This is a genomic window from Rhizobium sp. SVR5-2C (genome assembly GCF_056755115.1).
This window is the reverse complement of record NZ_JBNDHT010000036.1, coordinates 1-51,254: the sequence shown is the minus strand read 5'-3', so window position 1 is coordinate 51,254 and position 51,254 is coordinate 1. Positions and strand designations below refer to the sequence as shown.

Below are 51,254 nucleotides of genomic sequence, written 5' to 3'. Positions count from 1 at the left end.
TCGCTCCGGGTGAAGACCTTCGCACCGGCTTCACCATGCAGATGGTCGACGAGTTCCGCCATTCGACCATCCAGATGAACCTGAAAAAATGGTACATGGAGAACTACATCGATCCGGCCGGCTTCGACATCACCGAGGAAGCCTTCGGCAAGTGCTACGCCACGACGATCGGCCGCCAGTTCGGTGAGGGCTTCATCACCGGCGACGTGATGACCTCGGCCTGCCTGTACCTGACCGTGGTTGCGGAGACCGCGTTCACCAACACGCTCTTCGTCGCAATGCCGTCAGAGGCCGCCCGCAACGGCGACTATGCCCTGCCGACCGTGTTCCTGTCGGTGCAGTCCGACGAAAGCCGGCATATCGGCAACGGCCATTCGCTGCTGATGGCGGCACTGAAGGAGCCGGAAAACCACCTGCTTCTGGAGCGCGACCTGCGCTACGCCTTCTGGCAGAACCACGCCATCGTCGATGCGGCCATCGGCACCTTCATCGAATACGGCACCACGAACCGCGACAAGAACAAGGAGTCCTACGCGGAGATGTGGCATCGCTGGATCTTCGAGGACTACTATCGCACCTACATGCTGCCGCTCGAAAAATACGGCATCAAGATCCACCACGACGACGTGCATGAAGCCTGGAACCGCATCACCAAGAAGCACTACGTCCACAAGGTCGCGCAGTTCTTCGCGGTCGGTTGGCCGGTCAACTTCTGGCGCATCGAGGCCCAGCGCGAAGCCGACTTCGAATGGTTCGAGCACAAGTATCCGGGCTGGTATGCCCAGTTCGGCGAGTTCTGGCGGTGGTACGACAAGCTGAGCCGCCCAGGCGAAACGATCATCACCTTTAACGAGGATGTCGGCTACGTTTATCCGCATCGCTGCTGGAGCTGCCTCGTTCCCTGCCTGATCCGCGAGGACATGGTGGTCGACGAGATCGACGGCGAGCTGCACACCTTCGCCCATGAGCTCGACCGCTGGACCGCCGTCGAGGCATTCGCAGACGAATATCAGGGCCGGCCGACGCCCGCGATGGGCCGCTTCAGCGGCAAGCGCGAGTGGGAGACGCTCTACCACGGCTGGGATCTTGCCGACGCGATCAAGGACCTGAACTTCGTTCGCTCCGACGGCAAGACGCTGGTGCCGCAGCCGCACCTGCGCTTCGACTCCAAGGACATGTGGACGCTCGACGACGTCCGCGGCCACACGCTGCTGTCGCCGCTGACGCTGCTGCGTGAAATGTCGCCGGCGGAGCGGGAAAAGCACATCGCCGAATACCGCGCCGGCTTCACCATCAATCCTTGCAACTGAGCGCATGACAACGCGCGAAGGCCGTTCGCCGGCCTTCGCGGCATCCGGGAAGAGACCGCTCCCTCCGGGGAACGGTCGGATTTGGGAGATTTTTTGATATGGCTGACGCCCAAAAAGTGCATGTGGCCGCCCATAAGGTGCGGCTGGAGCCGGTCGGCGTGGAGTTCGAGGTCGAGAACGGCGAGACGGTCCTGAACGCCGCATTCCGACAGGGCATCGCACTGCCGCATGGCTGCAAGGAAGGACAATGTTCCGCCTGCAAATGCGTCCTGCTCGACGGCGAAGTCGACATGCTCAAATATTCGACCTTCGCACTGAACGACATGGAAAAGGATTCCGGTCACATACTGCTGTGCCGCTCCATGGCCTACTCGGATATGGAGGTCGAGCTTCTCAACTACGACGAGGAGGTGCTGTCGAAATCGATCGCCGTAAAGAGCTTCAAGGGTCGCATTTCCAATATCCAGAAGCTCACCCACGATATCAGAGGCATTGAAATCGAACTGGGTTCCCCGATGAAGTTCTGGGCGGGGCAATATGTCGACATCACGGTCACCACGGAAAAAGGGGAGACGATTACACGCTCGTTCTCCATGGCAAATACGCCGCGCGAAACCCAGAAACTCTCCTTCATCATCAAGAAATACCCGCAAGGAAAATTCTCCGGCGAGCTCGATTCAGGAGGAATCCGCGTCGGAGCAGACGTCACCGTCGTCGGACCTTACGGCACCTGCTTCCGACGGGAAGAACGTGAAGGACCCCTAGTGCTGGTCGGCGCCGGCTCCGGCATGTCGCCGGTCTGGTCGATCCTCAACGATCATCTGCTGAGCGGGGAATCCCGGTCCGTCTATTTCTTCTATGGGGCGAGGACGCCGGACGACCTCTTCTATCTCGACCAGATCGCCGCGCTCGTCGATCGCCATCCGGAAGTGACCTTCATACCGGTGCTGTCGCACGCCGACGAAACCAACGATTGGTCGGGCGAACGCGGCTTCGTCCACCAGGCGGTCGACGCCAGGCTCAAGGAGCTCGGGATCGACGGTGAAGGCGATGTCTATGCCTGCGGCCCACCGGTCATGATCGACGCGCTGCAGCCGGTTCTTTTCATGAACGGCTTCGAATCCGAACGCATCTTCTTTGACAAATTCACGACTTCGTCCGGAGGAGCTCCGGGTCACTAGAGCTGGACGAAGATCGGACAGCAACACCGCAACGCAACAAGGGAGCGAGAACTATGCCAGCATTATCAAGTTCAGTCGGATCAGGGGCCGCCGGAGCGGCGATATTCGCCGATTCCGACAGCCGCAGATACCGCTATTTCGAGCCGAAGGGCCAGCGTGCCACGCATTACGAGGACGTCACCGTCGACGTTCAGCCGGATCCCGAGCGCTACCTGATCCAGAACTGGATCATCTCCTTTGCCAATGGCAAGGGCGCCTATGTCAAGGACAACACCGCCGTCAGAAGCTCCAACTGGCATGCCTTCCGCGCGCCTGACCAGGAGTGGGAGCGAACCCATTACCAGCGGCAATCGAAGATCGAGACCATGGTGCAGAGCGTCATCGCCAATGCTCGCCGCGCCGGCGCGCCGAAGACCTTCGACAAGGCCTGGGCCAAGATCCTGCAGGCGCATCTCGGAGCCTGGAAGCATGTGGAGTTCGGCCTCGGCACCTCGCTGATGCAGGCGCAGCGCTACGGCTACACCCAGATGATCAACAACGCCACGCTCACCAACTCCTCCTACAAGCTCCGCCTCGCGCAGGACATCACCCTCTATCTCGCAGAGATCGGCATGGACATTCCGGGCTGGGACGATGAGCTCGGCAAGAAGACCTGGCTCGAGGACGGCATCTGGCAGCCCACCCGCGAGGCGATCGAGACCATCATGGGCGCGACCGACTATCTCGAGCAGTATTTCGCGATCAACATCGTGTTCGAGCCGTTGGTAGGCGAACTGTTCCGCTCGGGTTTCCTGATGCAGGTAGCCGCCGCCAACCACGATTTCGTCACGCCGCCGGTAGTCTCCGCGGCCGAGGCAGACTACGAGCGCAATCTCGCCAACGCGATCGACTTGATCTACCTGCTCGCCAACGACGATTCCTACGGCGACTTCAACAGGAAGATCGTCCAGGGCTGGCTCGCCAAGCATGGGGCCTTGGCTGAAAAAGCCGCGCAGGGGCTTCAGCCGATCTGGTCGATGCCGCATTCCAAGCCGGTTTCCTTCGCCGACGTCCAGGCCCAGAGCCAGGAACGCCTCGGCAAGATTCTCGGCGAACTCGATCTCAAGCGCTAATCGGAGGAGTGTTTTCCATGTCAACCGTTGCACGCGACAACTCGCACGACAACATCTTCAAGTCCATGAAGGATATCACCTTCGAGCAGACGATTTCCCACCAGTGTGGCGTCACCATGAACGACTCCGTCGAAGCGCGCGCCATTGCCGAATTCATGAGCAAGAAGCCCGGTGTGATCGTCACTTACCAGCCTGCCATGATCCGCATCGACGGCGATGGCAAGCTGATCTTCAAGATGGATGAGATCAGCGAATATCTCGGACGGGAGATGACCGCTGAAATCTTCGAGGTCAACACGTCCACGCACTATGGCCGCATGGTCCGTATCGACGACAACACCGTGATCCTCTTCGGCGATATGGATGAGGTGTTCGAATACATCTGACATCCCGAACGGCGATTGGAGGCGTGCCCTTCAAGGGCGCGCCTCCTCGAAACAAGACAGGTTTGGAGGAGAAAACCATGTACGTCACACCCGAAGGCAAAGAGATTTTCATCGTCGACGGCCATACGCATTTCTGGGACGGAAGCCCGGAAAACCAGCGAAACATTCACGGCAAGCAGTTCGTCGAATGCTTCTATGCCTACCACACTGCGCTCAGCCCCAAGGAGCAGCTTTGGGAGAAGAGCAAGTTCGAGAAATACAGCGCCGACGACCTCTACCGGGATCTGTTCATCGATGGTCCCGACGACGTGGCGATCGTCCAGTCGACCTATCTGAAGGATTTCTACAAGAACGGCTTCAACACGATCGAGCGCAATGCCGAGATGGCCAAGCGCTATCCGGAACGCTTCATCGTCAATGGCTCCTTCGATCCGCGAGATGGCGAGAAGGCCATCGAATACATTCACTACATGAAGGAGACCTACGACATTCAGGGCGTGAAGATGTACACGGCCGAATGGAACGGCGCCTCCAAGGGCTGGAGGCTCAACGATCCCGACGCCTATCGCTGCTTCGAGCTCTGCGAGAAGCTCGGCATCAAGAACATCCATGTCCACAAGGGCCCGACGATCATTCCGCTCAACAAGGATGCCTTCGACGTCCATGACGTCGACTATGCCGCGACAGACTTCCAAAACCTCAACTGGATCGTCGAGCATTGCGGCCTGCCGCGCCTCGACGACTTCTGTTGGATTGGCGTCCAGGAGACCAATGTCTATGGCGGGCTTGCCGTGGCCCTGCCGTTCATCCATTCGCGGCCACGCTATTTCGCCGAGGTGATTTCCGAACTGCTGTTCTGGGTCGGTCCCGAGAAAATCCTGTTTGGGTCCGACTACGCGATCTGGACGCCGCGCTGGCTGGTTGAGAAGTTCTGGGCGTTCGAATTGCCCGAGGATATCAAGCAGGAACGCGGCGTCGATCTGACGCTGGAGATCAAGGAGAAGATCCTCGGCCTGAATGCGGCACGCCTCTACGGCATCGACATCGCCGCGAAGAAGAAAGCGCTTGCCGGATCGCCATTCAGCGTTGCCGCGGAGTGAGCCGATGAGCGCCACCGGTCTGAATGAAAGCCGCCAGAGGGAGCTCTGGCGGCGGTTGGAGCAGGTGAACGACCCGGAATTGGATGAACCGGTCACGGAGATGGGTTTCATCGAGCAGGTTGGGATCGCCGACAATGGCGACGTCGAAGTCGACTTTCGCCTGCCAACCTATTGGTGCTCGCCCAATTTCGCGTTCCTGATGCTGGAGGACATGCGGGCGGCGCTCGAGGCGCTGTCATGGTCGCCGCGCTTCCGCATTGCACTGCATGACCACATGTTCGCGGAGGAAGTGAACCAGGGGATTGCAGACGGCAAGAGCTTCGGGGAGATTTTCGGCACATTAGCCGAAAAGGTCGATCTGGAAGCGTTGCGCGAGAAGTTTCGTCTCAAGGCTTTCAAGCGGCGGCAGGAGGCAGTGATCCTCGACCTCCGGGCTGCCGGACTTTCCGATGGGGCGATCGTCGGCATGACGCTCATCGATCTGGATGCTCTGCCTAGAGGAGAGAACGATACGGCCAAGCGCAGGCTCCGCTATCGCGAGTCTCTGCTCGCGCGCCGGCCCGGCTTGCGTGCGAATGCCAGGGTGATCGTCGATTGGGAGGGCACGCCGGTCGAAGTGGATGCATTGGCGACTCATCTCGCCCACCTCCGCAGCGTGCGCATCAACATGGAGTTCAACGGCGCGCTCTGTCGTGGGCTGAAGCAGACGCGATACAAGGAGATGGAAAGGATCGACGGCGAGCCGACCTTGGTCGACTTCATCGTCGGGCGCGTTCCGTCTCCCGCCATACCGCCTCACGCGACCGATCATTAAGACGACAGCCTGCAGGGAAAGATCCCACGCAACGAACCGCCGTTCAGGCGGAAGGAGGAGGAGTCATGCCAAAACTGATGCTACACAATTCCGAAGCTCGGCGCGCGCTTGCGCGCGGCGTCGGGCGGCTCGCCGCTGCGGTCGAGCCCACTCTCGGCCCCCGGGGAATGAATGCCATGATCGACCGTCCGATCGGCACGCCGCTGGTCACGCGCGACGGCGTCAGCATCGCCTCGGAGATCGAGCTCTCCGATCGTTTTGAGAACATGGGCGCGCAAGTGGTCCGCGAAGTCTCAATGCAGACGAACGATATTGCCGGCGACGGCACGACGACGGCCATCGTGCTGGCCAATGCGCTGGTGCAGGAGGGGATCGCGGCCAATGAGCAAGGCGCCAAATCCGTCGACCTCTGCAAGGGCATCGATCTCGCGGTGGAGAAGATCGTAGAGGCGCTGAGGAGCAGGGCCAGGCCGGTCAACGGCAATGGCGTTCTGTCGGCGGTCGCCAATATCGCCGCCACCGATCCGAAGCTCGGCGCGCTCGTCGCAGAGGCCTATGAACGGGTGGGAACGGAGGGCGTCATCACCACCGATTTCAGCGTGACGACGGAGACCACGCTGGATGTCGCCGAGGGAATGTTGTTCGACCGCGGTTACCTCTCGCATCACATGGTCACCGATAAGGACAAGATGGAGGCCGTTCTCGAACATCCCCTCATCCTGATGACCGATCTCAAGATCAAGGATCCATCCTCCCTCGACGCAGCTCGCCGCATCGCCGACGCGGCGGGCCGGCCCCTGCTGATCCTTGCCGAAGAGATGTCGCCGGAGGCCGTTGTGGCATTGCTCGGCAAAGAGGGCTCCGGCAAATATCTGGTCATACACCCCCCGGAATACGGCCATTGGCGAAAGGCGCTGATGGAGGATCTGGCGATTCTGACCGGCGGCCGGGTGATTGCCCGTGACCTCGGCGGCAGGCTGGAGGACATAACCTCCGACGATCTCGGTTCGACCGAACGGGTGAGAACCACTTCCACCTACACCACGATCGTCCGCGGCGGCGGCGATCCGGCGGCGATCGCCGCACGGCGGGCGCAAGTTCAGCGTCAATACGAGATCGCGCCGCCCAATATCGAGCAGGACAAGCTGCGCGAGCGGCTTGCCAAGCTTTCCGGCGGTACGGCCGTGATCTATGCCGGCGGGGTCACGCCCGTCGAGCAGAAACGCACGATCCAGCTCATCGAGGATTCCCTGCATGCCGTGCGCGCCGCGGTGGAAGAGGGTGTCGTCGCCGGCGGCGGCTCGGCGCTCGCCCAGGTCGCGCCGGTTCTGGATCACGTCCTGCAGACGGTCAGCGGCGATGTGGCGGAAGGAGTGCGCCTCGTCAGGTCCGTGCTGACGCGGCCACTTTCGCGAATTGCCGTCAATGCCGGTGCCGATCCGGCAGCGGTCGTCGAGGAGGTTACCCGCGTGAATGGCGGCTATGGTTATAACGCCTCGACCGGCAAGTACCAGAACATGATTGAAGCCGGCATCATCGATCCGGTGCGCGTCACCTACACGGCATTGCGCAACGCGGCATCGGTGGCGAAGCTTATCCTGACGACGGAGACGCTGATCGGCGACCTCGCCGAAGACGAGCTCGATCCGACCGCCGGACCGGCTCTGGGCGGCGGGGCAGAGCGACTGGGGCGACCCTAACCGGGATTGATTGCCGGCGGCGATCTGCCGCCGGCGATGCCTTTCGAAGGGCAGCTTTCCGAAACGACAAGGAAAACGTAATGGACCAGAAAACTGATAGCGTAAGCAAGTGTCCCGTGCCGCACGGCAATGCCGCAAATCGCCCGGCCAACCGCGACTGGTGGCCGAACCGGCTCGACGTGCAGGTTCTGCACGGCCACAATGTCCGCTCCGATCCGATGGGCGAAGCGTTCAATTATGCCGAGGAATTCAAGAAGCTCGATCTCGATGCGCTGAAGAAGGACCTTCATGCGCTGATGACCGACTCGCAGGAATGGTGGCCGGCAGATTTCGGCCATTACGGCGGTCTCTTTATCCGCATGGCATGGCACAGCGCCGGCACCTACCGCATCACGGACGGCCGCGGTGGCGCCGGCCAGGGTCAGCAGCGCTTCGCACCACTGAATAGCTGGCCTGACAACGTCAACCTCGACAAGGCCCGCCGCCTTCTCTGGCCGATCAAGCAGAAATACGGCAACAGCATTTCATGGGCCGACCTTTTGATCCTCACCGGCAACGTTGCACTCGAGTCGATGGGTTTCAAGACCTTCGGATTCGCCGGCGGCCGCGCCGATGTCTGGGAGCCGGAAGAACTCTATTGGGGTCCCGAGGGCACCTGGCTCGGCGACGAGCGCTACAGCGGCGAGCGCGAACTCGCAGAGCCGCTCGGTGCCGTGCAGATGGGCCTCATCTACGTCAACCCGGAAGGCCCGAACGGCAATCCGAATCCGCTCGCCTCGGCCCGCGACATCCGCGAAACCTTCGCCCGCATGGCGATGAACGACGAGGAAACCGTCGCGCTGATCGCCGGCGGCCACACCTTCGGCAAGACCCACGGCGCCGGTGACCCGTCCTTCGTCGGCTCCGAGCCTGAAGGCGGCGCGATCGAAGACCAGGGCCTCGGCTGGAAGAGTTCGTTCGGCAAAGGCAGCGCCGGCGACACGATCGGCAGCGGGCTTGAAGTCACCTGGACGCAGACGCCGACGCAGTGGAGCAACTACTTCTTCGAAAACCTGTTCGGTTTCGAATGGGAGCTGACCACAAGCCCGGCTGGCGCCAAGCAGTGGGTGGCGAAGGACGCTGAGGCGTCCGTTCCCGATGCCTTCGATGCGTCGAAGAAGCATCGTCCGACCATGCTGACCAGCGACCTGGCGCTGCGCTTCGATCCGATCTACGAGAAGATCTCTCGCCGCTTCCTCGAAAAACCGGCTGAGTTCGCCGACGCCTTCGCCCGCGCCTGGTTCAAGCTGACCCACCGCGACATGGGTCCGAAGGTCCGCTATCTCGGAGCGGAAGTTCCGGCTGAAGACCTGATCTGGCAGGACGTGATCCCTGAAGTCGACCACAAGCTCGTCAACGACGCCGACATCGCGGGTCTGAAGGAAAAAGTGCTCGCGACCGGTCTTTCCGTGCAGGAACTCGTTTCCACCGCCTGGGCGTCTGCCTCCAGCTTCCGCGGCTCGGACAAGCACGGCGGCGCCAATGGTGCGCGTGTCCGTCTTGCTCCACAGAAGGATTGGGAAGCCAACCAGCCGGCGCAGCTCGCCAAGGTTCTCGGCATTCTCGAACGCATCCAGAAGGACTTCAACGCTGCCCAGACTGGTGGCAAGAAGATATCGCTGGCCGACCTGATCGTTCTGGCCGGTGCGGCCGGTGTCGAAAAGGCGGCAAAGGCCGCGGGCCAGACGGTCAACGTTTCGGTCACGCCGGGCCGCATGGATGCGTCCGACGCGCAGACCGACGCAGCGTCCTTCGCTGCGCTTGAGCTGCGCGCCGACGCGTTCCGCAACTATGTCAACGGCAAGCGCAGGCAGTTCATGCGGGCCGAAGAGGCTCTCGTCGACCGGGCACAGCTGCTGACGCTGTCTGCACCTGAGATGACCGTCCTCATCGGCGGCCTGCGCGTGCTGAAGGCGGGCGCTCCGGAACATGGGGTCTTCACCTCGCGGCCGGAAACGCTGACCAACGATTTCTTCGTGAACCTGCTCGATATGGGCACGAAGTGGGCACCGCTTGCCGGCAAGGACGGCGTCTACGAAGGACGCGACCGCAAGACGAACGAACTGAAGTGGACCGGCACCCGTGTCGACTTGATCTTCGGCTCGCATTCGCAGCTTCGCGCCATCGCCGAAGTCTATGGCCAGTCCGATGCCAAGGCGAAGTTCGTCAAGGACTTCGCCTTGGCCTGGAACAAGGTCATGAACGCCGATCGCTTCGATCTCGCCCGGTAAGACGGCGTCCGGGCGCGTGCTTCCCATTGCGCCCGGACTTCCTCGTGTTCCGGAGCGGCCGGCATTGCCCATGCAATGCCGGCGCACCTTTTCAGGCATAGCTGCGCTTGATCCCGAACTGGTCCATTTTCCGGTAAAGGGTCGGTCGCGATATTCCGAGCCGAAGTGCAACCTTGCTCAGATTACCACGCTCTGCCGCCAGCGCCGCAATGATTGCATGGCGCTCTGCCTCGGCAAAACTGAGGACATAATCTTCTGCCTCCATGGGGTCACTGCCAACCTGCCAATGTTCAGCCATCTCGGCAGGTAGGTCGTCAATGCAGACCAGGCGGTTGCCGGCAAAGAGATGCAGCCGCTCTACGAGATTTCGCAGTTCCCGTACATTGCCGGGCCAACGGTAGGCGACGATCGCATCAAGCACCTCGTTGGTGAAACGGAGCGAGGACACGCCTCTTCGATTGGCCATGATGCGATTAAAGTGATCGAGCAGCAGCAGACAGTCATCACCACGGTCCCTCAGCGGAGGGACCTCGATCGAAACGGCGCTGACGCGATAGAAAAGATCGCGGCGGAAACGACCAGCGGCTACCTCCTGTTTGAGATCGCGGTTAGTCGAGGCGACGAGCCTGACGTCGACAGATCGCGCACGGCTGTCCCCAAGGCGGTGAACTACGCGCTCTTCTAACACGCGCAGCAGGAACGGCTGGATATCCAGCGGCATTTCACCGATTTCGTCGAGACTGAGGACGCCGCCATTTGCCAGTTCAAAGACACCGGCCTTACCGTCGCGCGAAGCCCCGGTGAAGGCGCCGGGCACGTGGCCGAACAATTCGCTGCCGAAGAGTTCCTTCGTCACAGCGCCGCAATTGAGTGCGATGAAGGGACTGCCGGCGGATTTTCGGCTGCCGGCATGGATGAGACGCGCGAACAGTTCCTTGCCGACGCCAGTCTCCCCTTCGATCAGTAGCGACGTCACGTCCTCCGTTTCCGCGACCCGGCAGGCTATATCGACGGCCGTGCAAAGGGCTTCGCTTTCACCGACGATCTGGGCGCATGCTTCCTTCAACAGATCGGACGCGCGACTGACGATCGACACAGTTCGACCGCCGGCATTTTTCGGGAACACCAGAGCGGCGCCGCGAATATCACCGTCCAGTTCGAGCGGACAAACATCGCAATTGCGCATTGTTTCAGGAAGGCTGGTGGCGACGGTGTCCAAAAAGCCGGAGCCCGTCAGCTCCGGCGACCAACAGTTCGCGCCGCCCTGACGAACGGTTTCGCCGAGCCGCCGCCCTTCCGGCAACGGTACGTTGTTGTGGTAGATTGCCCGGCCTTGCCGATCGATGATCAGCAGACCATCGCTGGCGTGATAGTTGTTCGCGGAGGCGATGAAGGCCTCCAGCAGCCGCATTCGTTCAGCCGTCTGCGAGTCGGCGAGCGCTCTCTCTATCTCGCGTGCCGCGGCGGCAACGAGTGCGATGTTGTGGAGGCGGAAGATATCGGGGTGTCCCGAAAGATCGACAACGCCAATGATCTTGCCGTCGAAGGGATCCCGGATCGGCGCGCCAGCGCAGGTCCAGCTCTTGATGCCGGCGCAGAAGTGTTCGGCCGCGTGAACGAAGACCGGCTCGCCGGTCCAAAGAGCAGTCCCGATACCATTGGTGCCGACGACGTCTTCGGTCCACTTGCCCCCAACGCCGAGGTGGATGTTCATGCCGTCGAAGATGGTCCTCTTGTCGCCAATGACATTGATCAGGACACCATCACTGTCGGCGAGGGCGAGCATGGCGCCGGTTCCGTCCAGCATTCGGCCGATCATCGAAAATGGACGCGTTGCGGCCTCCATCAGTTCGGAGCTGCCGCGTGTCAGCGCCTCAACGGCATCGCGATCGGTCTCGATGGGTGCCTCATTGCGTTGGGAATTGATGCCCCCCTCGGCGCAGCGATACCAGGAATCGTGAATTGTAGAGCGCACCGGCAGTGTATTGCGCTTGGTTTCATTTTTGCCCTCCAGAAGTCTTTCCCAAGCCTTGGTAACACCGACTTCATCATAATCGGAGCGCAGCAGAGCGCCGCTCGGCATGAGAGCGGAGATGTGGGGTACTCGTTCCGGGTCAATTTCGTTTATGCCATGTGAATTCCGCTTCATGGAGCTCTCACAGATTGAGCATCGAGAAAAATTCGGCGCTCGCCAGCGGCCGCGGCCTTGCCGAAAATGGGGAGATCAGGTTTCCGGGACCATGTCGATACGGCGGCCGATATCGGCCGTAAGTTCTTCCACGTCATAGGATGTCCCAATTACTACGCCGTCCATGTCGACAAGTGCCTCGGTGGTCGCATCGTCAAGCGGCGCGATATAGCCATTACCCTTAACGGCCAGGGTGAAGATCTTGCCGCTGGGGGTCTCGCGGATGTCGCCGAAATGCTGAAGTTGGCGCCCCGAATTTACATCGACGGCAATCACGCGGCCATTGGGCGTCGCCCTGATCCGTGGCTCAGGTACGGATTCAACGGCCGGGGTATTGCCGATGTTGATGATGAGCCCATCCGGCTGCGGGAGCTCGCGCGGCTTTTGGGACAGGGAATAACGGCCATTGCTCAGATGGTCGGCAAGCTTGGTGATCACGCCACGATTCTGTTCGATGAAGCGCCTGATCTGGACGTCCTCGCGCCGAGGTCCATCCCGCTTCGAAAATATCTCGACCATGAATCCTCCCAGATCATGATTGCATTTTCTAACGCGTTGTTATCGCAAAGCGTAGCACATTTCCTCCAATGCACCAGCGTAAAGCCTTATCACCGGTGGGCACGAAATGGTGGTACAGGAGGGCGGCATACGGAGATATCGGTCGATCGGGCTCGAGATAATTCGTCTTGACCAACTCTCCTCAATTTTGATCTGCGGTCAAACCGGAAGATGACAACCCTCCGCTTACGGAAACCCGGTACACTCGATCGCTTGCCAATGATCTCCAGACGCTTACAAAAAACTAACTGCCTTTACCGGGTGTTCACCGATCGTGACACCGCTCGCGGGTGAGGCGACGCCAGAGCCAATGTCTCCTCCCGCCAATCGTCACGACCACTTCGTCCAGATGCCAGACATCGCTTGGGCCTGGCGGTTTTCGACGTAAACGGCCGGCATAGTCTGGGCCGAACTTCCCGGCCCAACAAGGGATCGTCTCAGAGGAAACGACGATACCGCGCTCCAACAGCATCTCTTCTACCAGACGCAGGCTCAGCGGAAATCGGAAGTAGAGCCGGACCGCATGGGCGATCACAGACGGTGGGAAACGATGACGCTTGTAACTGACTTTGGGCTGGAGCATGACCGCCGACTAGCAGCCAACAACGTCAACTCCGGTTAACCTGACATCACCCCCGCCGTTTCTGTTTTCTCAATCTCGAGGTCGCTCCGGAACGAAAAGGGCTCGGTCCATATGAACCCAGCGCTCTATCTCCTGCCAGACTGTCCTCACACGCGGGGATTCCGCAAGGTCGCTATGCACCACCATCCAATATGTGCGCTCCAGCCGGACAAGGTCTGGCAAAATCATTTCGAGCGACGGATCGATATCGGCCATGTAGCAAGGCAAAATTCCCATAACGGCCCCGCTTCTCACAGCCTCGAGCTGCGCGGTTACTTCCGTCGTTCGAAGATCCGGCGTGATGACAACATCGCCGAAGGTCATCATGTCGAGTTCGGTCGTATACAGTAACTCGTTGATGTAGCCGCACCAACGGTGGTCTCGAAGGTCCTCAATGACCAACGGGCGCTTTCTCGAGTTGAAATAGTCGCACTGAGCGTAGGCCGCAAGCACGTATGATGAAAGCTTTTTAAACCGAACGTCGCCCGTTTCTGGTCGATCCATGACAATGGCGATGTCGACATCGCGCATTCCGAGTGAAAACGTTCTCGGCAGTGCGACGAGTTCAATTTCCAGTCCGGGAAACATCTCCCCGAGCAGGGGAAGGCGGGCTGCCAGATAATGTGCGCCAAAGCCGACCGATGTACCGATGCGGACTCGTCCTGATATTTCCCGATTGCTCTCTCTGAGGCTCATGACATCGCGAATTATGATCGACTCCAGCCTCTCCGCCGCTGCGAGGAGTTTTGAGCCCTCACTCGTCAAGCTCAAGCGTCGGCCAGCCCGCTCGAAAAGCGAAACGCCCATCTTTTCTTCCAAGCGCACGATGCGCCGGCTGATCGTCGATTGTTCGAGACCAAGTGTCCGCGTCGCTCCGGCCATCTGTCCCGCCCTGGCAACCCCCAAAAAGACCCGTATATCGCCCCATTCCATGCCTGGTCGGCTCCATTGTTAATCCGCATTTCGCAACTGCATCGCATCCTTGAAGAACGGCCAGACGGGTCCCCCCAAGGCTCGATCATCGTCTGACAGGTTACCATGTCGCTGTGCAATCATACGATGCAAGATACGTGGGTTATGTCAGAGCAATTCGTCGCACATACTGCATGGAGATTGCTCCCCGAATGGAGATGAAGACGATAAATCCCGGGAGGACGGATCGTCCGTGAACCGCCACCGAGACTGTGAATTTTGCAAAAGCCAATCCCGATCTTTCGCATTGAACCTTCGTTCAAGGCCAGTCATGTCTCGTGGCGGGAGATTTCATTGAGGATGAGCTTGGCAGGAAGAGGTCAGCAATTCTCATAGATAGCACAGCGCCAAAAGGAGGCGTTTATGAACAACGGTATCAACGATAAAGTTGTGCTCATTACTGGTGGTGGCTCCGGCATCGGTGCAGAGACGGCGCGTCATCTGGCCTCCAAAGGGGCTAAAGTCGCTGTAGCGGCGCGCCGGAAGGACAAACTCGACGCGGTCGTGCAGACGATCACCGAGGCTGGCGGAACCGCAAGGGCATATGTGCTGGATGTTGTGAACAAGGATCAGGCGAAATCCGTCGTCAACGCTGTACTAGCTGATTTTGGCAGGCTTGACGTTCTGGTCAACAATGCGGGCATCATGCCGATACGCCCCATGTCGGAGGTTAACACCGAAGAATGGGACGCCATGATCGACGTCAATATCAAAGGGACCCTCTACGGCATTGCTGCGGCGCTTCCGATTTTTCTGAAGCAGGAGAGCGGTCATATCATCAATCTGACTTCGATCGCCGGCATCAAGGTCTTTGCACCTGGCGGGACAGTCTATTCCGGTACCAAATTCGCCGTGCGAGCCATTTCCGAGGGATTGCGGCAAGAAGTTGGTACCAAGTTGCGGGTAACGACTGTTGCGCCTGGAGCGGTGGACAGCGAGCTCAAATTCACGACAACCGGAACGGCTGAATCGGCGGTGCATGATTTTTATAAGATTGCCATGCCGGCAAGTTCAATTGCCCGAGCAATCGCATACGCCGTCGAGCAACCAACCGACGTCGATGTCAACGAAATCGTGGTCCGTCCTATCGTGCAGGACTTCTGACGCCTTAGGAGACATTTGTGGGGACCGGTCTAAGGATCGGTCTCCCGAATTGCCGGTCAACCTGCCGAGGCAGGCTCAGAGCTTTCTTGACGGGCCACTCCTATCGTCCTCCTTCAAGATCGCTGGCTCCAAAATTAGCGGTCTGGCTGGCGTACCGCGCATCGCCACAGCGGATTGCCTATCCTGCCTTGGTTTTGTGTGCCGAAAGAGCAGCAAAGCTCGCGAAATGTGCGATTGCGAGAACGGTCAGGGCGCCGATTGCAATCGCATAGCCGCCAGTCAGGTCATAGAGCAAACTGGCAATCAAAGGACCGCCTGCCATGCCCATGCCTGACGCCAAGCGGCAGAGGCTGAGGACACCGGCCAATGCCGTGAGACTTACGATCAGCCGAGCTCCATTCGCAAGCAGAACCTGCTGGCCGCCAAAGGCGACGCCGAGGACCAGGGGGTAGATGAAGAGCATCGCACTGCTGCCGGAATTCACGACGACCGTCAGTGTCAGGAAAGTGATGACGGCAGCCAAAGCTGCAATGAGCATGGTCCTTGCCGGTCCCCAGAAGTCGCAGACCCAACCTGATATCAGGCGCCAGGCGAAAACGACGAGACCGGCGATCGCGGCCAGCCAGACTGCATTGTCTTCACCGATGTTCTGCTCATCGAAAAGCGCGATCTGCTGCGTCAGGAGGCCATGATAGACCGCAGAACCGCAGAAATAGCTGATGATGAGAGCAGCGAAGACGAACAGCGGCAGCCCACCGGTCCCTTTCGCGGACTGAGACCGCCGGACCTTCTTGATACGATCCATCAGCAGCAGATGGATTGGAAAGCCGATAAGCGCGATCGCCACTCCAATCGAAAAATATGCGCTGCGCCAGCCAAGATGTACAATCAGCAAGTGGATGACCGGGATGCCGAGAAATGCGGCAAGGCCCGAGCCGGCGTCAGCTATAGCCATCGCAGTCGCCGGACGTTCGCGAAAACGGCCCGCAAGGACCGTAAAGACTGCATAGGAACTTGTGCAATGCGTGCCAAGCCCCGCAAGTAGTCCAAAGGCGAGCCAATATTGGGTGATGCTACTGACGGCAGCTGTCAGCATAAACGCGAAGGCGAGCAACAGCGAGGCGCCCGCTAGGAGCCTGCGGCTGTCATAGCGGCCGAGGAGATAACCGAAGAAAGGCGCGGTAACCGCGTTGATAAGGGCGAAGGCACCATAAGCGCCGGAAATCGACGACCGCGACCAGTGGAATTCGGCTTCAAGTGCTACGAGAAACAGCCCGAACGAGTTCCAAACAAGGCCCGAGACCATCATCAGCAGGAATGCGGCGGCAAGCCTGACGCGCTTTGCCGTCCGCACCTGGCGTTGCCGCGTCGTATCCGCAGCACGGATCATGATTGCGGCAGTCGTCATTGTCAGTTCACGCGATAGCGCTTGACCATGTCCCAATCGAGCTCGATCCCGAAACCGGGGCCTTGCGGAACCTGAATGATGCCGTTGCTGGGATTGGGCCTGTTGGCGATCAGCCCGGCCCAGATCGGGTCGCGCGCGGGCTCAAAGCATTCGACGCAAACCCCGTGCGGGATTGCGGCGATCATATGCATAGCAATCTGCGACTCCTCATGATGGCCGACGCGCAGGTCATAGAGCGCGCACATAGCCGCCGCGCGACGCCATTCCGTAATGCCACCGGCTTCTGACGCATCAAAATTGACGATATCGACCGCACCCTCGGCGATCAGGCGGCGGACGCCTGCGGCGCTGACCTCGCTCTGGCCGGCGTCGATCGGAATGCTCGTCGAGCGCCTTACCTGCGCCATCATGCGAGCATCGTCGTACCAGTGGCAAGGCTCTTCGAACCACGCGATATTGTACTTCTCGATCAGCCTTGCAAAGGTCACGGCTTCGGAAGCCGACCAGCCACGGTTAGCATCGACAGCAATCCAAAAATCGTCGCCGCCGCCCTTGCGGGCTGCCTCGACGCGCTTGGCGTCCTCTTCCGGCGAGAGACCGCCAACCTTGACCTTGCAGCCGGCGAGACCCGCTTCGCGCAGCCGCTCCATTTCCTTTCCTAGATCGGACAGCGTCTTGCCTTCCTCGTAGTAGCCGCCGATGCAGATGATCGGGATTTCCTGGCGATAGCCGCCGAGAAGGCGGCAGACATTGACGCCGGTGGCCTTGCCGATCAAATCCCAGATGGCGCTGTCCATGCAGGCGATCGCTTCCATCACCAGCTTCCGGTCGCGGTTCCACTCTGCCGCCTTGAACATCTTCTTCCAGAGGCGTTCGACGGCGAAGACCTCTTCACCGATCAGCATCGGCACCAGTTCCTTTTCGATGATCTCGACGACGTCGCGCATGTGATCGCGATTGTCACCGTTGTAGATTTCGCTGATTAGTCCTGTATCAGTCTCCATGCGCGTGATGATCGTGCAGCGCTTGGTGACGTTGTAGCGGCTGCCGCCGAAATTGCGGGCAAGTGGGATCTCGACGGCGATGACCGTCACGTTCTTGATCTTCATTTTTTCCTCTGGATTAGACGATGAAAGCTATTCGCCCTTGCTGCCGCCTTCCGACAGACCGACGACGAGTTTTCTTTGGACGAGCAGGTAGAAAAGGATGACGGGGATAGTCACCAGCACTGCCCCCGAAAGCAGCATGCCCCACGAATAAATGTTGTCCTGTCCGATCCAGGTTGCGAGGCCAAGCGGCAGCGTCTTGTTCGTCTCCGAGGAGATGAAGACCAGGGCGAAGAGAAACTCGTTCCAGGCGTGGTTAAAGCTGAAGACGCCGACCGATACGATGCCCGGAAGTGCGAGCGGCACCGTGACCCGCATCATCGCTCCGAGCCTCGTGCAGCCGTCGATCATGGCGCTCTCTTCGAGGCTCACGGGAATGGCGTTGAAATAGGATCGCATGAACCAGAGCGCGAGCGGCAGCGTGAAGGCCGTATTGGCGACGATCAGCGAAATCAACGTATCGGCCATGCCGAGCTTTACCACGTAGATGTAAAGCGGCAGTACGATCAGTACTTCGGGCAGCATGTAGCAGATCAGCGTCGCGCTCGAAAAAGCCCTGATGCCGAAGAAATTGAAACGGCTGAGGCTGTAGGCGCCGAGACCGCCGACAATCAGCGATAGGAATGTTGCCCCAAAGGCAACGATCAGGCTGTTTGCAAAATAGGTGAGGAAGTTGGTCTGCACGAAGAGGTCGCGATAATTCTGCAACGTCCACTCATGCGGCAGAAAGGTCGGAGGCGTGGCGTAAAGTTCGCCGCCGGGTTTGAACGAGCAGATCAGCATCCAGAACAGCGGGAAGCCGATCACGGTCACTGCAGTCAGCACCAAGAGATACAGCATGATCTTGCTGGTGAGATAATGAACGTCCATCATTTCGCGATTGCGCGGAGCGGACGTGTCGACGCTTTGAACGATGGCGGTCACTGGCGTGCCTCCGCTCTCTTGATGAAGAAAAAGTAGATCGCAAGCAGGACGCAGAGGATGGCGAGCGTGATGATCGCGATCGCGGCAGCACGACCGAACTCGAAATCCGAGAATGCCTTGAGATAGACGAGAACCGGCAGCGTCGTCGTTGCATCCAGTGGTCCGCCGCCCGTCATCAGGTAGATGATTTCGAACTTGTTGAAGGACCAGATGGTTCTGAGAAGTGTCGTCAGCAGGAAGACAGGCATCACGTAGGGCAGGGTAATGCGCCAGAATTGTTGGAAGCTCGAAGCCCCGTCGATCTTGGCGGCCTCATACTGCTCCTGCGGGATCGACTGGAGGATGCCGAGGATCGCGATGACCGCGAAGGGGAAGAACTTCCAGACCCCCACCATGATGACGGAGACCATTGCCAGCGATTGACTGTTCAGCCAGAGCAGCGGCTGGCTGATCAGGCCGATGCCGATCAGGGTGGCGTTGATGATTCCGACGATGTCGTGAAGCATGTAGCGCCACGTAAGCACGGCAACGACGGTCGGGACGAGGTAGGGTGCCAGAATGACGGCGCGGGCAGCGCCGCGGAACTGGAAGCTCTTGTTAAGCAGAAGCGCCAGTCCCAGCCCCAAGAGCATTTCGAGTGCTACGCTGCCGAAGACCCAGACGAAGGTGTTCCATAGCGCAGTTAGAAAAGTCGGTTCGGTCAGGGCCCAGGCAAAGTTTTCAAGCCCAACGAATGGCCCGCTGGTGTCACCCATGCCCACATCCTGCATGGAGGTGAAGAAGACGGTGATCGTCGGGACGCCGGCAAGCAGGAGCAGCAGGAAGGCGCTCGGCGCGAGCGTTGCGTAGGCGAGCAGCCGGTCACCGGCAAGGGCTGTCTTGGAGTCAGCCATGTGCGGTCCTCCGTTTGGGAAGAGTTGCCGTCTGCGCGACCGCTTTGCCGCTTGCGGTATCGAAGCGTCGCAGCTCCTCGTTGGCGACGGCGAAGGCAACGTCGGTGTTCAGCACCGGCGTGTAGTGGATGCTGGACGGGATACGGGCAATGACCGGCGTTTCAGGAAGATCGCCGCCGATATTGCCGTAAAGCAAGCGGTCACCACCGAGATATTCGACGCGGTGAATTCTGAAGGTGACGCTGGTAACAGAGCTTGCTTCGGGGAAATGCGACTTCGGCAGGAAGTTCTCGGGCCTGAAGCCGAGCGTCATGTCCCCGGTGACGACCAGGTTCATGGGCGGCGACCCCATGAAGGTGGCGACGAACGTGTCCGCCGGATTGAGGTAGATTTCTTCTGGCGTGCCGATCTGGCGAATGGTGCCCGCCTGCATGACCACGATGCGGTCGCCAAGCCCCATCGCCTCGACCTGGTCATGGGTCACATAGATGGAGGTGACGCCCACACGGTCCTGAAACTGGCGCAATTCCTCGCGCGCCGAATGGCGAAGCTTGGCATCCAGGTTCGACAACGGTTCATCAAGCAGGAAGACATCGGGATCACGCACCAGCGAGCGGGCAAGCGCCACACGCTGACGCTCGCCGCCTGACATCTGGCGCGGCTTCCGCTTCAGCATGCGCGTCAAGCCAACGAGTTCTGCGGCCCACTTGACCTTGTCGTCCGTCGTCTTCTTGTCGACGCCGCGAACGTTGAGCGGAAAGGCGATGTTGTCGTAGACGGACAAATGCGGATAGAGCGCATAGTTCTGGAAAACCATCGCGATATTGCGGTCCTTCGGCTGCAGCCGTGTCGCCCGGCGCTCGCCGATGAAAATGTCGCCATAGGTTGGCAACTCGAGGCCTGCAATCATGCGCAGAAGCGTGCTCTTGCCGCATCCGGAGGGTCCGAGAAGCACGAGGAATTCGCCATCGTTGACCGTCAGGTCGACATTTGAAACGGCAGTATGATCCGTGAAGATTTTGCTGACCTGCTTGATTTCAACTCGTGCCATTGTTCTCTCTCGCGTTCGCGGCATTGGAATTTGCAACGGCATCGCCGGCGAGCCGGTGCGCTTGCTCCATGAGCGTCTTTTCCGCCGCGGCAATGCGCCCGGAAATCTCGGCTATTTGCCGAAGATCGGCATCAAGTGTTGCTTTTCTCCTGCCGATCATTTCGTTCATGCGCGCCGGGGCAGGCCCGCCTGTCACCGTACGGCTGCGAAGATTTTCGCCAGGCTTCAGCGCCTTCGCGACTTCGTCTTCTGAAATCCCCAGGGTGTGACCGAAGAGAGCGACGGAAGCGTCGTCGATGTCGGCGGACGTGATATCCATTGCCGTAAGATGCGCTTCAATCGTCTGCCGGACAATCCGGCCGACAACGTTATGTGCCATGCGGAAAGACATTCCGGTTTCGCGAACGATGACGTCAGCGAGTTCTGTCGCCGTGCCAAAGCCTATCTCGGCAAGATGCAGCATCTTGTCCGGCTTGACCGTCATGGTACGCACCGCACCTTCGAACACCGTCAGCGCCTTGATGACGCGCTCGATCATGTCCATTGCTGGAGCGTTTCCGGCCGAGACGCCGTCATTGACGTCGGCAAGGGCGGTATTCTTCGAGGCCGCAAGAACGGTCGTCAGGTTACCTGTCGCCATCGCGGCAACGGCTTTGACATGCTCCAGCGCTTGCGGGTTCTTCTTCTGCGGCATGATGCTGCTGACGCTGGAATAGGCATCGTCGAGCTCGATCATACCGAACTCCATCGTGTTCCAGCTCTGCAAATCCGTTGCGACGCGTGAGATGCCCGTCATGAGGATGGCGAGCGCGGCCGAGGCTTCCTGCAGATCGTCGCGGATTGAAACAGCGTCATAGGCGACCTCCGCAAGACGCGCGAAGCCAAGCAGACCAGCGGTTCTTTCGCGATCGATCGGAAAGCCCGTGGTGGAAAGTGCACCCGAACCTAGTGGGCTGCGGTCACAGCACTCCAGCGCATGCTGGATACGAATGTAGTCGCGCTCGGCAAGATCGGCGGCCGAAAGAAGATAGTAACCGAGGGAAATCGGCTGGGCATGCTGCGTATGCGTATAGCCCGGCATCACCGTCTCGATATGCTCCTCGGCCAGACGGAGCAATGTGCCTCTCACGGCGGCAACCGTCTCAAGCAGCTTGATCAGCGATGCGCGCAGCGCAAGACGCCAGGAGGTGGTGTGCAGATCGTTGCGGCTGCGCCCCGTATGCAGGCGCCCACCGGTCTCCGGCCCGAGTTTCTCGACGATATAGCGCTCGATGTAGGAGTATAGATCCTCCTGCTGATAGTCGATCGTCAGGGCCTGGACACCGGATGCCTTGAGGTCGAGCAGGACTGCGATGATCCGGGCGATGTCCTCACGGGCCACAATGGCGCATTCGGCCAGCATGACGGCATGGGCGAGATGGATGCGCATCTCTGGCTCGAACTGGAAGCGGATGCCTGCGGCCACCGCCGGTCCGAAGTAAGAATCCACCATCGCCTGAGCAGGCGGCGACTTGACGCGTTCGCGCAGCGACACCACCGGTGCTGCCGGGTGTTCCTGAGACATGAATTTCTCCTGAATGAGAGGTCTGCGCGCATTTCGCGCAGACCGGATTCCGTTATTTCTTCAGATCTTTGACGATTGCTTCCATACGGGTCTGACCCCATTTGGCAGCTTCAGCCGGATCCTCGCCCTGCAGCACGACGCGCTGTACGACCTGAGCTGGGATGTCGCGGGCAACGATCGATCCGATGTAGGGATTGACCACGCCGGAGCGGATGACCTTGCCATCCTTGAACTGCGCGCCGGCCTCGGATTCGAAGTCCAGAGAATTCGATGTGTCGAAGGCGGTCCGCGAAATATCTTCCCGCCCGCTGAGGCTTGCAGCCGAACCTGCTTTGATCACCTCTTCCTGCACGTTCTTCAGCGGCGGGATCAGATGCGGATGCACCGTCAGCGAAAAGTCCTTGAGGCGATCGCCAGAGACGATGAATTCGAGGAACTTGCGCGCGGCGTCGACATTCTTGGCGCCAACCTTCTCGGACGAGAGCGCGAAGCTATTCGAGTTCACGAATTTCACGCCCACGCCGCTCGGTCCGATGGGTGTCGGAGCGGCACTGGTGTTCTTGAAAAGATCCGGAGTGTTCAACGCCGCATTGGCAATCAGGCGTGGCGCATATTCGTCAAGACCGATCTTACCGGTCAAATAGACGTTGATCATGTCGCCGTAAGAATAGGACCCAACACCCTGCGGTGAGAATTTCGCCATGTCCTTCAGGAAGGTCAGCGCCTTGACGGTGCCCGGGTTGTCGAAGGTGACGTTGAGGTCCTTGTCGAAATAGGTGCCGCCCGCGCTCCAGATCATTTGCGACAGGAAGATGCCCGTCATGCGGTTCTTGCCGGCCGGGAACATGAAGCCGAAATTGCCGTCGCTTGTAAGCTTTTCGGCAGCACTCTTCAGATCTTCCCAGGTCTTCGGCGTGGCGACATCCTTTGCCTTCATGAGATCGTCGCGCTGCCACAGTACGCCATAGTTTCCGAGCGTATAGGGAATGTCGTAGACCTTGCCCTCAACAGGGACGAGAGATCCCGGAACGTATTCGTTGCGGCCGATCTGATCGACCATGTCGTCGAGCGGAACCAGGTAGCCCTTGCGCGCGAATTCGAAGCGCTCCTCGGGAAGGATCTTGAAAATTTCCGGCATCGTCTTGGTGTTGATCGATGCGAGGACCTTCTGAAGACGGCCATCCGTGCTAACAGCTTCCATCTCGATTTTGATATCGGGATTCTGCGCTTCGAATTCCTTGATGGCTTTGTTGAAGAATTCAATGCTCGGCGGATCGGTCTCATTATGCAGGAAACGAACCACCTTCGTTTCCGCCCAAGCCGCGCTGGACATCAGAAGCGCGACAAGACCGCTACTGGCACCAATGACCAAATGTCTTCTGGAAATCATTCTATTCTCCTCCCTTGGTATTCCGATGCACACCGCCAGCGAACCGGCGGCCTCCTATGTGCTTAACGAATAAGTAAGCAGGCTTGTTGTCATCCGTCCACAGCATGTTATCTATATCGGATATTCATTTTTCGGATGGCTTGCGATGGAACTTGGCGAGTTGAGGATTTTTGTCCGGGCCGCAGAGCTTGGAAGTTTCAGCAAGGCAGCCGTATCGACGGGCGTTGCGCAACCGACGGTAAGCCGCGTCATCGGCGAGCTGGAAGCGGAATGGGACGGCCCGCTTTTTTACCGGACAGGCAGGGGCGTTTCGCTTTCGGAACTCGGTGAAGAAGCACTTACGAAGGCTCGGTTTCTATTACGAGAAGCCGACCAGGCGAGCGAAGATCTGCGCGCCTTTAGCCGGCTGCCCAGCGGTATCGTGTCGCTCGGTCTGCCGACGTCTCTCGTTGAACCCGTCGTGCCGGTTCTGGTCAACGAATTGCGGCGAGACCTGCCCGGCATTCGCCTTCAGGTTTACGAAGGGTTCAGCGATCAGATCGAACGCTGGCTGGCCGAAGGGACGATCGATATCGGCGCCTATAGCAAATATCGCGAAGGTGAAAAGACGTCTTCTCTCCTGCTGGAATCGCGCCTGGTCCTTGCCGGGCCGCTGGAAAGCTGGAATATCCCTCCGGAAATCGACTTCGAGCGCCTTGCCGATTACGACCTCGTCCTGCCGGCAAGAACGAACGGCCTGAGGATCATGGTCGATTCCGTCGCGCGGCGTCTCAAGGTGCCGCTCAATGTCATTGCCGATATCGACTCGACCATCGGACAGAAGGCCATGGCTGCCCACTGTGGCTGCTACATGGTGAAGGCGCCTCACACCATCGCCGATGAAACGGCCCGGGGCATGTTCGCAAGCAGCGTCATCCGCAACCCGTTCATAACCAGACATGTCACGCTCGTCACCGGCCACCAGCGTCCGCTCAGCCGGGCAAGCAGAGAGGTTGCTTCTAGGCTGACCGCAACCCTGGAAAGGCTGACACGAGAGTGACGCAGCATTGCGCCGGAAAATATGATGCCTGCGGTTCGGATCCCCTCAAGGCCCCTGTTCTGCGCAGCGCATGAAGAGACGGGAGGACATCGCAGGCCAATTCTGTGGCTGCTGCTGAGCCGGAATCAGGGGCGGTTCAACGCGAAACTGCCGCCGCCGTTCTTCAAGATGTCGATGAATGCCTCCGCTGGCCAGGACAGCGGGGCACCGGGTAGAGTGATGATGCCATATTCAGACGCCTTGTCCGAGAGGAAGGGACGCATGACGATCGCATCGCTGCGGAAGAATTCGGCAATCAGCGTCGGAACGATGGCAATCCCGAGCCCTTGAGCTGCGCAGGCGCATGCAGTTTCCACCGAATGGACTTCGAGGCTGCAGCGATAGGACGGTACCATGCGCCGCAATTCGTGCTCGAGTTCATTGCGGTTGATCCGTTGCCGACCAAGCAGAATGAGATCGTTGCGCGCAAGGTCGTTCACGTTGACCGCCTCCTTGCTGGTAAGCGAATGGTTGGCCGGCATGACGCAGGTGGTGCCGCTCGCAAAAAGCGGGCGCGTTTCGAAGGAATAGTTCTCAGCAGGTAGGCGCACGAAACCAAGATCGGCAACGCGATTATGCACCAGCCGTTCGATCGCGTCATAAGGGCCGCTGAGGATTTCGACCGTCACGCGTGGATGATCCGCCTTGAACCGCGCAACGAGGGGCGGCAGCATGGTGGTCGACAGGCTGTGCGGAAAGGCGACGCGGACCAATGCCTCTCCGAAGACGCCGGATTTCACGTCGCCGATCTTGACGCGTAGGCGCGACACACTTTGGGCGACCTCGTCGACTTCGTCGACGAGCAGATGTGCTTCCGGGCGCGGTATCAAGCGCCCCTTGTCCCGCAGGAAAAGCTCACGACCGATCTCTTCTTCCAACGACGCAAGTTGCCGGCTGATCGCTGATTGCGAAAGGCCAAGCTGCGCGGCTGCCGCCATGGTGGAGCCGGTGTCCATGATCGTCTTGAAGATTTCGAGCTGTCGGAAATTCATGGCGCGATCCTATGGGCAAGTTCATGGGGAGCACAAGGCCAACCGGCGGCTGACCTTTGCATGCGCAGGAAATGCATAGGCCAATGCGTTCTGCTCATAATATTGCGCATCTTTTCGGCGTCGTTATCGTCGTCATCAACAAACAGAAAAAGGGAACGTCGTTTCATGAAATGGACCTGTCCTTGGCGGACGAAATGTAAGCGGGAGCGAACGCTATGACGGTCTTCGTTATCCGTCGCTTCCTCCAGAGCATTGCCGTCCTATTGGTGACCGCAGTCATCGTCTTCATTGGCATCTACGCGATCGGCGATCCCGCCGAAATGCTGATCGCTCCGGATGCGAGCCCCGCCGAACGCGCCCAGGTCATCGCTTCGCTCGGCCTCGACAAGCCGCTCTGGGAACAGTTCTTCACCTTCGGCTGGAATGCCCTGCATGGCGACCTCGGGCGCTCCTTCGTTTTCAACCGCCCCTCGATCAGCCTGATCTTCGAACGCCTGCCGGCCACGCTAGAACTGACCCTGGTCGGCCTTGCCTTCGCGCTCGTCGTCGGAATTCCGCTTGGTCTGCTCTCTGGCCTGAAGCCGAATTCGGCGACTGACGAAGTTATCATGACCGGCTCGATCTTCGGCTTCTCGCTGCCGAGCTTCTGGCAGGGCATGATGCTGATCATGATCTTCTCGGTCTGGCTCGGCTGGCTGCCATCGACGGGCCGCGGGCAGACGGGCGAATTCCTGGGGCTCCATTCCAGTCTTTTCACGCTGGACGGACTGAAGCACCTGATTTTGCCAGCGATCAATCTCTCGCTCTTCAAGCTGTCGCTGGTGATCCGCCTGACGCGCACCGGTGTCCGCGAAACCATGCCGCTCGATTTCGTCAAGTTCGCCCGTGCAAAGGGTCTCTCTGAAAAGCGGATCGTGTTCGTGCATGTCTTCAAGAACATCCTGATCCCGCTGATCACAGTGATCGGCCTGGAGCTTGGCAGCATGCTGGCCTTTGCCGTCGTCACCGAGACGATCTTTGCGTGGCCGGGCATCGGCAAGCTGTTGATCGACAGCATCATGAGGCTCGATAGGCCGGTGGTCGTCGCTTACCTGCTGGTCATTGTCAGCCTGTTCATCTTCATCAACTTCGTGGTCGACGTGCTCTATTCGCTGGTCGATCCGCGTGTTCGCCTCGGAGATGCATCATGAGCGTCACCGCCCTTTTCAACGAGGACATGCTGCTCGGTCGTCTGGTTATTGGCATCGGCCGCAGCCCGAAGGCGGTGATCGCCGCCATCGTCTGCATCCTTCTCCTCTTTGCGGCCCTCGTCGGTCCTTATCTTACGCCGCAAAACCCCTTCGATCTCGCCGTCCTCGACATTCTTGACGCCAAGTTGCCGCCGGGCTCTCAGAGCATGGACGGGCTGACCTATATTCTCGGCACGGACGGCCAAGGCCGCGACATGTTTTCGGCGATGATCTACGGCCTGCGCACCAGCCTCGGCGTCGGTGTGTTTTCCGGCCTCGTGGCATTGATCGTCGGCACCGTGCTCGGCCTGATCGCCGCCTATTTCGGCGGTCGCATCGATGCGCTGATCATGCGCGTTGTCGACCTGATGCTCGGCTTTCCGACGATTCTCGTTGCGCTGATGCTGCTCGCTCTTTTGGGGCAGGGGCTCTGGAAGGTCATCTTTGCGCTGGTCTTGGTGCAATGGGCCACGTTCGCCCGCGCCGTGCGAAGTGCCGCGCTCGTCGAAAAGAACAAGGACTATATCGAGGCGGCCAGGACGCTCGGCATCTCGACGCCGCGCATTCTCATCGGCCACCTTCTGCCGAACTGTCTGCCGCCGCTGATCGTCATCGGCATGCTGCAGGTGGCAAATGCGATCTCGGCGGAGGCGACGCTCTCCTTCCTCGGCATCGGCCTGCCGATCACCGAGCCCTCGCTCGGCCTGCTGATTGCTAACGGCTACCAGCTGCTGATGTCCGGGGAATACTGGATCAGCGTCTATCCGGGTGTTCTGTTGCTCCTGCTCGTCTTCTCGATCAACATCGTCGGCGATCGGCTCCGCGAAATACTGAACCCCCGTCTGGGCGAAAGGTGAGCGCGATGCCCCCTGTTCTCGACGTCAAAAACCTTTCCACCCATTTCATGACCCGCCGTGGCGTGCTGAAGGCCGTCGATGATGTGAGCTTCACAGTCGGACAGCGCGAGATCGTCGGTCTCGTCGGTGAATCCGGCTCGGGCAAGTCGATTACCGGCTTCTCGATCCTCGGCCTCGTCGATCCGCCGGGCCGCGTCGTTTCCGGCCAGATCCTCTTTAACGGCGAAGACCTGTTGAAAATGCCGCCGACCGCCATGCGGACGATCCGGGGAAAACGCATCGCGATGATCTTCCAGGATCCGATGATGACGCTGAACCCGGTGCTTTCGGTCGGCACGCAGATGGTCGAGGCGGTTCTCGCCCATGACAAGGTCTCCCGCGCGAAGGCCCGCGCGCGGTCCCGCGATGCGCTTGGACTTGTCGGCATTCCCTCACCGGAAGAGCGGCTGGATTCCTATCCGCACCAGTTCTCCGGCGGTATGCGCCAGCGCGTGGCGATCGCCATCGCGCTCTTGCACCGACCAGACCTGATCATCGCCGATGAGCCGACGACCGCGCTCGACGTGACGATCCAGTCGCAGATCCTCTTCGAGATCAAGCGGCTCGCCGCTGAATTTGGCATGGCGCTGATCTGGATCAGTCACGATCTCGGCGTGGTGGCGGCACTCGCCGATCGTGTCATGGTCATGTACGCAGGCAAGATCGTCGAGGCCGGCCAGGTGGACCGCGTGCTTACCGAGCCGCGTCATCCCTATACGTCCGGCCTTTTGAGCGCCGTCCCGGCCGCCGTGCCGCGCGGCGAACCGTTGCGACCAATCCCCGGTTTTGCACCGTCGCCGCTCTCGCGTCCCTCGGGCTGCGCCTTCCGCAACCGTTGTGTTCGCGCCACAAACGTCTGCGCAACCGAACCAATGCTGGAGATCGCCGCTGATCGCGAATTCCGCTGCTTCCACCCTCATCTCTGGAGCGCCGCATGACGACACCACTTGTGGAAGCAATCGATGTCAGCCGCCGCTTTTCGCGCAAGCTCGACTATGCGGAAAAGATCGCCAACCTGTTTGGCGCCGGCCTTGAGGAAAAGACTGTGCATGCGGTCGACGAGGTCAATCTCTCCGTCTATCCGGGCGAGGTCGTCGGTCTCGTTGGCGAATCCGGCTGCGGAAAATCGACGCTCGGCCGTGTCATGGCCGGCATCATGCCGGCGAGCGGCGGCGAGGTGCGTTGGCAGGGCAAACCGCTCACCTCGCTGGAGGGCGAGGAAAAGCGTTCGATGCGACTTGCCGCCCAGATGATTTTCCAGGATCCGATGTCGACGCTCAATCCGCGCAAGCGGGTGACCGACCTTATCGGCGAAGCGCCGAAGGTGCACGGTATCGTCAAGGGTCGTGACATCCGCGACTACGTTTCCTCTCTTGCCGAGCGCGTCGGTCTGGACGCGTCCTATCTTGATCGTTACCCACACCAGTTTTCCGGCGGCCAGCGGCAGCGCATCGGCATTGCCCGCGCATTGGCGGTGAAACCGACGCTACTCGTCTGCGACGAATCCGTCGCCGCGCTCGACGTATCGATCCAGGCGCAGATCCTCAATCTCTTCATGGATCTGAAGCGGGAATTCGGCCTCACCTATCTCTTCATCAGCCATGATCTCGGTGTGGTGAAGCATATCTGCGACCGGGTCGTCGTCATGTATCTCGGCCGGGTGGTGGAAAGCGCGAGGCCGGACGAACTCTTCGACAACCCGAAGCATCCGTACACCCAGGCACTGATCCGCGAACTGCCGACGGTCGCCGACCGGCGCCGTGTCTTCACGCCGATCAAGGGCGAAATCCCGTCACCACTCCATCCACCGCCGGGATGTCATTTCCATCCCCGTTGCCCGAAGGCGTTCGACCGCTGTCGCGTCGAGAGGCCCGCTCTGAAGGAAAATTCCGCCGGCCACGTCAGCGCCTGCCATCTGAACGATCTGGCCCCAAACCAAACAACGAACTCAACGGCCGAAACGGCCATCTAAAAGGAAGGGAACGAATTGATGAAACCGATGAAATATTTAGCAGCCGGCGTCGCCGCGACGGTGCTCGCATTGAACTCGGCTCAGGCTGCCGACCTCGTGATCGGCAGCGCCACCGAGCCGTCTGCAATCGACCCGCAGTTTTCGCGCACCGGTAACAACCAGAACATCGCCCAGTCGGTGTTCGACCGCCTCGTTCAGACGGATGCCACAATCAATATGGAGCCGGCGCTTGCCTCGTCCTGGACCAATACCGATCCGCTGACCTGGCAGGTGAAGCTGCGCGACGGCGTCAAGTTCCATGACGGCAATCCGCTGACCGCCGATGACGTGATCTTCTCGCTCACCCGCGCCAAGAACATCCCGAACAGCCCCGCGCCCTTTTCCGGCAACGTCGCGGCGATCGACAGCATGAAAGCGCTCGACAACCTGACGATCGAATTCAAGACCAAGAAACCGACGCCTGACTTCATCGAGCAGATCGGTTTCGTCTACATCGTCGAGAAGAAGGTCGCCGAGAACGCCTCGATCGAGGATTTCAACAGCGGCAAGGCGGCGATTGGCACCGGCGCTTACAAGTTCAAATCCTGGACGCCGGGCGACAACCTGGTCCTGGCCAAGAACGACGACTTCTGGGGCAAGAAGCAGGACTTCGATAACGTAACGGTCAAGTTCATCTCGAATGATGCCTCGCGCGTCGCGGCTCTGCGATCGGGCGCCGTCGACCTGATCGATGCAGTGCCGCCGGGAGACGTGAAGACCATTGAAGGCGTTTCCGGCCTTAAGGTGTTCTCGATCCCGTCTGCTCGCCTGATCTATCTCGCGCTCGACAGCGCCCGCGACAAGAGCCCCTTCGTCACCGACAAGGACGGCAAGCCGCTGGACAAGAACCCGCTGAAGGAAGTGAAGGTCCGCCAGGGGCTCTCCGAGCTGATCAACCGTCAGCTGATCATCGACCGCATTCTCGACGGTTCGGCGGAAGCGGCCGGCCAGTTGGTGCCGAACGGCGTTGCGGGCAACGATCCGTCGATGAAGGTTCCGACTTTCGATGCGGCTGATGCCAAGAAATTGCTTTCCGAAGCCGGTTACAAGGATGGTTTCGGCATTACCATCCACACCTCCAACGACCGCTTCCCCGGTGATGCGGAAGTCGCCCAGGCGCTCGGCCAGATGTTTGCCCGCGGCGGCCTGAAGGTGAATGGCGTCGTCGCCCAACCCTATAACGTTTATACCAAAGGCGCTTCGGCCGGCGAATTCTCCGCCTTCATCTTCTCGCTCGGCAACTCCACGCCGACGTCCGCGACCGGTTTGCGCAACCTGTTGATGACCGTCAACAAGGATGCCGGCACCGGTTCGTTCAACCGCGCAAAATATTCCAACCCGGCCTTCGATGAAGCGATGGTCGCTGCGACCGCTGAATTCGATGCGAAAAAACGCGTGGAAATGCTGCAGGCGGCGACCAAGACAGTCTTTGCCGATGTGCCGGTCATCCCGCTCTACTGGCAGAAGGTTCACTGGGCCGGCAAGGCGAACCTCAGCTATGTCGCCAATATGACGGAAGACACGACGCCAGTTCTTGCTGGTCTCGCCAAGTAAGCAGGACATCACGAGATAGGTCGCCGCGCCGTTTCTTGCGGCGCGCGGCATTTACCGGAGCCGGCCAAGGTGTGGCGGGCCGGCTCGGGACTTCCCTTTGATTTTGAGGATACGGACATGGATACTCTGACGCCATCGCCCTTCGAGGTGATTGCCGACGACATTGTCGTCGAGCGCGATGTGATGGTGACGACGAGGGACGGCGTAAGGCTTGCAACCGACGTCTACCGGCCTGCCAAGAACGGCAAAGTAATCGAAGGCAGGCTGCCGGCGATTCTGGAACGCACGCCTTACGGCAAACAGGAGCGTTCCCGCTCGGAAATCGAAGTCGGCATGCCTACGCCGATGAAGCGTCACGAAGTGGCGAGCTTTTTCGTGCGCGCCGGCTATGTCGTCATCTATCAGGATTGCCGCGGCCGCTACAATTCAGAGGGCGTGTTCAGCAAGTATATATCCGAAGCCGATGACGGGTTTGACACTGCTCAATGGCTCGTGGAGCAGCCCTGGTCGAACGGCAAATTCGGCACGATGGGTCTTTCCTATGCGGCCCACACGCAGGCGGCGCTCGCCTGCCTCAACCCGCCTGGTCTCGCCTGCATGGTCATGGATTCCGGTGGCTTCTCGAATGCCTATCAATGCGGCATTCGTCAGGGCGGCGCCTTTGAGCTGAAACAGGCGACCTGGGCCTATAATCAGGCAGTCGGAGAGGGTAGCGAATTCGCTCGCGCGGCGATCGAGGCCGAGGATATTCATGCCTGGTTCTCCGTCATGCCCTGGCGCGAAGGCGTCTCGCCGGTGCGCTGGATGCCGGAATACGAAAACTATCTCCTGGAGCAGTGGCGCAGCGGCACGTTCGACGAAAGCTGGCGCCGCGTCGGCCTCTACATGGAAGGTTTCTATGAGACCTTTCCGGAAGTGCCCTGCGTATTGATGTCGAGCTGGTACGACGCCTATGTGAAGTCGACGCTTGACAACTACCGCGGCCTTTCCGGCAAGAAGAGCCGGCCGCTGCAGCTCATCATGGGGCCGTGGCTGCATGGCAACCGCAACACTACGCTTGCCGGCGACACGTCCTTCGGCCCGCAGGCGCCCCTCGGCGGCAATGTCGTCGAAACCTGGCTCTCCTTTCGTCGCAGCTGGTTTGATCACTGGCTGAAGGGCATGGAAAACGGCGTTTCAAAACAGCCTGTCGTGCGTGTCTTCGTCATGGGCGGCGGTACCGGCGCCCGCAACGGCGAGGGCCTGTTGGAGCACGGAGGCCGCTGGATCGAGGCGGCCGACTGGCCGCTGCCGGGCACCGAGTTCCGTAATTTCCACATCCACCAGGACGGCTCTCTTTCCGCCGACACGCCAAAGGCGGATGCTGCGCCCTTCACCTATGACTTCGACCCGAAGAACCCGGTACCGACCATCGGCGGTTCGTTGACCAGCGGCCAGCCGATCTTTGATGGCGGTGGTTTTGATCAGCGTGAAGACGCAAAGTTCTACGGCTCGAAACACCCCGGCCTGCCGCTGTCGGCCCGCGCCGATGTCCTTTCCTTCGAGACCGAGGTTCTCGAAGAGGACGTCGCTGTCGTCGGTCCGATCACCGTCGAACTTTACGTCTCCTCAGATGCGGCGGACACCGACTTCACCGCAAAGCTCATCGACGTCTACCCACCGAGCAAGGACTATCCGACCGGATATGCACTCAACATCACCGACGGCATCATCCGCTGCCGCTACCGGAACTCCTTCGAGAAGCCACAGCCAATCGTTGCAGGCGAGGTCTTCAAGGTGACGATCGAGCCCTTCGCCAGCGCCAACCTTTTCGCCAAGGGGCATCGTATCCGCTTGGACATTTCCTCCTCCAACTTCCCGAAATACGACGTCAATCCTAACACCTACGCGCCGGAAGGCCGCGGCCGCACGACACAGGTCGCCCGCAATACGGTGTTTTGTGACGCAGGGCGGCCGTCGGCGATCCGCTTGCCGATCGTCAGCAGCGACGCCCTGGTGGCGTTGAAACCGGCGAAGGGTTAACCCATGTCGCTCACCGTCGCCGTCACCGGCCAGATCCTCATCCACGGCCCGCTCGATTTCTCCGGTGACGGACAGCGGCAGGTCATGGCTTTCCTGAAGGCCGATGTCGCCTTTGCAAATCTCGAGGCGACGGTGGAGACGGCAGGCGCCTGGCCGACCAAGACCAAGACGCTGCATCTCGCGCCGCCGGAGGCGCTCTCCTCCGTGCGCAAGCTCGGCTTCCACGCAGTGACGCACGCCAACAATCACGCCTTCGATCTAGGTCCGCCGGGCATTGCGTCAACCCGGGCCGCTGCCGAAGCGGCGGGGTTGAAACTCGCCGGCAGCGGCGCGGATATCGATGAGGCGGCCGCCCCTGTAATCGTTGCGGGCGAGAAAAAAACCCTGGCGATCTTTTCGGTCGATCTCGGCCCGCAGCCTGATATCAACTATGCCTCTTGCGACCGTGCCGGCATTGCGTCCCTACGTATGAAGCGGACGGTGAGCGTGCCGCCGGCAGAATTCGAGACCCTGCTACGGATCACCGGCGCCATAGGCGACGATAAGCGCTCCGCCGCTCGCGCTGCTGTCGGCTACGATATCGCCGAGCGGGCCGCCCTTGACGTTTTCGGCACGCCGGTCGCTCCCGGCGATACAATTGGCGTTTCCTGGTCGGCCGACGAAAAGGAGTGGGGTCGGCTCATGGCTGGCATTGCTGCGGTAAAAGCGGCCGGCAATCTGGTGGCGGTGGCGGTTCATACTCATCATTGGGATGCGAACTGGTTGGAGACACCCGAATGGATGCTCGAGCTCTGCCGAGGCCTGATCGATAATGGTGCAGACATCATCCTCGGAACCGGTGCGCCGGTGATGCAGCCGATAATTTTTCACCGCGGCAAAGCAATCATCCCCGGCCTCGGCAACTTCGTCTTCCACACGAATCGCGCCACGACCTACGATGAGAAGGGTGTCGATGTGTGGAGGAGCGCCGCTTTACGGCTGACACTTGCCGACGATGGCGTCTGCAAAGGCCTCGATATCCTCCCGATTGCGGTTGGCCGACCGGCGGGCAAGATGTCACCTGCACCAGTTCCCCTGACGGAGGATGACGCGGAAGCAATTCGTGCACGGGCTCTCTCTAAAATGCCTGCGGAAATTGATGAATCGCCTCGATAAATAGAGGATGTGGCTGCGGTTGGGAGATATCGAGCCAACGGAGGTTTGTTATCCTACTTCGTTGCGGTGGCCGAGGCGCTGAGGTCGGCGGTTCGATTCCGTTCAAGGCGGCCATCTGGGTTGTGGCGTCCGAAATAAATCGAAAGTTTCGGACGCTAAGGACTTCGACGCACACCTGTCGTCGCGAACAGCTCACAGCATTGAGTGTCTCCTCTGAGACGCGCAGATGCCAACGGCCACGCATCCGACCGCTTCGGGCTTAAAAAGCAAGCATTTCCTGCGAAAATGGAACAGCCTATGCGTTCTGCGCATAGGTGGGGTGAGGGAATGTCGCTGTTTTAAACCGATTTAAAGGCCTATATTCCAATCATCGAAACGACGCCGGAGCCAAGCAAGGTTGCTGACGTCATAAAGCCCTCAGGAAAGGGGATTATCATGAACGTAGCACGCTCTTTCAACAACTGGCGCAAGTTCCGTCAGACCGTTAACGAACTTGGCCGCATGTCCAGCCGCGAACTGCAGGACATCGGCATCGACCGCGCCGATATCCGCAGCGTTGCCCGCGCATCGATCGCGCGCTAACCGCACGGCATCTAATCTCCGAGACTACTCGACGCCCGCTGATGACGCGGGCGTTTTTGTGTCAGTTTCCTATGTCTGGGGTCCGTTTTGGCCGTCGTTCCGTCGCAAGCCTTCCCGACTTGTATTTCTTGCATAGCTGCAGTGCAGCATAAGGCATAGGAATCGTCCATGGTCGGTGTATGACGGTTCTTATCGAAGCGATGCACCTCCTCCCGCAGAGCTTCGAGGTTTCAGACGGCCCACTCCTCCTAGGGACGTCTGTAGGAACAGCGGCACTCCTCCTCCCAGTCGCTGTTCGGTTCTTTTCGAAAAGCCGGCCGGACCTCCTCCCGCGGCAGGCTTTTTCGTTTCTGGGCATCTGCGTCAGATACCGAGATCGAGTTGGGACTGGATCTCCGCAGCGCCGGCATCTTCCATCGTCAGTGACGAAAGCGTGACGCCGAGCAACCGGACAGGTCGCTTGAAAGAATACTCGACGGCGCGAAGATCACCTCGACCGCCTAGAGCTCCGCGGTGCTTACGATTCCGAACCGTGTGGGATGCGTGATCTTTGGAAATCGTCCAAACTTCCAGACGGCTACAGCGCCCGGATGAATAAACTTCCAGACGGCTACAGCGCCCGGATGAACAAGACATGGCACTGTTAGCCGATTTAGCTTGCCCTACGCGCGTATTTCGCAATAAAATCGTTTTCATTGGCGGCAAGAAGGGGACACGGGAATGTTTGACTGCATAGACCGGCGGGCGGTGCATTATCCCGAGCCCACCGTCCGCGAAAACTATTCTGATGTTAATCCCGCAGTCCGACTGAGCGGATTATCGCTTTTTGGCATGCCGAGGGGGCGGCGCTGACCGCCACGATTTTCAACCGATTGCATTTCAAGGTATGCCATGCCCCTCGAGGATAAGCCGCGTAAACGCGTTACAATCAAAGACGTCGCGCAGGAGTGTGGCCTCGCACTGTCCACAGTATCCAACGCTCTGTCAAACAGCAGCCTTGTGACAGAAGAAACGAAACGACGGGTCAGGGAGGTCGCAGAGCGCCTCGGATACCGCGCGTCTCCGATCGCACGGGGCCTCAGAATGAACCGCACCTCGGCTATCGGCGTACTCGTTGCAGACGTTGCAAACCCATCTGTCGCTGATCACCTCCGTGGGATTGACGATGTCACGATGCGCGAGAACCTCAGTGTCATCCTCTGTAACACAGACGATATTGCGTCACGTCAGCTAACGCTGATGGAAGGAATGCGCGATCGAAATGTGGATGGGATGATTTTGATTTCGCAGCGCTCGCGCGGCGAGGAATTTCGCTCATTGATGTCGGACGTTCCCTTTGTGCTCATGCACCGCCGCAGTGTCGAGTTTCCCGATCCTTACGTCGGAACAGATAACCACCAGGCCATCAAGGTTGTCATGGATCATCTGATTGATCTTGGGCATACGCGTATCGCGCTGGTGGAAGGACCGCAGGATTCGAGCACAGTACAAGAACGTCAGCGAGCCTATAGGGCAATCGTGCGCCTGAAGGGTTTGGACGACGACGAAGCGCTGATTATAAAAAGCGATTACGGCTTGGCTGCGGGTCGCGAGGCTGCGGAGCACGTTTTCAAAATGCGCCACCGACCTACGGCCGTCATCGCCAGCAACGACATGAACGCTCTTGGATTCCTAGAGGCGGCGCGTGAAATGAACGTCCGAATCCCGGAGGATATGTCTTTGACAGGTGCCGACGATATCCCGTTTGCACAGTTTTCGGGTGTCGAGCTTACGACAACTCGACCGCCGCGGCGTAAAATGGGCGTCTGTGCCGCCGAAATGCTTGTAAGGATGATCAAGGGCGAGAATCTCACTGGTGAGGCTCACATCTTTTCCACCGAGCTCGTGATCCGCCGTACCACTGCAAACTCGTCTGATCCCACCCAGATTCAACAGAAAAACTTCCTGCCCCCTCAAAAATCTCATTGACGGCAAAAATAAAAACGTTTCTATTATGTATAGAAACGTTTTTATTTTGAAGGCGGCCTGCATAGCCGCTGGGAGAGAAGGGTCTTATGAAAGAGAAATTTGTGTCGCTTTCGGAAGCGATCAGTCGGATTCCGTCCGGAAGCAGGGTAGCCCTGGGCGGCAACATCATGCGACGACAGCCGAATGCAGCCGTTCGTGAAATGATACGGCAGTCCATTGGCGACCTGACCGTCTACACATTTGCCACTGGCGTTTCAGTCGACATGCTTGCGGCCGCGGGTCTTCTCCATCGCTATGAAGGAGTCTATGTGGGATTGTTCTGGCATGGACTGGCACCGAATTTCCGCCGTGCCGTCGAAGCCGGAAAGGTCGAGGTTCGCGACTTTTCGGAATCAACGATGGTCGCACGATTTCAGGCTGCCTGTGCTGGCGTAGGATTCTTTCCCACGAAGGCAATTTTGGGAACCGATATGATGGGGCAGGATGCCTCTATCGTAACCGAAATGACCTGCCCGTTCACTGGTGACATCTACGCCGCCGTTCGCGCGATCGACGCGGAATTCACGGTGATGCATGGATATCGTGCCGACAAGTTCGGCAACGTGCAGTGGCCGCTGCTCCGAGATTCCGACGATGTCGATCAGATTATCGCGCGAGGCTCGAAGCGGCTCATCGTAACGGTCGAGGAAATCGTCGACCACAGCGAGATCATGGAGCAGCCCAACCTCACATACATCCCGAGCCAATGGGTCGAAGCGGTCGTCCATGTGCCGTTTGGCGGTCACCCGCTAGCATGTGACACGATCCATGACGAGGATGTCGACCACATCCGCGATTTCGCGAAGGCGGGTTCTTCGCCCGAGTCTGCCCAGGCGTACCTCAATGAATTCGTTCGGACTGCAGGTCATGAGGAGTACCTGCGCAAATTTGGTGGCCTGGAGGCGTTGCGAAAGCGGCTTGGGGTTGTGGGAGGTGCAGCATGACTGATTACTCTACTAATGAACTGATGGCTTCGGTCATCGCTCGTGAAATTCAGGACGATGACCTTGTCTTCACAGGCGTCGGCACGGCGGGGCGGCCCTTTACCCTTGCTGTCGGACTTCCCGTGGTGGCTGTAAAGCTAGCGCAGAGCGCTCACGCGCCGAATGCTTCACTCTACTGGGGCAACCTTCTTTCGCCCGATCTGGACAAGATGCCGGAGAGCTGGCTTCAGGACGCTTTCACGCGGTGGAGATGCGCAAGCCAGCTCACCGAGACGTCCCAGAAGATCGACATGCTCGCCCATGGGCGTTTTGATGTCTCGTTCGAGTCCGCCGCGCAGGTTGATCGCTATGGCAATCTGAATATTACTCGTATCAATAATCCCGATGGCAGCATCCGCGCCCGCCTCATCGGATGCCTCGCGCAGCCCGAGCATCTGGCTTTCGTCCGCAAGCCGATCATCGTCGTTGACCTCAGCCGTCGCACTTTTGTCGAGGAGGTCGACTTCGTAACGAGCTTCGGCCATCAGCGGCGAGGGGTCAGCCGAGAGCGCTACAACCTGTCTGGCCCCGGTCCACAGCTGTGCGTAACCGATAAGGCCGTGTTCGATTTCAAGGGGACCGGCGGCTCGATGCGCTTGAGGTCTCTGCATCCCGGTGTGGCCCTCGAAGAAGTGCACGACCTCATGGGCTTCATGCCGGAGTCCGATGGCTCACCCAAGTCTACTCCGGAACCAACGCCCGAACAGGTTCAGTTGATCCGGACGCATATCGATAAAGATCGATCGCTGCTGCGCGCGTAAGCGCAACGGTCCGGTACGGACCATTTGCAAGTCACATACGCTAAATTGAAAGACGAAGAACATGAGCAAGCCGCTGGCTGGCCTGAAGGTGCTCGACCTCTCGCGTTTTATCGCCGGGCCACACTGCACAACCGTCCTAGGAGACCTCGGCGCAGACGTCGTCAAGGTGGAGCGACCCACACTGGGTGACGATACCCGCGCGTTCCAGCCCGAGATGAACGGCGCGAGCCTGTACTATCTAATGTTCAATCGGAACAAGCGGGGGATGACACTGGACTTTCGAAATCCGGAAGCTCAGGTCCTGTTGCGCCGTCTCGCAGCGGAAGCCGACGTCCTCGTCGAGAATTTCCGTCCGGGTACGATGGAGCGCATGGGGTGTAGCTGGGAGGAACTTCACACTATCAACCCTCGGCTTATCATGGCGCGTATCTCCGGTTACGGACAGACGACGTCGATGGCATCTCAGCCATGCTTCGACGGTATTGCGCAGGCAACATCCGGTCTCATGGATTTGACGGGGTCGCCGGACGGCTCGCCGATGCAAGCGGGCACATTTGTCGTCGACTACAGCACGGCGCTTTACTCGTGCATCGGTATTCTGGCCGCTCTCCAGGAACGTCACAAAACTGGCAAGGGGCGGATGGTCGATGTCAGCCTAATGAGTAGCGCGGTTTCGCTGCTCATGACGGCGATCCCGGAATACGTATCCCTCGGCGCGATCCGAACCAGAGCGGGTAACCGAGATCGGTATACAGCGCCGTCTAATACATTCCGCGCTCAGGATGGTGCTTGGGTCCACGTTATGGCCGGGGCTGATCAGCCCTTCAAACGCTTCGCCGAAATGATCGGGAAGCCTGGACTCCTGCAGGACCCGAGGTTCAGCACGTTGGCGGCGCGTATGCAAAACGTCGAGGCGACCGAAGCACTTGTAGCCGAATGGATTTCCAATGTCCCGGCGGATGAAGCCGTCCAAGCTCTGAACCGGGCCGATCTGCCGTCGGCCAAGGTGTCAACCATCAAAGACGTGGTCGAAAACCCCTACATGCGCGAAGCCGGCAACATCATCGATGTCGACCATCCGTCGCTCGGATTAATCGCGATGAGCGGGCCAGTCATCAAAATGGGTAGCGAGAGACAGCAGGTTTCCCCCGCACCGCGCCTGGGCGAGCATACCGACGAAGTGCTCGCGGATTGGCTCGATCTTCACCCCGACGAAGTCGAAACTTTGAGAACCAGCCGTGCCGTCTGATGTACCGCGCGAACATTTGGAGGATAATATGCAGTCTGTGAAATCCCCGGCACGTGAGCCGCTTAACAACACCCTTACGGCCGCTCAGGTTTTCGCCGCCGCACTGCACCGTCACGGCGTGGAGTACATTTTCGGCCAAAGCATTCCCTCGGCGTTGATCCTTGCCGCGCCGGACTACGGCATTCGTCAAGTTGGCTACCGAACCGAAAACGCAGGCACGGTCATGGCTGATGGCTACGCCCGCATCTCCCGAAAGGTGCCTGTTGTAACAGCGCAGAACGGTCCGGCTGCGACCCTGCTCGTGCCCGGCCTCGCCGAAGCACTCAAGGCTTCGGTTCCGATCGTCGCTGTAGTCCAGGACGTCAGCCGCGCGTTTACGGACAAGAATGCCTTCCAGGAACTCGACCATCTGGAAATCTTCAAAGGCTCGGCCAAGTGGATCAAGCGGTTGACGGACGCCAGCCGCATCGACGATTACGTCGATATGGCGTTCACGGCTGCAGCCTCGGGCCGCCCCGGACCGGCCGTGCTTATCGTGCCAATGGACCTCTTCAACGAAGTCCTGGATTCCGACACCGCTCCGCGTCAGGCCAGCCTCGGTCATTTCCCCCTGGACCGCGTTAGCGCGGATCCCGCTCAGATCGCCAAGGCCGCCGAGCTTCTCGCCGGGGCTTCCAAGCCTTTGATCATCGCAGGTGGTGGTATCCATCTCTCTGACGCAGGTCCGGAGCTTGCGGCACTTCAGGAGACGGCGTCGCTGCCGGTCGCTACGACCGTTATGGGCAAGGGGTCGGTCGACGAGCGCCATCCGCTCTCGGTCGGCGTCGTCGGGTACTTCATGGGTACGCGCGGTTTGACCAAGGACCTTCGTTCGATGGTTACCAATGCGGACGTGGTGCTCCTCGTCGGAAACCGGACCAACCAGAACGGCACCGACAGCTGGACCCTCTATCCCAAGAACGCGAAGTACATTCACATCGATATCGACGGCCAGGAGATCGGCCGCAATTATGAAGCACTTCGCCTGACAGGCGATGCGAAGCTGACGCTGGCCGCTCTGAAGGAGGCTCTGGCGGGCAAGGATTTGTCGCGTCGTACCGAACGGCGGGCTGAGATCGAAAGCGAGATCGCGGCGGGACGCAGATCGTCTAGCGAAGCTGGGTCCCAGTCATCGTCGGAAGCCACTCCGATCCGTCCGGAACGTCTCATGCGCGATCTCGACACCGTTCTCGACGAAGACACGATCGTGGTTGCCGACGCGAGCTACTCGTCGATCTGGGTCGCGAACTTCCTGACGTCCCGAAAGGCCGGTCAGCGCATCATCTCTCCACGCGGTCTTGCCGGGCTCGGTTGGGGTCTTCCATTGGCAATGGGCGCGAAGGTCGCGCGTCCTAACTCGAAAGTGTTCTGCCTGACAGGCGACGGCGGTTTCGCGCATGTTTGGTCTGAGCTGGAGACCGCCCGCCGAATGGGCATCAATGTCGTCGTCGCCGTCTTGAACAACCAGATTCTCGGCTATCAGAAGCATGCCGAGAAGGTGGGTTTCGGAGCCTACACGGACGTCTGCGATTTCGCGCCGGTGGACCATGCTGCCATTGCGCGCGCATGCGGCTGCGAAGGTATTCGCATCGAGAAGCCAAGCGACTTCCTGCCTGCTTTGAAGGAAGCATTTTCCGCCGACCGGACCGTGCTTCTCGATATTGTCACCGACGAACGTGCTTACCCGCCGATCACCAGTTTCGAAGCTAACTCGGCGCTGGCCTACTAGGATGGCGTGAAAGGTCACACAATGCAAAAATTGATGAACGACCCGAACAACTTCGTCGACGAGATGCTCGATGGCTTCGTCGACGCAAATCCCCACCTGTGCAGGGACGGTGAGAACCTGCGCGTGATACGCGCGGTGACCCCGCTTCGTCCCGGAAAGGTCGGGATCGTCACCGGAGGTGGCTCGGGACATCTTCCGTTGTTCACCGGATACGTCGGCAAGGGACTTCTCGATGCCTGCGCAGTAGGCGATGTTTTCGAAGGTCCAAGCGTTGGCTCCTGCATGCGAGCCATTCAAACGGCGAACAGCGGTAAGGGCGTTTTGCGCCTTTATGGCAACTACGGGGGCGATCGGATGAACTTCGATATGGCCGGCGAACTTCTTGAGGGAAAGATTGACACGACATCGGTACTGGGTTGCGATGACATTGCCAGCGCGGGTCCTGCTGAAGCAACGAAGAGACGCGGTGTGGCAGGTATCGTCTACGCCTACAAAGCCGCTGGAGCGGCGGCGGACGAGGGACGCTCGCTGGAGGAAGTCACAACCGTGGCTCAGAAGGTCATCCGGAGAACGCGGACGATCGGTTTGGCCCTTTCCGGATGCAAAGTTCCCGGAGCCGGCAAGCCTAGTTTCGAGATCGCCGCCGGCGAGATCGAGATGGGTCTCGGCATTCATGGTGAGCCTGGGCTCTGGCGCGACCGGATGAAGCCGGCGGACGATCTGGTCGATGAGATGCTCGACCGCCTCCTTGCTGATAAGCCGGATGAGGCTGGAGACACGGTGTCCATCATCGTGAACAGCCTCGGGGCGACTTCACAGGAAGAGCTTTTCATCCTTTACCGGAGAGCTTCTGCCGAACTTCGTCGACGCGGATACCGCGTCGTCTCGTCTCTGGTAGGCCGCTACGTCACCAGCATGGAGATGGCGGGCGCGTCGATATCGCTTTGCTTTGCCGACGATGAACTTCATAAATTGTTGGCAGCCCCGGCAAGCTGCCCGTTTTGGCAGGTGACCAGATGACTGGCTTTACCAGTTCCCACGTGCGCAGCACGGCATTGAAGGCTTCCGTTGCAATGGATGAACTGAAATCGGTTCTAAACGAAGCAGATGCTCGTATCGGGGATGGGGACACGGGCAGCATGCTTGCGCGCGTTCTCAAGGCGCTGGCCGACCGCGCAAATGCCGACAAGAGCGAAACAGTGGGTGCTACCTGCCTGGTGCTTGCCCAAACAGCTGCATCGTCGACCGGTTCCAGCCTCGGAACCTTGTTGGCGACGGGGCTGATGAGCGTCGGCAAAGCAACCCAGGAAAACAAGGAAGTCGACTGGTCCGCACTGGGCGGATTGTTGGCCGAAGCCCAGCAGAAAATGGCGGCACGAGGCGGAGCGTCGTTGGGCGACAAGACCATTCTCGATGGCCTCCATGCCGTCGCGATCGCGATCGCGGAATGTAACGATCAACAGTCTGCGGCCGAAGCGGCGCGCAGAGGCGCGCATGCCGCCCTCGACGAGTTTCGCCAGAAACCAAACCGCATGGGCCGCGCGCGCATGTTCGCTAACGCCACCATCGGGCTCGACGACCCGGGCATGCTCGCCCTCGCCAAGCTCATCGAAGCAATCGCCAACGACAGTCAGGGTTGAGGGGCACAGGAGAAAGACACACCAGGAGCTAAGGAGGAAACATGCTCCAACACACGAAATTGCTTAGCGCAAGACAGATTACCAAGATCTTCGGAGTTACGACGGTCCTTCGAAACATCGATTTCGATATCGACAGCGGGGAGGTTCACGCCCTCATCGGCGAAAACGGGGCCGGGAAGTCGACGCTCATGAATATCTTGAGCGGTAATTTCCCACCGACATCGGGGACAATCTGGATCGACGGGAAGGAGCGCGATCTACGCAATCCCTCCAAGGCTATCGATGCCGGAATAGCGATGATGCATCAGGAGCCGAAAGTCGCACCGCCGCTGAGCATCGCCGAAAATGTCCTGATGGGGCGTTTGCCACGTAAGGGCGGCTTTGTCGTAGATTACGGCTCACTCCACGAGAAAGTGAACACCATTCTGAGGGACGTCGGTGTTTCATTTGATGCTTCGACACCGATCGAAAAGCTCAGCATCGCGCAGCGCCAACTGGTTCAGCTGGCACGTGCCATTAGCCAGAACGCAAAGCTGATCGTCTTGGACGAGCCGACAGCAAGCCTGACACCGGTCGAAACCGACAATCTCTTTTCGATCATCCGACGTCTCAAGGAGCGAAATGTAGCCTTCATCTACATTTCCCACCATCTCGACGAGATTTTCCAGATCGCCGATCGCGTAACCGTCCTTCGCGATGGCTCGCTGGTGACGACTAACACGATCGCTGAGACGACCAAGGCCGATCTGATACGGCTCATGGTAGGTCGCGAGTTAGGCTCTCACTTCCCGTCCCGCCGAAACGGCAAGGCTGGCGACGTTGTCCTCGAAGCCGCCAACTTGTCCGGCCCGGGCTTCAAGGACGTCTCGCTGACCCTACGGCGAGGTGAAATTGTTGGATTGGCCGGCCTTGTTGGTGCTGGGAGGACGGAGCTAGCGCGCTCCCTCTGCGGTGCAAGTATCATCACGTCCGGGGATCTCGCGCTAGAGGGACGGCAGGTCCGCCCGTCGAGCCCGGCGGATGCGGTGGCGAGCGGCATTGCGTACCTGGCGGAGGACCGACACGATTCCGTGCTGCGGTCGATGTCTGTCGCCCATAACATAACGCTTGCGGGCCGTCGGAAGTTTTCAAAAGTGGGCGTGCTTCGCACCACTGCTGAACGCGCAGCCGCTTCGGAATTCGTGAAGCAGCTCAAAATCGTGGCGACCTCGGTGGAACAGCCGGCCGGCCAATTAAGCGGCGGCAACCAACAGAAGTGCGTTATCGCCCGTTGGCTCTTGCAGCAGCCCAAGGTCATCATCTTCGACGAGCCCACCCGCGGCATCGATGTCGGCGCTAAGCGTGACATCTACGGCCTCATCCACCGTCTTGCAGACGAAGGCTGCGCGATCCTGATGATCTCATCGGAACTGCCCGAGGTCATCAACATCAGCGATCGCGTGATGGTGATGTGCGAAGGCCGGATCAGCGGAGAAGTCGTCGCGTCCGAAACAACCGAGGCTGCCGTTATCGCGCTGGCAGTTCCGTCGAGCCGGGGGAGCTTGAACAATGACAAGCATTAATCGACCGTCCACTGCCGTAGCTGGCGCAGAAACGCAGCAACCGCACAAGGACATCAAGGCGTGGCTAACGCACCACAGCGTGGCGCTGACAAACATCCTCGCGCTATTTCTTCTCCTTGGCGTGGGAAGCATCCTCTCGCCCCACTTCCTGAGTGTCACGAACTTCTTCAACGTCCTCCGCGGTGCCAGCATGGTCGGCATCGTCAGCATCGGCATGACTTTCGTCATCCTGAACAGAGGCATCGATCTGTCAGTGGGTTCTCTGGTCGGCATATCGAGCGTGCTCATGGCGGGGATGATGCCGTATGGGGTCGCCGGCTGGCTGATCGCTCCAATTGGGGCTGCGGTACTGCTTGGCGTGGTAAACGGTCTTCTCATCGCCCAAATCCGACTACAGCCGTTTATTGCCACATTGGGGATGATGATCTTCGTCAGAGGCCTGGTCTTCATTTACTCGGACGGAAGCCCGCTCGTCGCCGAGAACATGCCGGACGTTGTTCAGAGCCTCGGATCATCGTCGGTCGGCGTCGTCCCTGTCGCGGTCATCGTCTTCCTGCTTTGCGCCGTCGTCGGACATTTCGTCCTTCGAAGCACGATCTTCGGACGCGAGGTATATGCAGTCGGTGCCAACGAGGAAGCAGCACGGCTTTCGGGAATTCGCACGAAATTGAACCAGATCCTCGTTTACGGCGTCAGCGGCCTTCTCGCGGGCATCAGTGGAATCGTGCTGACGGCACGCCTCGGGGTAGGCGATCCGAATGCGGGCAATCTGTATGAACTGGACGCCATTGCGGCATGCCTTATCGGCGGCATGACCTTCGATGGAGGCAAGGGCTCCGTCCGAGGGACTGTCGTTGGCGTCTTGATCTTGGCGTTCCTGTCTAACATACTGAACTTGCTCGGTATTTCGCCGTATACGCAAATGCTGCTCAAGGGTCTGATTATTATTGCAGCAGTAATCATCAGTGAAACACGAAAGCGCTAAGGGAGGAAACCAATGACTTTCGACAAAGGTAAACTGAGCCGTCGTACGTTCCTGCAGACCGGAGTCGCCGCCGGACTCGTGGCACCCTGGATCGGACGCTCCGCGTTCGCACAATCTCTCGCCGGAAAGACGATTGGGTTCACGCAGTCGTTCGTAACGACCCAGTGGATACGGGAACAGCGGGAAGGCGTTGTGACCACGGCCAAGAAGTATGGCCTGGAAACCGTGGTTTTGGACGCGGCCAACCGCCCCGCAAAGCAGATCAGCGATATCGAGGACCTCGTTACACGGCAGGTCGATGCGATCCTGATCAGCACCTACTTTTCCGAAGCAATCGCGCCAGCGGTACGTGAAGCAAATAAGGCAGGCATACCGGTCATCGTATTGAGTTCTGGTCTGGTGGGAGATGTCGACTGGGCAGTGCAGTTGAGCGTTGACTCCTTCGATTCGGGCAGAACCGCAGGCGAGTATTTCGTGAAAAGACTAAACGGCAAGGGCAACGTGGTGCAGATCGAAGGCAGCCCCGGCTCGACGGTGAACCAGAACCGCGGCAAGGGCTGGCACGACGTTATCGATAAGGTGCCGGACATCAAGATCGTCGGGCACGTTATGGCTGATTACGACCGTGCGAAAGCGCTGAAGGGCATGGAGGACATGCTCCAGGCCAACGAAAAGGTGGACGGCGTCTATGTCCACTCTGAAGACATGGCGCTCGGTGCGATTCAGGCCATTCACGAGGCTGGCCGCGAAAAGGAGATGTTCGTGGTCGGATATGACGGCGTCGCCAACGAAACGCTCAAGGCGATCTACGAAGAGAAGCTTGCGATGGTGATGTCGTACCATCCGTTCGGTGTCGAAGGCGTCGAGGCGGCCGTCCGCGTCCTGGAAAGCAAGCCGATCCCTAAGAACATCTCCTTCCCAGCACCCATGATCGATAAGAGCAACGTGCTGGACTACTACGATGCGACGACAAACAAGGCGAAGCTGGCACCATCGCGTCTGGAGGCGATGAACCTCCCGGACAAGTAATTTTGTCCTCCCAAGAACACTGGCCGGGCCACTGATCGGTGGTCCGGCTTACGAGCGAGACCAAACGTTGCACGCCGCATCAGCAAACATGACAGCCAATACTAGATCACGATAACCGCCACTCGGCTCGGACCGCAAGACTGACTACCTACCGATTTTTGGAGACATGAAGATGACTACGACGAATGAACAAAGGTCTGCTGCAGGCGCTAACAAGAAGCTTGGTTGGGGCATTCTGGGGACGGGCGCAATTGCCAAACAGTTCGCCGACGCAGTGGCCCGCTCCAACAGCGGCGTACTGACGGCGATTGCCAGTCGCAACCCCGCGGCAGACGCCGGCGACGTGTTTCATGGGGCTCGCGTCCATAAAGGGTACGAGGCTCTCCTGAGCGATCCAACGGTGGAAGCGGTTTATATTGCCACACCCCATCCGACGCACGCGGAATGGGCAATCAAAGCCTGCGAAGCAGGTAAGCATGTCCTTTGTGAGAAGCCGATCGGAATGAACGCGGCCGAGGCGATGGTTATCGCTGATGCCGCGCACCAGGCGGGTGTGGTCGTCATGGAGGCCTTCATGTACCGGGGCCATCCGCAAACAAAAAGGCTTCTGGAAATCGTACAATCCGGCCGAATTGGAGACATCACGCTCATTCAGGCCGCCTATGGCTACCACACTGATTTTGGCGTTGAAAAACGACACTTCGATCCGAAGCTCGGCGGCGGCGCTATTCTGGACGTTGGCTGCTATGGTGTTTCGATGGCGCGTCTCCTGGCGGGTGCGGCTCGCGGGAAGAACTTCGCGGAGCCTCTTGCGGTGCAAGGTTTCGCTCACCTCGGCTCGACGGGTGTCGATGAGCGTGCGGTCGCCGTCCTTCGGTTTGCGGAGGACCTCTTGGTTCAAGTCTCAGCCAGCATCACGACTGTTCAGGATAATACACTGCGTATTTACGGGACCAAGGGCCGCATCGAAGTGCCGTCCCCGTGGTTCTGCTCGGGCAAAACCGGCGGCACCGGGATAATCAACATCACATCGAGACAGGGCGAGGCCGAGACCGTTAAGGTGGAGACAGACAATTGGCTTTATGAGATCGAAGCCGATAATTTTGTCGAAGCTGTCCGGTCCGGCTCGGTATCGTGGCCTGTCCCAACCCTCGAGGATACTGTCGGCACCATGACGGCATTGGATGCTTGGCGTCAGGCGGTTGGCCTCGCGTATCCCGGAGAGACGCTGGGATCGAAGACCACGATTTCGGGGCGCGTGCTGGCTCAGGCGGCCGATCACAAGATGATCTTCGACGAGCGCTTGGATGTCAGTAAGCCAGCCTCGCGGATTGTGATCGGTGGTATGGCGCTCAAGACGCTTCCGCTGGCATCGACGGTCTACGATGCCTTCTTCGAAGCCGGCGGCACCGTGTTCGATACCGCGTATGTCTATGGCCAGGGTTCGGTCGACAAACTGTTGGGTCAATGGATTGAGAACCGCGGTGTCCGCGATGACGTGATCATCATTGGAAAGGGTGCACACACGCCACATTGCACACCTCAGGCCATTCGCCCCCAGCTTGTGGAATCGCTTGACCGGCTACGGACCGACTATCTCGATCTTTACTTCATGCATCGTGACGATCCGGCCGTCCCAGTGGGCGAATTTGTTGACGTGCTAGACGAACTGGTGGCCGAAGGTCGTATCCGCAAGTTCGGCGGTTCTAACTGGACCCTCGGGCGGATGGACGAGGCCAATGCCTACGCTGCGAAGAACGGTAAAAAGGGCTTCGAGCTGCTTTCCAACAACTTCAGTCTCGCGGAGATGGTTGCGCCCATGTGGGAAGGCTGCATCGCGGCGTCGGATGAGGCTAGCGTAAAGTGGCTCGAACGCACGCAATCTCCGGTATTTGCATGGTCCAGCCAGGCGCGAGGCTTCTTCACCGACCGGGCAGGTCGCGACAAGTTCGATGACCCGGTCATGGTGAAGAGTTGGTACAGCGAGTTGAACTTCGCTCGCCGCGACCGAGTCCATGCTCTCGCAAAGCGCGGAGGCGTTACGCCGGCACAGATTGCACTGGCCTATCTGCTCGCACAAAATCTGCCGATCTTCCCGATCATCGGACCTGCGAACCTGACGGAGCTTCGGGACTCGCTCGGTGCTCTCGGTGTCACGTTAACCCAGGATGAAGTCCGTTGGCTGAAAGACGGCGACGCATCCGCTTAAGCGACTTCTGGATATCACCTGAGGACACGTCATGGACAACTGGAACGCTTTGCCCGATCTGCAATCACGGAAGGTAGGTGAACATCTTCGTGACCCGATCTTCGAAAACGTCGTTGTCCCGGAGGAGGCCGCGCCGGTGCGCTATACTGCGGACGACGCTGCGATCAACGCCTATTGCTATGCATTGAACTGCCAGGACCCGTGGTATTTCCGCGATCACAGCGCGTTTTCGGGGCGGATCGCTCCTAGTGCCATGATCCTCAAGGAATTGATGTGGTTCTACCAGACACAATATGATCGAAGCCGCGTCCGCGGCTTCCATCAGCACGAGGATTTTGTGTTTTATGCTCCTGTCCCGGCTGGCACCGAGTTGATCTTCTCCGGCCGGAACACGGAGAAATTCACTAAACGCGGGAAAGGGTACTTCCGTCATGCCAGTGAAGCACGGGACGAGTCAGGCCGCCTGTACGTGTCGCAGATCAACACGGAATTGTTCGACCTAAATCGTTCGGGAATTCCGGACGATCCGGATTCTCGCGAGCGAGTGAGCTTCTCTACCGCTTGGGATGATAGTCTGCCGATCCTCGAAAAAATCGCTGAAGACCCACCCCGGCAGGGGAGACTGCCCTTGCGGACGATGTCATTTGACAGAGGCCAGATGGCGATCTTCTCCGGCTTCGTCGATGAGTTCGTCAATCTGCATACGGATCGCAGAATAGCGCGCGAAATGGGCTTCACCGACGTTGTCGTGCAAGGATTGATGAGCGTTTGCTGGCTTTCGGAGGAGCTTACGAGGCTCGCTGGCATGGCTTGGTTGTCCGGAGGGTCAATGTCGGCCAGCTTCCTTCGCCCGATGCTGGCAAGTCAGACCGCCACAGTACAGACCACGGTGGCGCGTGACGAAACCCTCGTTTTCGAGAGCACCTTCCTCAATGCACAGGGTCAGACCCAAGCGATTGCACTGAGCAAAATCACGTAAGCTTTATCGGTCATCGGAAGCCCGAGCTACCGAACCAACCAGTCTTCCAGATACGCTTTGGGAGCGGCCACGGGTTCGGCAGTCAGGGTCAACCCATCACCAGATGGTGGTCAAACGCCATCTGTGACCTGCCACTGAACTTTCATCCGACGGCGATTAGAGCCTCGGCGGTTTTGAATACGCCAAGTGGCGCGGTGTGAGTGACCTGCCACTGAAGTTTCATCCGGCTGCGATTAGAGTCCCGATGGTTTTGGATACGCCAAATGGCGCGGTGTGAGCAACCGGCGGAAACGCGAAGCTTTCATCTTGCGTAGTGTTGGAGCCGGTTGCGGCGATGGACCCGGCATATTCTGCCGGGGTCTGGTATCCGAGCGATGAGTGCGGCCGGAAATTATTGTAATCTTCGGCCCACTCAGCAATAGCACTGCGGGCATGGTCGAGGCCGAAGAACAAGCTTTCGTTGAGCAGCTCGTCGCGCATCCGGCCGTTGAAACTCTCGACATAGCCGTTCTGCATCGGTTTTCCCGGCGCGATGTAGTGCCACTCGACCTTGTGATCTTTCGACCAGGCAAGGATGGCATTCGACGTGAGTTCGGTGCCGTTGTCAGAGACGATCATCCCCGGTTTGCCGCGCCGCTCGATCAGCGTTGTCAGTTCTCGCGCGACACGGCGACCGGAGATCGACGTATCGGCGATCGCTGCCAGGCATTCACGCGTCACATCGTCGACGATGTTGAGAACGCGAAAGCGTCTGCCGCAGGCAAACTGGTCATGCACGAAATCCAGCGACCATCGGGCATTTGCCTTCGCTTCGACCAGGATCGGCGCACGCGTGCCGACAGCACGCCGTCTGGCTTTCCGTTTGCGAACAGAAAGCCCTTCCTCGCGATACAGCCGATAGATGCGATTG

At 59.3% G+C, this 51,254-nt stretch carries 42 protein-coding genes and 2 pseudogenes; 31 read left to right on the top strand and 13 right to left on the bottom strand.

All coding sequences use genetic code 11. The features are described from left to right. The 8 genes from ACPYOI_RS13070 to katG form a co-directional block, all read left to right on the top strand. Positions 1 to 1,310 (top strand): ferritin family protein (locus ACPYOI_RS13070; RefSeq protein ID WP_481422930.1); only part of this gene is annotated, 1,310 nt, incomplete at its 5' end. A 98-nt stretch (positions 1,311 to 1,408) separates the two neighbouring features. Beyond that, positions 1,409 to 2,491: a 2Fe-2S iron-sulfur cluster-binding protein gene (locus ACPYOI_RS13065; RefSeq protein ID WP_481415359.1), complete on the top strand. Its 1,083-nt coding sequence runs from the start codon at positions 1,409 to 1,411 to the stop codon at positions 2,489 to 2,491. 53 nt (positions 2,492 to 2,544) lie between these two features. After that, positions 2,545 to 3,603 carry an aromatic/alkene monooxygenase hydroxylase subunit beta gene (locus ACPYOI_RS13060; RefSeq protein WP_481415358.1) on the top strand — a complete coding sequence of 353 codons (1,059 nt, stop codon included), beginning with the start codon at positions 2,545 to 2,547 and terminating at the stop codon, positions 3,601 to 3,603. A 17-nt stretch (positions 3,604 to 3,620) separates the two neighbouring features. After that, positions 3,621 to 3,989: an MmoB/DmpM family protein gene (locus ACPYOI_RS13055; RefSeq protein ID WP_481415357.1), complete on the top strand. Its 369-nt coding sequence runs from the start codon at positions 3,621 to 3,623 to the stop codon at positions 3,987 to 3,989. 77 nt (positions 3,990 to 4,066) lie between these two features. Next, entirely contained in the window at positions 4,067 to 5,089 is a 1,023-nt protein-coding gene (locus tag ACPYOI_RS13050) for an amidohydrolase family protein (RefSeq protein WP_481415356.1), read from the top strand. A 4-nt stretch (positions 5,090 to 5,093) separates the two neighbouring features. Then, complete coding sequence (locus tag ACPYOI_RS13045) at positions 5,094 to 5,903, top strand: iron-sulfur cluster assembly protein (RefSeq protein WP_481415355.1); 810 nt, start codon at positions 5,094 to 5,096, stop codon at positions 5,901 to 5,903. Between the two features lie 65 nt (positions 5,904 to 5,968). After that, positions 5,969 to 7,603, top strand: coding sequence for a chaperonin GroEL (gene groEL, locus ACPYOI_RS13040; RefSeq protein ID WP_481415354.1), 1,635 nt, complete (start codon positions 5,969 to 5,971; stop codon positions 7,601 to 7,603). A gap of 80 nt (positions 7,604 to 7,683) precedes the next feature. Then, positions 7,684 to 9,873 (top strand): catalase/peroxidase HPI, encoded by a 2,190-nt coding sequence (gene katG / locus ACPYOI_RS13035; RefSeq protein WP_481422929.1) that lies wholly within the window; start codon positions 7,684 to 7,686, stop codon positions 9,871 to 9,873. A gap of 91 nt (positions 9,874 to 9,964) precedes the next feature. Here katG and ACPYOI_RS13030 read toward each other — a convergent pair whose 3' ends face one another. From ACPYOI_RS13030 to ACPYOI_RS13015, 4 genes and pseudogenes are all read right to left on the bottom strand, one after another. Continuing rightward, a complete protein-coding gene (locus ACPYOI_RS13030; protein ID WP_481415352.1) occupies positions 9,965 to 12,022 on the bottom strand; it encodes a sigma-54-dependent Fis family transcriptional regulator in 2,058 nt (685 codons plus the stop codon). A gap of 75 nt (positions 12,023 to 12,097) precedes the next feature. Next, the gene (locus tag ACPYOI_RS13025; RefSeq protein ID WP_481415351.1) at positions 12,098 to 12,580 is read right to left on the bottom strand and encodes a hypothetical protein; all 483 of its coding nucleotides are present in this window, start codon (positions 12,578 to 12,580) and stop codon (positions 12,098 to 12,100) included. A 337-nt stretch (positions 12,581 to 12,917) separates the two neighbouring features. Next, a pseudogene (locus ACPYOI_RS13020) lies at positions 12,918 to 13,202 on the bottom strand (IS6 family transposase); the annotation flags it as partial. 69 nt (positions 13,203 to 13,271) lie between these two features. Then, positions 13,272 to 14,174, bottom strand: coding sequence for a LysR family transcriptional regulator (locus ACPYOI_RS13015; RefSeq protein WP_481415350.1), 903 nt, complete (start codon positions 14,172 to 14,174; stop codon positions 13,272 to 13,274). 402 nt (positions 14,175 to 14,576) lie between these two features. Here ACPYOI_RS13015 and ACPYOI_RS13010 point away from each other — a divergent pair, with 402 nt between their 5' ends. Then, positions 14,577 to 15,317, top strand: a complete 741-nt coding sequence (locus ACPYOI_RS13010) for an SDR family oxidoreductase (protein ID WP_481415349.1) — start codon at positions 14,577 to 14,579, stop codon at positions 15,315 to 15,317. A gap of 178 nt (positions 15,318 to 15,495) precedes the next feature. Here ACPYOI_RS13010 and ACPYOI_RS13005 read toward each other — a convergent pair whose 3' ends face one another. From ACPYOI_RS13005 to ACPYOI_RS12975, 7 genes are read right to left on the bottom strand one after another with little or no spacing between them, the layout of a single operon-like run. Beyond that, a complete protein-coding gene (locus ACPYOI_RS13005) occupies positions 15,496 to 16,725 on the bottom strand; it encodes an MFS transporter (protein WP_481415348.1) in 1,230 nt (409 codons plus the stop codon). Between the two features lie 2 nt (positions 16,726 to 16,727). Continuing rightward, the gene (locus ACPYOI_RS13000) at positions 16,728 to 17,834 is read right to left on the bottom strand and encodes a mandelate racemase/muconate lactonizing enzyme family protein (RefSeq protein WP_481415347.1); all 1,107 of its coding nucleotides are present in this window, start codon (positions 17,832 to 17,834) and stop codon (positions 16,728 to 16,730) included. A gap of 27 nt (positions 17,835 to 17,861) precedes the next feature. Continuing rightward, complete coding sequence (locus ACPYOI_RS12995; RefSeq protein WP_168830143.1) at positions 17,862 to 18,755, bottom strand: carbohydrate ABC transporter permease; 894 nt, start codon at positions 18,753 to 18,755, stop codon at positions 17,862 to 17,864. Then, complete coding sequence (locus ACPYOI_RS12990; RefSeq protein WP_481415346.1) at positions 18,752 to 19,648, bottom strand: carbohydrate ABC transporter permease; 897 nt, start codon at positions 19,646 to 19,648, stop codon at positions 18,752 to 18,754. Before ACPYOI_RS12990 ends, ACPYOI_RS12995 begins: the two co-directional genes overlap by 4 nt. After that, complete coding sequence (locus ACPYOI_RS12985; protein WP_481415345.1) at positions 19,641 to 20,699, bottom strand: ABC transporter ATP-binding protein; 1,059 nt, start codon at positions 20,697 to 20,699, stop codon at positions 19,641 to 19,643. The genes ACPYOI_RS12990 and ACPYOI_RS12985 overlap by 8 nt, the downstream gene beginning before the upstream one ends. Further along, positions 20,686 to 22,263: an argininosuccinate lyase gene (gene argH, locus ACPYOI_RS12980; RefSeq protein WP_481415344.1), complete on the bottom strand. Its 1,578-nt coding sequence runs from the start codon at positions 22,261 to 22,263 to the stop codon at positions 20,686 to 20,688. Before argH ends, ACPYOI_RS12985 begins: the two co-directional genes overlap by 14 nt. A gap of 52 nt (positions 22,264 to 22,315) precedes the next feature. Continuing rightward, on the bottom strand, positions 22,316 to 23,653 hold the full coding sequence (locus ACPYOI_RS12975; protein WP_481415343.1) for an ABC transporter substrate-binding protein: 1,338 nt from the start codon (positions 23,651 to 23,653) through the stop codon (positions 22,316 to 22,318). Positions 23,654 to 23,798: 145 nt separating this feature from the next. Between ACPYOI_RS12975 and ACPYOI_RS12970 the strand changes: the two genes are divergently transcribed. Continuing rightward, positions 23,799 to 24,692 carry a LysR family transcriptional regulator gene (locus tag ACPYOI_RS12970; RefSeq protein WP_481415342.1) on the top strand — a complete coding sequence of 298 codons (894 nt, stop codon included), beginning with the start codon at positions 23,799 to 23,801 and terminating at the stop codon, positions 24,690 to 24,692. A 125-nt stretch (positions 24,693 to 24,817) separates the two neighbouring features. Here the strand turns inward: ACPYOI_RS12970 and ACPYOI_RS12965 are convergent, their stop codons facing one another. Continuing rightward, complete coding sequence (locus ACPYOI_RS12965) at positions 24,818 to 25,723, bottom strand: LysR family transcriptional regulator (RefSeq protein ID WP_481415341.1); 906 nt, start codon at positions 25,721 to 25,723, stop codon at positions 24,818 to 24,820. A gap of 215 nt (positions 25,724 to 25,938) precedes the next feature. Between ACPYOI_RS12965 and ACPYOI_RS12960 the strand changes: the two genes are divergently transcribed. The 21 genes and pseudogenes from ACPYOI_RS12960 to ACPYOI_RS12860 all read left to right on the top strand — a co-directional run bounded on the left by ACPYOI_RS12960 (position 25,939) and on the right by ACPYOI_RS12860 (position 50,344). Further along, complete coding sequence (locus tag ACPYOI_RS12960) at positions 25,939 to 26,913, top strand: ABC transporter permease (RefSeq protein WP_481415340.1); 975 nt, start codon at positions 25,939 to 25,941, stop codon at positions 26,911 to 26,913. After that, positions 26,910 to 27,809, top strand: a complete 900-nt coding sequence (locus ACPYOI_RS12955) for an ABC transporter permease (protein WP_481415339.1) — start codon at positions 26,910 to 26,912, stop codon at positions 27,807 to 27,809. The genes ACPYOI_RS12960 and ACPYOI_RS12955 overlap by 4 nt, the downstream gene beginning before the upstream one ends. A gap of 5 nt (positions 27,810 to 27,814) precedes the next feature. After that, positions 27,815 to 28,786 (top strand): ABC transporter ATP-binding protein, encoded by a 972-nt coding sequence (locus ACPYOI_RS12950; RefSeq protein WP_481422928.1) that lies wholly within the window; start codon positions 27,815 to 27,817, stop codon positions 28,784 to 28,786. Then, positions 28,783 to 29,820, top strand: a complete 1,038-nt coding sequence (locus tag ACPYOI_RS12945; protein WP_481415337.1) for an ABC transporter ATP-binding protein — start codon at positions 28,783 to 28,785, stop codon at positions 29,818 to 29,820. Before ACPYOI_RS12950 ends, ACPYOI_RS12945 begins: the two co-directional genes overlap by 4 nt. 27 nt (positions 29,821 to 29,847) lie before the next feature. Then, complete coding sequence (locus ACPYOI_RS12940; RefSeq protein WP_481415336.1) at positions 29,848 to 31,413, top strand: ABC transporter substrate-binding protein; 1,566 nt, start codon at positions 29,848 to 29,850, stop codon at positions 31,411 to 31,413. Positions 31,414 to 31,530: 117 nt separating this feature from the next. Then, positions 31,531 to 33,435 (top strand): CocE/NonD family hydrolase, encoded by a 1,905-nt coding sequence (locus tag ACPYOI_RS12935; protein WP_481415335.1) that lies wholly within the window; start codon positions 31,531 to 31,533, stop codon positions 33,433 to 33,435. A 3-nt stretch (positions 33,436 to 33,438) separates the two neighbouring features. Further along, positions 33,439 to 34,590, top strand: a complete 1,152-nt coding sequence (locus tag ACPYOI_RS12930; protein ID WP_481415334.1) for a CapA family protein — start codon at positions 33,439 to 33,441, stop codon at positions 34,588 to 34,590. Positions 34,591 to 35,025: 435 nt separating this feature from the next. Next, positions 35,026 to 35,172, top strand: a complete 147-nt coding sequence (locus tag ACPYOI_RS12925) for a DUF1127 domain-containing protein (protein WP_481422927.1) — start codon at positions 35,026 to 35,028, stop codon at positions 35,170 to 35,172. A gap of 891 nt (positions 35,173 to 36,063) precedes the next feature. Then, a pseudogene (locus tag ACPYOI_RS12920) lies at positions 36,064 to 36,216 on the top strand (LacI family DNA-binding transcriptional regulator); the annotation flags it as partial. A 39-nt stretch (positions 36,217 to 36,255) separates the two neighbouring features. Then, positions 36,256 to 37,140 carry a LacI family DNA-binding transcriptional regulator gene (locus tag ACPYOI_RS12915; protein ID WP_246704647.1) on the top strand — a complete coding sequence of 295 codons (885 nt, stop codon included), beginning with the start codon at positions 36,256 to 36,258 and terminating at the stop codon, positions 37,138 to 37,140. An 86-nt stretch (positions 37,141 to 37,226) separates the two neighbouring features. Continuing rightward, positions 37,227 to 38,123 (top strand): CoA transferase subunit A, encoded by an 897-nt coding sequence (locus tag ACPYOI_RS12910; RefSeq protein WP_481422926.1) that lies wholly within the window; start codon positions 37,227 to 37,229, stop codon positions 38,121 to 38,123. Positions 38,124 to 38,146: 23 nt separating this feature from the next. Beyond that, positions 38,147 to 38,923: a CoA-transferase gene (locus tag ACPYOI_RS12905; RefSeq protein WP_481422925.1), complete on the top strand. Its 777-nt coding sequence runs from the start codon at positions 38,147 to 38,149 to the stop codon at positions 38,921 to 38,923. 61 nt (positions 38,924 to 38,984) lie between these two features. Next, the gene (locus tag ACPYOI_RS12900; protein WP_168833338.1) at positions 38,985 to 40,172 is read left to right on the top strand and encodes a CaiB/BaiF CoA transferase family protein; all 1,188 of its coding nucleotides are present in this window, start codon (positions 38,985 to 38,987) and stop codon (positions 40,170 to 40,172) included. Between the two features lie 28 nt (positions 40,173 to 40,200). After that, a complete protein-coding gene (locus tag ACPYOI_RS12895) occupies positions 40,201 to 41,940 on the top strand; it encodes an acetolactate synthase catalytic subunit (protein ID WP_168833337.1) in 1,740 nt (579 codons plus the stop codon). A 33-nt stretch (positions 41,941 to 41,973) separates the two neighbouring features. Beyond that, entirely contained in the window at positions 41,974 to 42,960 is a 987-nt protein-coding gene (locus ACPYOI_RS12890; protein ID WP_481422924.1) for a dihydroxyacetone kinase subunit DhaK, read from the top strand. After that, positions 42,957 to 43,580, top strand: a complete 624-nt coding sequence (locus ACPYOI_RS12885; RefSeq protein WP_168833335.1) for a dihydroxyacetone kinase subunit L — start codon at positions 42,957 to 42,959, stop codon at positions 43,578 to 43,580. Before ACPYOI_RS12890 ends, ACPYOI_RS12885 begins: the two co-directional genes overlap by 4 nt. A gap of 41 nt (positions 43,581 to 43,621) precedes the next feature. Next, a complete protein-coding gene (locus ACPYOI_RS12880) occupies positions 43,622 to 45,142 on the top strand; it encodes a sugar ABC transporter ATP-binding protein (protein ID WP_168833334.1) in 1,521 nt (506 codons plus the stop codon). Next, a complete protein-coding gene (locus ACPYOI_RS12875) occupies positions 45,129 to 46,127 on the top strand; it encodes an ABC transporter permease (protein WP_481422923.1) in 999 nt (332 codons plus the stop codon). Before ACPYOI_RS12880 ends, ACPYOI_RS12875 begins: the two co-directional genes overlap by 14 nt. 12 nt (positions 46,128 to 46,139) lie before the next feature. After that, positions 46,140 to 47,156 (top strand): substrate-binding domain-containing protein, encoded by a 1,017-nt coding sequence (locus ACPYOI_RS12870; RefSeq protein WP_168833332.1) that lies wholly within the window; start codon positions 46,140 to 46,142, stop codon positions 47,154 to 47,156. Between the two features lie 172 nt (positions 47,157 to 47,328). Then, positions 47,329 to 49,365 (top strand): aldo/keto reductase, encoded by a 2,037-nt coding sequence (locus ACPYOI_RS12865; protein WP_481422922.1) that lies wholly within the window; start codon positions 47,329 to 47,331, stop codon positions 49,363 to 49,365. A gap of 31 nt (positions 49,366 to 49,396) precedes the next feature. Continuing rightward, positions 49,397 to 50,344 (top strand): hypothetical protein, encoded by a 948-nt coding sequence (locus ACPYOI_RS12860; RefSeq protein WP_481422921.1) that lies wholly within the window; start codon positions 49,397 to 49,399, stop codon positions 50,342 to 50,344. Positions 50,345 to 50,563: 219 nt separating this feature from the next. Here ACPYOI_RS12860 and ACPYOI_RS12855 read toward each other — a convergent pair. Next, a partial coding sequence (locus ACPYOI_RS12855) for an IS3 family transposase (protein WP_481422920.1) occupies positions 50,564 to 51,254 on the bottom strand: 691 nt, incomplete at its 5' end.

Excerpts from the sequence above, each read along its gene's own strand:
- ACPYOI_RS13060 (WP_481415358.1), top strand. The coding sequence starts at position 2,545 with ATGCCAGCATTATCAAGTTCAGTCGGATCAGGGGCCGCCGGAGCGGCG.
- ACPYOI_RS12905 (WP_481422925.1), top strand. The coding sequence starts at position 38,147 with ATGGCTTCGGTCATCGCTCGTGAAATTCAGGACGATGACCTTGTCTTC.
- ACPYOI_RS12960 (WP_481415340.1), top strand. The coding sequence starts at position 25,939 with ATGACGGTCTTCGTTATCCGTCGCTTCCTCCAGAGCATTGCCGTCCTA.
- ACPYOI_RS12915 (WP_246704647.1), top strand. The coding sequence starts at position 36,256 with ATGAACCGCACCTCGGCTATCGGCGTACTCGTTGCAGACGTTGCAAAC.
- ACPYOI_RS12985 (WP_481415345.1), bottom strand. The coding sequence starts at position 20,699 with ATGGCACGAGTTGAAATCAAGCAGGTCAGCAAAATCTTCACGGATCAT.
- argH (WP_481415344.1), bottom strand. The coding sequence starts at position 22,263 with ATGTCTCAGGAACACCCGGCAGCACCGGTGGTGTCGCTGCGCGAACGC.
- ACPYOI_RS13010 (WP_481415349.1), top strand. The coding sequence starts at position 14,577 with ATGAACAACGGTATCAACGATAAAGTTGTGCTCATTACTGGTGGTGGC.
- ACPYOI_RS12955 (WP_481415339.1), top strand. The coding sequence starts at position 26,910 with ATGAGCGTCACCGCCCTTTTCAACGAGGACATGCTGCTCGGTCGTCTG.
- groEL (WP_481415354.1), top strand. The coding sequence starts at position 5,969 with ATGCCAAAACTGATGCTACACAATTCCGAAGCTCGGCGCGCGCTTGCG.
- ACPYOI_RS12885 (WP_168833335.1), top strand. The coding sequence starts at position 42,957 with ATGACTGGCTTTACCAGTTCCCACGTGCGCAGCACGGCATTGAAGGCT.
- ACPYOI_RS13030 (WP_481415352.1), bottom strand. The coding sequence starts at position 12,022 with ATGAAGCGGAATTCACATGGCATAAACGAAATTGACCCGGAACGAGTA.
- ACPYOI_RS12900 (WP_168833338.1), top strand. The coding sequence starts at position 38,985 with ATGAGCAAGCCGCTGGCTGGCCTGAAGGTGCTCGACCTCTCGCGTTTT.
- ACPYOI_RS12870 (WP_168833332.1), top strand. The coding sequence starts at position 46,140 with ATGACTTTCGACAAAGGTAAACTGAGCCGTCGTACGTTCCTGCAGACC.
- ACPYOI_RS13065 (WP_481415359.1), top strand. The coding sequence starts at position 1,409 with ATGGCTGACGCCCAAAAAGTGCATGTGGCCGCCCATAAGGTGCGGCTG.
- ACPYOI_RS12950 (WP_481422928.1), top strand. The coding sequence starts at position 27,815 with ATGCCCCCTGTTCTCGACGTCAAAAACCTTTCCACCCATTTCATGACC.
- ACPYOI_RS12975 (WP_481415343.1), bottom strand. The coding sequence starts at position 23,653 with ATGATTTCCAGAAGACATTTGGTCATTGGTGCCAGTAGCGGTCTTGTC.
- ACPYOI_RS13050 (WP_481415356.1), top strand. The coding sequence starts at position 4,067 with ATGTACGTCACACCCGAAGGCAAAGAGATTTTCATCGTCGACGGCCAT.
- ACPYOI_RS12930 (WP_481415334.1), top strand. The coding sequence starts at position 33,439 with ATGTCGCTCACCGTCGCCGTCACCGGCCAGATCCTCATCCACGGCCCG.
- ACPYOI_RS13025 (WP_481415351.1), bottom strand. The coding sequence starts at position 12,580 with ATGGTCGAGATATTTTCGAAGCGGGATGGACCTCGGCGCGAGGACGTC.
- ACPYOI_RS12875 (WP_481422923.1), top strand. The coding sequence starts at position 45,129 with ATGACAAGCATTAATCGACCGTCCACTGCCGTAGCTGGCGCAGAAACG.
- ACPYOI_RS12910 (WP_481422926.1), top strand. The coding sequence starts at position 37,227 with ATGAAAGAGAAATTTGTGTCGCTTTCGGAAGCGATCAGTCGGATTCCG.
- katG (WP_481422929.1), top strand. The coding sequence starts at position 7,684 with ATGGACCAGAAAACTGATAGCGTAAGCAAGTGTCCCGTGCCGCACGGC.
- ACPYOI_RS13015 (WP_481415350.1), bottom strand. The coding sequence starts at position 14,174 with ATGGAATGGGGCGATATACGGGTCTTTTTGGGGGTTGCCAGGGCGGGA.
- ACPYOI_RS13055 (WP_481415357.1), top strand. The coding sequence starts at position 3,621 with ATGTCAACCGTTGCACGCGACAACTCGCACGACAACATCTTCAAGTCC.
- ACPYOI_RS12860 (WP_481422921.1), top strand. The coding sequence starts at position 49,397 with ATGGACAACTGGAACGCTTTGCCCGATCTGCAATCACGGAAGGTAGGT.
- ACPYOI_RS12945 (WP_481415337.1), top strand. The coding sequence starts at position 28,783 with ATGACGACACCACTTGTGGAAGCAATCGATGTCAGCCGCCGCTTTTCG.
- ACPYOI_RS12935 (WP_481415335.1), top strand. The coding sequence starts at position 31,531 with ATGGATACTCTGACGCCATCGCCCTTCGAGGTGATTGCCGACGACATT.
- ACPYOI_RS13000 (WP_481415347.1), bottom strand. The coding sequence starts at position 17,834 with ATGAAGATCAAGAACGTGACGGTCATCGCCGTCGAGATCCCACTTGCC.
- ACPYOI_RS12865 (WP_481422922.1), top strand. The coding sequence starts at position 47,329 with ATGACTACGACGAATGAACAAAGGTCTGCTGCAGGCGCTAACAAGAAG.
- ACPYOI_RS12925 (WP_481422927.1), top strand. The coding sequence starts at position 35,026 with ATGAACGTAGCACGCTCTTTCAACAACTGGCGCAAGTTCCGTCAGACC.
- ACPYOI_RS13005 (WP_481415348.1), bottom strand. The coding sequence starts at position 16,725 with ATGACGACTGCCGCAATCATGATCCGTGCTGCGGATACGACGCGGCAA.
- ACPYOI_RS12970 (WP_481415342.1), top strand. The coding sequence starts at position 23,799 with ATGGAACTTGGCGAGTTGAGGATTTTTGTCCGGGCCGCAGAGCTTGGA.
- ACPYOI_RS12940 (WP_481415336.1), top strand. The coding sequence starts at position 29,848 with ATGAAATATTTAGCAGCCGGCGTCGCCGCGACGGTGCTCGCATTGAAC.
- ACPYOI_RS12880 (WP_168833334.1), top strand. The coding sequence starts at position 43,622 with ATGCTCCAACACACGAAATTGCTTAGCGCAAGACAGATTACCAAGATC.
- ACPYOI_RS13045 (WP_481415355.1), top strand. The coding sequence starts at position 5,094 with ATGAGCGCCACCGGTCTGAATGAAAGCCGCCAGAGGGAGCTCTGGCGG.
- ACPYOI_RS12965 (WP_481415341.1), bottom strand. The coding sequence starts at position 25,723 with ATGAATTTCCGACAGCTCGAAATCTTCAAGACGATCATGGACACCGGC.
- ACPYOI_RS12890 (WP_481422924.1), top strand. The coding sequence starts at position 41,974 with ATGAACGACCCGAACAACTTCGTCGACGAGATGCTCGATGGCTTCGTC.
- ACPYOI_RS12990 (WP_481415346.1), bottom strand. The coding sequence starts at position 19,648 with ATGGCTGACTCCAAGACAGCCCTTGCCGGTGACCGGCTGCTCGCCTAC.
- ACPYOI_RS12895 (WP_168833337.1), top strand. The coding sequence starts at position 40,201 with ATGCAGTCTGTGAAATCCCCGGCACGTGAGCCGCTTAACAACACCCTT.